Raw genomic sequence first — 57,671 nt, forward strand, 5'->3', positions numbered from 1 at the left:
TTTAATAGATAAATCTTAACCCTTTTTGAAAAAAATCAACACTGTAAATATTAAAGTGAGTAATTTCAATTTAAAATAAAGAGGAAACTAAAGAAAGAAATTCCAAACCACTCCAAAACGAACTGTGAAATCTCTATATGGATAATTTGGTGCAGCAAAATAATTGTATCCTGTAAATGCAGAATTAAAATGCTCTGCTTTTAAATAGATGCGCGTTTGACGAATTTTAGCATTTAAAAAGAAATCTAACCTTGGAAAGCCTCCAAATTCTCTTTCATTTTGCACATAAAATTCTGCTAATAAAGGACTGTAACCATTCATATAGTACTTAGAAAAGTAGTTTAAAGTCACTCCTGTTTGTAAAAACATAGCTTTTTTGAATAAATGACTAGAAAAGTAAAAGGTGTTTCGGGATGTAATTTCTGGAACATTTAAGACATTATCATCATCTTTTACGTTTTGATATAATATGGTGTTGTTTAAAGCAAATTTGCCAAATTTTATTTCATTCTCAAACTTTAGTCTTAAATAAGTAATCGTATTATTATTTTGAAATGGTTTTATTTGCGCTTTAACATTTGTATCTATAGTTGCATCATCTATTTTAAAATAAACATAATCGCTTAGTGTATTTAAATCTACCGAAACATTAGCAAGTTTTTTGTATTTTATTTGAAAAGCAAGTTGTTGTGTTTTGATGTTTGTAAAATTATTTTGCCAGTTATAGCTTAAGTAATCACTTTGATAAAGAAGCATATTATAATTTGGCGCTTGTGAACTGTGATTTAATGAAGCTGTAGCCGCAATATCATCATTTAGCTTAAAAGTTGCTATTGCTTTTACAAAGTTTCCATCAAAATCTCCAGAAATGTTTAATCCAGCTTCTCCATCTAATATAAAGCCTTTATATTGTTTATTATATTTACCTCCTACTGAAAAAATATTCCCTTTTAATCTGTTAACTATAGTGTTTCCGTTTAAAATAACTAATTTATCATAACCATAATTATAGTTATTGCTAGTTACATTGAATTGTAAATTACCGATCAAATTATTACTGTAATTTAATTCAACTTGATTGTAAAAATTCTCTAAAGTTGCTCTGTCTTTTAACCCAGAAGACTTAAAAGCAGCTCCAAAAAAACTTGTATTTACAGAAGTTTGATCAAATTGAAAATATTTATCCTCAAAAGACATAACATGACCAATACTTAGCTTGTTACTTGACAGGGAATCTTTTCCTCTTATAATTTTATAATTATGCTCTAAATGAAACCTTTTACCTCTTAATATACTTTCAGCATTTTCAAAATTAACTTCTAAAATAGAACGATCGATAAACTCTGGATCTCCACTTTCAAAATTTTCTACACTAAAATCTTGGAGACCACCATTTTCTTGATTTAATAAATCTTGTGTAACCACGTGCCCTCTTATATTGTATCGATTGTTTTTTGTTTTATAATTTGTAGTAAATCTAAAATTACCTGTACTTGTTAAAATATGTTGATACTTTCCTAAAGAACGCAGTCCTTTATATGCTATTGAAAAATTGAACTGTGGTGATGTATTTACAGTAAAAAACGAATCGGCCAATTGACCCTGCTCGAAAGCTGATTTATAAAAAAGCTCTGTAAAAGGAGTTGGAACACGATAATAATTAATATCCTCAATCTCCATATAATTGAAATGCCTTGCGATTGCTCCAAAATCTGGCATTAAGTTGGTGTTTTCAAAGTTAAATGTTAAACTATTATATGTTTGACCTATGTTAGAAAATGGTATTAATCCAAAATTATCTTTTCTGAGGTAATTAAACTTATATTCTTTTTGAATAGTTAAAGTTGTATCAACAAAAGTTGTATCATTTTTATGAGAAATAATTAAGTAGTCTTGAATTTTAGCCTTAATAGTTTCGGAATTTGAATCACTTGCAACTTTACTAGTTTTGGTACTTGTTGTATCTTTATTAGCTCTTTGTACAGTAGGTCTATCTATGGTTCGTCTTATCGATTTATCTTGGGCATTTAGGCCAATACAAAGAAAAAGAAAAAGAAAAACAAAGTTTAATTTATTCATAGATGAAAATTTCCGAGGCAAAAGTAATTATTTGAACGTAAAGTGAAGATAAATATTTTAAATAATGAAGGCTCTGTTTACATAAAACAAATTAAATTATATTTCTAACAAAGCAAATTATAAGTTTATCAATATTTTAGCCGTATGCTTTTAAAAAGTTTTTCAAATTTTAATATGGAATGTGGTACTGATGAAGCTGGACGTGGTTGCCTAGCAGGACCCGTTACTGCTGCGGCTGTTATACTTCCTGATTATTTTTCGAATATCATTCTTAACGATTCCAAAAAACTTAATGAAAAGAAACGAGACCTTTTAAAACCTATTATTGAAGCAGAAGCTTTACATTTTGGTGTCGCGCACATTTTTCAAGAAGAGATAGATGCCATTAATATACTCAACGCTTCTATTTTAGCCATGCATAAATCCATTCTTAAATTAAGTATTAAACCTGAGTTTATTATTGTTGACGGGAATAAATTTAAACCTTTTGAAAATATTCCCTTTGAGACAATAATTAAAGGTGATGGAAAATATTTAAGTATTGCTGCAGCTTCCATTTTAGCTAAAACTCACCGAGATGATTTTATGAATAATATTCATGAAGAATACCCAATGTACAACTGGAAACAAAATAAAGGCTACCCAACCAAGGAACATCGTGAGGCTATTAGAAAATATGGTATAACAAAATATCATAGAAAATCCTTTAGATTACTTCCAGAACAATTAAAGTTGACCCTGTAGGTTTCTAATGACTTAAAAATATATTAGGTTTGTAAAAATTAATTCATTTTATGAGATTTTTTTATTTTACCCTCACAACACTTTTCTTTTTTAGTTGTAACACTAATGAAATAAATCGAAAAGAGCTCATTGATTTTGTTCCGGATAACACTATCATTATTATAAAATCTGTAAATATTGAAGGGTTAAAAAACAGTATCAATAACAGTGATTTTCTTCAAGAAATTTCAAAAAGTTATTCCTATAAAAACTTTGAGAATAAATTAAAAAATTTATCATTTATAAATCCTTCAAATGAAATTATCATTTGTATTTCTAAAGATTTAAATGACAGCACCCAATTAGCAATTGCAACTAAATATCATAAAAATTTATTTTCAACGGGTTCTTTTAAGGATTACAGTGAAGAGACATTGAGCCATAAAAATAAAACGATTACAAAACACACAATAAAAAATGATGCTTTTTACAGTACTTTAATAGATAGTATCTTTTTTGCCTCTTCCTCTAAAACAATAATTGAAACTATTTTTGATAAAAAACATAGTGATGTAGAACTTAAGAAGATTTATAAAACACTTAATAATGACAAGACGTGTTCTGTTTTGTTAAAAACAGAACACTCATTTATTAAATCATTTTTTATTGAGGATTCCATTAACGCAAAAACATTTGCAAATTACTTAGCCTTAGATATTGATATCAATCAAAATAACCTATTAATAAATGGTGTTAGTAGAGCTATTGATTCATTAAGTTTAATTAATATTTTCAAAAACACGGTTCCACAAGAAAATCAAATCCAAAACGTAACACCATCAAATAGTGATGGCTTATTGAGTTTTACCTTCAATGATTTTGAAATTTTTAAAAACAATTTAGATATATTCAACAAAAAAAAATCCACACAAAACAGTTCAAATTTATTTAATGAAATTAATGAAATTGGCGTTATTTATGAGGATAAAAACCGTGCAATTGTTTTAAATTCTATTGACATTATAGCTACTAAAGACGCTCTTTTAGGCGAACAAACTATTGTTGAAACTTACAGAGAAGTTGATATTTATAGTTTTAGTAATCCGAATGTTTTTTCAGAAACTTTTTCACCGTTAATAAGAGCAAAACAACAAGAATTATACTGTATTTTAGATCAGTTTTTTGTGTTCAGTAATAACACCGAAATGCTTCAAAATGTTATTGCAAATTATCAAAATAAAACAACTTTAAGTTATAGTGATAACTTTAAAAACATAAAAAAACAACTAAGTGATGCTTCATCTTTAATTCAAATAGTAAACCCTGCTACTTTAAAATCAATTCTGAATAAAAATTTTATTGACGAAAACCATAATTTCAATCTTACTAACTACAACACATCTGCGATTCAGTTTATTTATGATAGCAATTTTGCTCATGTTAATGCTGTTGTAAAAAGAAATCAAACAAAAAAACAGTCAAATTCGGTTTCAGAAATTCTTAATATAAAACTTGACAAATATTTATTAATCGATCCTCAATTTGTAATTAACCATATCACTAAAGAGAAAGAGATTGTTGTTCAAGATGTTAACAATAATTTATATTTAATTTCTAATAAAGGAAAGATACTATGGAAAAAACCTATTAAAGGTGCTATTTTAGGGCGCATTGAACAAATAGACATTTACAAAAACGGAAGGCTACAACTTGCATTTGCAACACCTAATAACGTTTACGTTATTGATAGAAATGGAAATAACGTAGCACCTTTTCCTGGTAAATTTAATGATGAAATCACACAACCTTTATCTGTTTTTGATTACGATAAAAACAAAAACTATCGATTGGTAGTTACCCAAGGAAACAATGTATTAATGTATAATGTTAATGCGAAAACTGTTCAAGGGTTTAATTTTAAATCGACTAATGAAAGCATTATTAACCAACCAAAACATTTTAGAATAGGCAGTAAAGACTACATAACTTTTAAAACTATAAATAATTTTTTTATTTTAGATAGAGTTGGCAAAATACGAGTAAAACCAAAAACTTCTGTTAAGTATTCAAATCAACCCGTTTTTTTGCACAACAATACATTTACAACCACCAATATTGATGGCGATTTAATTTCAATTGATATTAAAGGAAATATTACTACTAAAACAATAAATCTATCTAACAAACATTCTATTGATGCAAGTAGTAAAACTCTTGTAACTTTAAGTGAAAACAAATTATCTATAAAAAATAAAACTACGGAATTAGATTTTGGAGATTACACAATCTGTAAACTATTCTATTTAAAAGATAAAATTTATGTGGCTGTTACAGATTTGCAAACACACAAAATTTACCTTTTTGATAGTCAATCAAATTTAATTTCAAATTTTCCTGTTTATGGTAATTCTTTAATAGATTTAGATAATATAGATTCTGATAATAATCTTGAATTTGTTACAAAAGGAGAGCCTAACTCAATAATTTTATATCAAATTAATTAACCATCTACTTTTCAACATAAATAGTTTAATAAATATGTTTAAGTTCTCTTTTATAAATAGAAAGTAATCTTTATATTTATCCAGCTATTAATCAAATATTTACAAGAACTCCTTAGTATTAATTATAATAATTTTTTCGATTAGTTTATAAATCTAATATGAAGTAAAACTCCTATAAAAATATTACGATAACCAAATCGCAAGTCCTCGAATCTTTCGGAACGTCAAAGTTTATTCTTTGGCGTTCTTTTTTTAATATTAATTAAACTTAATTTAATAGTATTGCAGAGATAAAAAATGTATTCATGATTTCACGTAAAAATGCCTCCATTTCAAAGTTTATTATTCACAAGGTTGGAAACAAATTCAACGACACCAAAAATGTTTTCTCAGAAAAGTTAGTTGATTTTGATGAAGCTAGTTACGATTTAATGTTACCGTTTCTTTTGAAACCTTTTTGTAGCGTGGTACAAAGCTATCGTTTTAATCACCATGCAAATATTTCGTTAAACGAAATTAATAGTTATAGTGCACAAATTTTTAATGATGACGATGCTTTTGTTGAAGTTTCAAAACATATTGTAACACATCTTTATGAGCAATCAAATTCTGCAAATATAAAGACTGGTGATGTTTTAATTGTGATATTTGAAGGTATCGAATTTAGAGACATCACTACCAATGCTATTGGTCTATTTAAAATAGAAAACAAGGTTAATTTCTTCCAAACTTACCTTGAAAATAAAAGCTATGATGTACTAGTCCAAAAAGGAATTAGCTCAAAAAAAGTAGATAAAGGTTGTTTAATTTTAAACCAATCAGATAATGAAGGCCATATTGTTTTAAGTGTAGATAATAACAGTTACGATGCGCAATATTGGATTAATCATTTTTTAAATATTAAATATGCTGATGATGCCAATAATCATACGAAACAATACTTGGAATTATGTAAAGACTTTTCAACAGAGATCATAAAAACTAGTTATGGAGCACAAGAACGTAATACTTTTTTAGCAAAAACGATTGACTTTTTTAAGGAAAATGAAGTGATTAATATCGAACGTTTTAAAGAAGATCTTTTTGAAGACGAAAAACAAATAAAAGCATTTGAAAATTTTAAAAAAGAATATGAATGTGAGCAAAATATTGTAATTAGAAATCAATTTGATGTAGCTGAAGAAGTGGTTAATAAAGAAAAACGAAAAATAAAAACAGAAATAAAACTTGACACTAATATCCAGATAAAATTAGATATAGATGCTCCAGATGCCTCTGCAGAATATTTGGAGCGCGGTTATGACGATGAGAAGAAAATGCATTATTACAAGGTGTTTTTTAATGCAGAGAATTAAAACAATTATTTAAATAAGAGATTTTATATTAGCATAAGAGTTTTCAAGAGCTTCTTGTACTTGATTCGTATTTAGCCATTCTACCTTAGTAATACCCTCTTCTTCTTGGGCATATAAATTGCCTTTAAAACTGGTTTTCATTTCAAACCAATAAGTAACTTTTATTTTGTAGCGTCCATTACGCTTAAAAATATGATAGGTAGTTTCTAGGGGTTTTGTAATTTCTAGACCGTTCACGCCGGTTTCTTCAGAAACTTCTCTTATTGCAGTATTCTGAATAGTTTCTTTACCTTCTATCTTACCTTTGGGTAAATCCCATTTATCGTTTCTATAAATAAATAAAATTTCACCCCTATCATTATAAACTTTACCGCCACCGGCAATTACATTAGGGAGCTTTTTTAAGAATTTTTTTATGAGCTTATCTTTATTTTTATGAATCAATCTAACCTCTTCTAAACTAGAATTATTAAGCTTATTTATAACTTTTTTAATATTTACAGTGTTAAGTAAATAATTTTTAAAATTTGTCTCTTTTTCTACCAACGTAGTTAAAATCATTGGCTTGTCCCCAACAAAAACTTTATACATATCAAACTGTAATTAACAATTTAGTTGTGGTAAAAATATCATTTTTACTCACAATGCACGCATTGTTGAAAAAAATATTTTTATTACCCTTTATGCATTGCTTGTAATATAAATTTATATGTAATTTTGTCTTTATGATTTTTAATAAAGAAACTGCTAAAAAAACCGCCGAAGTTTTACTGCAAATTAATGCCATAAAACTTAGTCCAAAAGAACCATTTACTTGGGCCTCTGGTTGGAAATCACCAATTTATTGTGATAACCGTATTATTTTATCTTTCCCACCTATTCGAAATTACATAAGAGAATCTATGGCTAAACATATTGAAAAACAATATGGCAAACCAGATGTTATTGCAGGTGTAGCAACTGGAGCTATAGGAATTGGATTATTAGTAGCTGAATATTTAGGATTACCTTTTATATATGTTAGACCAGATGCTAAGGGTCACGGACGTAAAAATCAAATTGAAGGATTTGTTGAAAGCGGACAAAACGTTGTAGTAGTTGAAGATTTAATTAGTACAGGAAAAAGTAGTTTAAACGCTGTTATTGCTCTAAAAGAAGCTGGTGTCAATGTAAAAGGCATGATAGCAATTTTCACCTATGGCTTTGATGTAGCAACCGAAAATTTCAAAAAAGAAAACATTCTTCTTCATACATTAAGTAACTACGAAAATTTATTAGAAAAAGCATTAGAGACTAATTACATTTCAGAAAAAGAATCAAAAACATTATTAGAATGGAATTCCAATCCTAGTGAATGGAACGCTTACTAATATAACTATTCAAAATAAATTAAATTATGAATTTAGAATCGCCAAAAGTTGGTGTTAGTAAATCACCCCAGGAAGTTTTTGACTTTTTATCAAATATTAAAAACTTTGAATCCTTAATGCCTGAAAACATCAGTAAATTTGAAGTTTTAGACGAGGATAAATTTTTATTTGCCCTAAAAGGAATGCCAGAGATTATCCTTAAAAAAAAGGAAGTTATAGCTCCAAACAAAATAGTTTTAGGTGCAGCTGGTGGTAAAATAGATTTTATTTTAATTGGAAATATTATACAAATCGATGAAGCTTCAAGTGAAATTCAATTAGAATTTTCTGGAGATTTTAACCCAATGATGGCTATGATGATTAAAGGTCCAATAAATAAATTTATTGAGACTTTGGTAACCAACATTCCAAATGCAATTTAGTATAATAGTGTTATTTCTTTAAGATCGAATTTTTTAACAATTTCGTCCTCCAAAACAATTAATAATTTACCGTATTTGGTAACTCCATTTATAAATCCAGAAAACAAAACACCTTCTGCACTTTTAAATGTTGAAGGCTTATTTTTTCTAAACAAATTAGCTTCATACTCACTTTTCACAGTATCGTACTCCCCTTTTTGAAGAAGCATAGAATACTCTTTAGTATATTTTATGATATGAAGTAAAATTTCATCTAGATCATAACTTACTCCTGTGACGTTTTTTAACGAAGAAGCCATAGGAAGATCTTGAAATTCTGTTTGATTAACATTAATCCCAATACCTATAATTGTAGAGTTTAATTTGTTTTTTATGACATTTTCTATCAAAATACCGCAAATCTTTTTATTTGCTGACAAAATGTCGTTCGGCCATTTAATATGCAAATCAGGAATATTCAAACTTTTCAAAGCCTTCAAAATTGCTAAAGAAATTGCCATACTAATATAGAAGGGAAATTCAACATCATGAACACTCAAGTCCTTAAACAAGCTAAACGTAAGGTTTTTACCCTTTCCAGACAACCATGAGGCACCCATTTGACCACGTCCATTGGTTTGATATTCGGCAACTACAACTGTATAATCTGCAACATCTTGTTTACTCATCATATCTTTTAAAAAAGAATTTGTAGAGTCGATGGCATTAAGTTTGACTATGTGCATATAAAAGTTACAATCTTATGATTATTTTAAACTATAAAGAACTAAAAAAATAATAACTTTGCACAAATTAAAAAAATTTAATGGCGAAAGAAAATAAAAGCGCAGATCAATTAATATCCGTAATCATAAGTGGCATAGAAGATGTTAAAGGTAAAGAAATAAATATTCTAGATTTAAGAGATATTGAAAACACTGTTTGTGACTACTTTATAATTTGCGAAGGGACTTCAAACACACAGGTAAATGCCATAGTTAATTCCATACAAAGAAAAGTAAGCAAAGAACTCAAAGACAATCCTTGGCATACAGAAGGTTTAGATAATGCCGAGTGGGTATTGATTGATTATGTAAATGTTGTTGTTCACGTGTTTCAAAAACAAATTAGAGAATATTACGATATTGAAAGCCTTTGGGGCGATGCAAAAACAACAGTTATACAAACTAGTTACTAAAAAAAGAAAATGGCAAACGATAAAAAAAATTTAAAAGAAAAAAAACCGAAATTTAGTCCTTACTGGATTTATGGTATATTAATAGCGGTTTTCTTAGGTTTTCAATTATTTAGTAGTGGAAGCTATCAAGAAGGCAATTCTACAACACCCTCAGAATTCTTTAAATACTTAGAAGCAGGTGATGTTGAAAAGGTAGATATTATTAAAAACACAAGGGTTGCAAAAGTATACTTAACAAAAGATGCTGAAGCAAAAGAAATTCACAAAAAATCTATCCCTCAAACTTTTATACCATCAGCAACTAAATTACCAAATTATAAATTTGAATTTGGAGATCTTCAAAATTTTGAAAATGAACTGAATGACGCTATAAGTGATTTAAGTTTAAAACCAATTGTTAAATTTGATACTGAAACTAACGATTGGGGGAATTTATTAATGGGAATTCTACCATTTATTCTTCTAATTGGTGTTTGGGTTTTTATTATGAGACGGATGTCTGGCGGAGCTGGTGGCGGTGCTGGTGGTCAAATTTTCAACATAGGAAAATCTAAAGCAAAACTTTTTGATCAAAACACTGAAGTAAAAACAACATTTAAAGATGTTGCAGGTTTAGAGGGTGCTAAAGAAGAAATACAAGAAATAGTAGACTTCCTTAAATATCCTGAGAAATACACAACTCTAGGTGGTAAAATCCCTAAAGGAGCTTTACTTGTTGGACCGCCCGGAACTGGAAAAACATTATTAGCTAAGGCGGTTGCTGGTGAAGCAAAAGTGCCTTTCTTTTCATTATCTGGATCAGATTTTGTAGAAATGTTTGTAGGTGTTGGAGCATCTCGTGTTAGAGATTTATTTAAACAAGCAAAAGAAAAATCACCATCTATTATTTTTATAGATGAAATTGACGCAATTGGTAGAGCTCGAGGTAAAAACGCGATGTCTGGAAGTAACGATGAACGTGAAAATACTTTAAATCAGTTATTAACTGAGATGGATGGTTTTGGAACTAATACAAATGTTATAGTAATTGCAGCAACAAACAGAGCGGATATATTAGATACCGCGCTGATGCGTGCTGGACGTTTTGATAGACAAATTTTTGTTGATTTACCAGATGTTAGAGAACGTAAAGAGATTTTTGAAGTACACTTAAGACCTCTTAAAAAAGCTAAAGATTTAGATTTAGATTTCTTGTCTAAACAAACACCTGGTTTTTCTGGAGCTGATATTGCTAATGTGTGTAATGAAGCTGCATTAATAGCTGCTAGAAACGGAAAAAAAGCTGTAGATAAGCAGGATTTTCTGGATGCAGTTGATAGAATCATTGGTGGTTTAGAAAAGAAAAATAAAATAATAACTCCAAGTGAGAAAAAAGCAGTTGCTTATCACGAAGCTGGACACGCAACAGTAAGTTGGATGCTCGAACACGCTGCACCACTAGTTAAAGTAACAATTGTACCTAGAGGACGCTCATTAGGTGCTGCATGGTATTTACCAGAAGAACGTTTAATTGTTCGACCTGAACAAATGCTTGATGAAATGTGTGCTGCTCTTGGTGGTCGTGCTGCAGAAAAAGTAATTTTCGATAAAATATCAACAGGCGCATTAAGCGACTTAGAAAAAGTAACCAAACAAGCAAGAGCTATGGTTACTATATATGGCCTTAGTGATAAAATTGGAAATTTAACATATTATGACTCTTCAGGACAAAACGAATATGGTTTCACCAAACCATATAGTGAGCAAACTGCAGAATTAATTGATAAAGAAATATCTGATATAATAGAAACCCAATATAAAAGAGCTATAAAATTGCTTAAAGATAACAAGGATAAGTTAACTGAACTAGCAGAGGTTCTTTTAGAAAAAGAAGTTATTTTTAAAGATAATCTTGAAAAAATATTCGGTAAGCGTGCTTTTGAAATAGAAGAACCTGAAAAACCTAGAAAAGAATTAGAAAAAAAAGAAGCTGAAAAATCAGAAGAGTCTTCAGATACTACTGAGTGAAAACTATAAAAGCATTTATTTTGTTAAGCTTTACTAAAAATCTTAAATTAACCGTATGGTTAATTTAAGATTTTTTATATTTGATGAACCTCAAAAGAATTCTGTTAATAGCAAATAATTAAATGAGCCTATTTAGAAAAATTTTTGGTTCAAAATCTGAACGTTCAGGTGATGAATTAAAATCTGATGATAGAGGCAAGTACATGCCAGAAATAAAACTACCGATAGACGAAAGGTTTACCATAAACTTTAAAGCTAACGGAGGTAAATTTTTGTATTGTGAAAATTTAGATGAAATATTTAAAAATTTAGAAAATATCATATCAGAGAATGACTGGGAAGAAAAAAAGGCTTTATTACTTGATGAAAATTTAGAAGAAAAATTTAAAAATTCAAACGTATTAGCTACAAAAAAAATAATAGATTCAACTTATTTCATTACAACTTGTGAAAATCTAATAGCAAATGATGGATCTCTGCTAATTTCATCAAAACAAATTTTCGAAAAAAAACTACCTGAATTACCAATTAACTTTATAGTTTTTTCAACTACAAGTCAAATTGTTGAAAATATTGGGGAAGGTTTAAGAGGTATCAAAAATAAAAACAGACAAAAAATCCCAACAAATATTACTACCATAAAACACTTTAAATCTGGTGATGAGAAAGACTTTTTAAGTTATGGTAGTAGCGCTAAAAATCTATACCTACTACTTCTAGAAGATTTATAGAATGAAAGAAATATTTATTAGGTTACTTTCGGGTTTACTATACGTTTCGCTACTAATTTTATCTTTAAATTTTGAACATTTATTAATAGCACTTTTCTTCATTTTTGGCTTAATCTGCATTGGGGAATTTAAAAAACTTATTCAACTTAAAAGTAATGTTCCTTTCATAATATTTATTATCATTTATATTGTTTTTGGCTTTTGGCAAACAGTTTTCAAGCTGAACGAGGGTTTAAATGAGGCCATTCAAATACTAATGGTAATATCAATATTTGTTGAATTGTTTTTAATCAAAGATTTGTTTTCTGAAAAAACCATTCCACTATTTGCCACTAAACGTTTTATTCTTACTACATTTTATTTATCAAGTTCTTTTGTGTTTTTAATACTAATTACTAATTATTATGAAAACTATAATCCTGATATATTATTAGGATCATTTATTTTAGTTTGGGTTAATGATTCGTTTGCTTATATAGTTGGAAAAAACTTTGGAAGACAAAAACTTTTTGAAAAAATATCACCTAAAAAAACAGTTGAAGGATTTTTGGGTGGCTTGTTTTTTTCATGTATTACCAGCTATTTTATTGCTACCTTTACAAATAGTTTAGATTTTACAAATTGGCTTATTTTAAGCATTATAATAAGTGTTTTTGGGACTTTAGGTGATTTGATCGAATCTAAATTTAAAAGACAGGCAAAGGTAAAAGATAGCGGTATTATAATGCCAGGGCATGGTGGGTTATTGGATAGATTAGATAGCATTGTTTTTGCTGCACCCTTTATTTATTTATTTTTAAGAATTTTACATTATGTTTCATAAAGAAGGCCGTAAAATTATAATTATAACATTTATTATTGTTATATCTGGATTTCTATTAGTAGATAATTTTATTAATATTATTTGGTTGAAAACCATTTTAATGACTCTTTTATTTACTTTTTTAATACTAATTCTTCAGTTTTTTAGAAACCCAAAACGTCACACATTATTTAATGAAACTCAAGTAATTTCACCTGTAGATGGAAAAGTTGTTGTTATTGAAGAAGTTTTTGAAAAAGAATACTTTAAAGAAAAAAGATTACAAGTAAGTGTTTTTATGTCACCCATAAATGTACATGTAACGCGTTACCCAGTTGGAGGGCATGTTATATTTAGCAAATACCACCCGGGTAAATACTTAGTAGCATGGCATCCCAAGGCTAGTGAAGAAAACGAGCGCACAACTGTCGTTGTTGAAAATGAAACTTATGGAAAAGTTTTACATAGACAAATAGCTGGCGCATTAGCAAAACGAATTGTAAATTATGCTAAACTTAACGATAAAGTAATTCAAGGAGGTGAATCTGGTTTCATTAAATTTGGGTCTAGAGTTGATTTATTTTTACCGTTAGAAACAAATATTAAAGTAACGCTTAATCAAAAAGTAAAAGGAGGCGAAACTGTTATTGCTGATCTTAATGAATAATGATATTTTAGACATAGAATTTCAACAAGCAGTTGCTCGCGTTAACGAACATACTGAGCCTTTTCCAGCAGATACTTTGCTAAAATTATACGCGTATTACAAAAAAGCAACTAACGATTATACTCGGCCAAGTAGTAAAAAACCAATAATTAATGCTTTTAAAACAAATGCACTTTTCCAAGCTAAAAATATTAGCGAAGACGAGGCTAAAAGAGCTTATATAGACTTAGTTAATAATTACTTTCTTTACAGAAAATAAAGTTTTATTATTTCTATTTTTAATGAAAAAATTAACTTTCTAATTTAGAATAACTAATTGATCACTATTTTTTTAATTCTAGCTTTTCAGCAAAATAATCACAAAAATCCTTCATTGTAGCTGTCATTCTTTCATCTTGAGTTGCTCTATTAAAAGTATCACTCATAGCTACCAATGTTTGATGAAAAAAAACTTTCATTTCATCAATAGGCATATCCTTAGTCCATAAATCTATCCTAAGTGTTTCTCTAGTTTTAGAATCCCATACTGCAAGCATCATGGCTTTGGCTTCTGCATTAGATATACCACCATCTTTAGCTGTCCAATGTAATGCTTCTGGAACTCGGTTTTCATCTAATTCAACATTTAGTTCTATTTTAGAAGTAATCTTATTTACCATTATTTTCGAGGTTTAAACTTTGAATTATTAAAAATTTCTTCACTACTTTTTATCAACATATCATTTAAAGGAACCTTATGTTCTTTCATGTAAGCACGAACAATTTGCCAACCTATATATTGCCCAACTCTTCCTGGTGAATTTGCATCAATATCTTCTAAAAAGAATTTAGAAAAAGGTGCCGAATTTATAAATCTACTTGGTAATTTAGAGTCTGTACTAAAAAGTAATTCACGCTCAACAAAATACCTCCAAATGTAAGCTTCATTATTTTTCACCCAATCTAATTGAGACTGAGAGTAACCAATACGCTCAGCGTCTGTTTTAAATGGAATTACAGCATCTTTAAAACAAAGTTCTTTACCAAAATAAATCATTTCATCCAATAAAGATTTTCTCTTTGGTTGATAAATGTATTTTTCGGCATAAGCCTGAGCTAAATCTACAACTACCTGTTTTTTGTCAAAGTTAGTTTTTAAATATACTGGAATATTATCATAAAAAGGATGTTCGCTTCCTAAATAAGTATCTAGAGCAATAACATCAATGCTATCAGTAATAATAACTTTACTCCTGTAATCAACATCATTAGTTGTTGTTATAACTCTGGGGACAATAAATTCTGGAAAATAATATTTTATATGATTAAATAAAGATTCTATTTCATTTTCAGTCTCATCAAAATCTTTGAAAACTTTATCTACTTCACTAAAAAGTTGAATTTGAAGGGTGTCTTGACTTTTAGCCAACCAAAATGAATCTTTAAACTTTTGAGAAAACATAAATGGATAAGCCGTTTTTAACTCAGGCAAACTCTCATCTGTCATGTTAGCAAAAAGTTTATCAAAACGTTCAATTTGAATCATAGTATTTATTACTGCTATTTCCTTTTCTAATAAATTTTCATTCTTACAAGAAACCGAGATAATAAGCAGAATCAATAATATTTTTGATTTCATATAAAACTTAAACGACATAAATTTTTATAAATTGAGCTGATAGCTTATTTTTGTTTACAAAGGTACTATTCTTAGATTTAAATTTATTTAAAATGCAGACAGAAAAAGTTGTAGAGTATATAGTTAATTGGTTAAAAGATTATGCAACAAATTCAGGAATGAAAGGTTTTGTTATTGGTATTTCTGGAGGTATTGACTCTGCTGTAACTTCCACACTTTGTGCAAAAACCGGTTTATCCCTTTTATGCTTGGAAATGCCTATCCATCAAGCGCAATCTCAAGTTAGTAGAGCATTAAATCATATCGAATGGTTAAAATCAAATTTTGATGATGTTAGTCTGACTCAAGTAAATTTAACACCCGTATTTGATAGTTTAGTTGATGCTTTACCAGCTGTTGAAGATGAAGCCAATAGATTTATGTCTTTAGCCAATACAAGAGCGCGTTTAAGAATGACCTCTTTATATTACTTTGCTGCTTTAGAAAAATATTTAGTTGCAGGCACAGGGAACAAAGTAGAAGATTTTGGAGTTGGTTTTTACACAAAATATGGTGATGGTGGAGTTGACCTAAGTCCAATAGCAGATTTATTAAAAACTGAAGTTTATACCATTGCAAAATATTTAGGAATAAATGAAGAAATAATTGACGCAGCTCCCACAGATGGCCTTTGGGGTGACGATAGAACAGATGAAGACCAAATAGGAGCTTCTTACCCAGAACTAGAGTGGGCCATGAAAATGGATTCTGACGGGAAGAGCGAAAATGATTTTTATGGAAGAGAAAAAGAGGTCTTTAAAATATATAAGCGTTTCAATAATGCTAATAAACACAAAATGCTCCCAATACCTATTTGCGAAATTCCTAATAACTTAATATAAATATTGTTAGATATTTAAAAAAACACTACTTTTATCTCTTTAGCTTAATCTCTCAAAAAAATTACTCCTAAGTAATTTAACTAAAGGCTTATTATTATGATAAAATTACTGATAGCAGATAATCATCCTATTACAAGAAAAGGTTTAGAAGTACTTTTTTCAGCTGCACCAAATATAAATATTGTTGGAAGTGTTGATGACGGTGATGCCATAATGGAGTTTATAAAAAGAAATCCTGTAGATATTATTTTAACTGAAACTGATTTCCCTAAACTGAATGGATTAACCGTTTTACGTTACTTAAAAAATGATTACCCAGATATTAAAACTATTATTTTTAGTGCACAACCTGAGGAAGTTTATGCTATAAATGCTTTAAAAGCTGGAGCTTCAGGTTATATTCATAAATCTGTGAACATTATTACTATAAACGAAGCTATTTTAAAAGTATATAATGGTGGAACCTATTTAAGTAGTAATTTAACAGATCAACTAGCTTTTGGAGTTAGAACAAACAAAAATGGTAGTTTTTACAAAAAACTGTCTACAAGAGAAGCTGAAGTTTTAAAACTCCTTACCGTTGGCAAAAAGAATAAGGAAATTTCGAAAGAGTTAAATATTAACGAAAAAACAGTTAGCACATACAAAGCACGTTTAATGCGTAAGCTTAAAGTTACTAATTTAGTTGACTTAGTCAATCAAGCGAAGCTTAATCAAGAATCATAGAACCCTATTTAGCTTTCTAGATAATAACATTTTCAAACCTGAATAATCTTTTACTTCTTCAAGTATATTTCTATTCGAGTCTATTTTATTATGTAATGTTTGTTGTTGAAATTCTTTAACTTTTTGATCAATTAAAAAACATCTTAAACTTAAAATGGTTTCACTAACTAATTGAGCAATATTGTTTTCTTTCACTTTAGGAAAAATATTCATCCGATTCCAGTTATCTAGGTTGTAACGCTCATCTTCCATTAGAATGGTAGTAATCTCATTTGCCATTTCTTGGCTTACTAAATTTACAAAATTTTTTAAATCAAAATCCGGATTTTGATTTAAAGTATCGATTATAGTATAATATAAGGTTTTAAAATTAGAGTTTGAAAACTCCATTTCATCATCTTGTAAATCTAAAAATACTTTCTCAAAAACTTTAGTTTGATGAATTACTGGCTCTAAAATCAACTCACCATTTTCATTTTCCTTTAAAACTAAATCCTCAAAATCTTCAGTCTTATTTCCGTAAAGCAATAATACTTCAATAATTTTTCTTTCTAAAACATATTGAACGTCTACTTTTTTTATAGGTTGTTGATTCTTTATAACTTCGAATACTTTTTGCTCGGATTGATATTGTTTATTATCGTCTTTAAACTCTTTTTTATTAATTTGAGCTAAGGTACTAAAAAGCACTTCCTCGCTAATATCCATAATTCGAGAACACTCTTGAATATAGATCTCTTTTTTTATACGGTCTGGTATTTTAGAAATACTATTTACAATATCTCTTACTGTTTCAGCCTTTTTGATTGGGTCATTTTTTGAATCTTCAAACAAAACAGATGCTTTAAATTGGATAAAATCTTTTGCATTATTCTCCAAATACAAAGTCAATTCTTGCAAGGTATTTTGTTTAGCAAAACTATCAGGATCTTCGCCTTCTGGAAACGGACAAACCTTTACATTCATACCTTGTTCTAAAATCAAATCGATACCTCTAAGAGAAGCACGCATACCTGCCGCATCACCATCAAAAAGAACTGTAATATTTTTTGTAAGACGATTAATAAGTCTTATCTGCTCAGAGGTTAACGCGGTTCCTGATGAAGAAACTACATTGGTTATTCCTGTTTGGTGAAATTGAATAACATCTGTATAACCCTCAACCAAATAGCAGTTATCTTCTTTAGCTATACTTTGTTTAGCATGATAAATCCCATAAAGTACTTTGCTTTTATGGTAAATATCACTTTCTGGTGAATTTACATATTTTGCTGCCTTTTTATCGTTTATCAAAATACGTCCACCAAAACCTAGCACACGACCACTCATGCTCTTTATAGGGAACATAACACGCCCTTTAAACCTATCAAAACGTTTATCTTCCCTAACTATAGTAAGTCCTGTTTTTTCTAAATAATCAACATTATAACCTTTTTTTAAAGCTTCATCAGTAAAAGCTTGCCACTCGTTTAAAGAATAACCTAAATCGAAAGATTTAATAGTTTTTTGAGTAAAACCGCGCTCCTTAAAATAGCTTAACCCAATAGACTTACCTTGATCTGTATTGTGCAATATTTTCTGAAAATAGGTGTTAGCAAACTCACTTACTAAATATAAACTTTCTCGCTCATCTGCTTTCTCTTTCTGTTCATTGCTTTGTTCTGTTTCTTCAAGCTCAATATTGTATTTTTTAGCTAAATATCTTATAGCTTCAGGATATGTAAAGTGTTCATGTTCCATTAAAAATGAAACGGCGGTTCCTCCTTTGCCTGTAGAAAAATCTTTCCAAATTTGCTTAACTGGAGATACCATAAAGCTTGGAGAGCGTTCGTCACTAAAAGGGCTTAACCCTTTGAAATTACTACCTGCTTTTTTAAGTTGTACAAAATCACCTATAACCTCTTCTACTCGAGCGGTTTCAAAAACTTGGTCTATGGATGAAGGTGATATCAATGAAGTTATTTTTTAGAATTGTAAATGTAATATAAACTATTGATTTTTTGAAATCAAAGAATTTCTGAATATCTATATAAAAAAAAGCCTGTCAAAAATGACAGGCTTCTTTGTAAGAAAAAATTTGAGTTAGTCTTTTTTCTTCTTTCTATCCTCTAATTTTTGAATGGTATCATACATTAAAGGTGTTGCTATAAATAATGATGAATATGTACCAACTATGATACCAACTATTAATGCAAACATAAAACCTCTAATTGAGTCTCCTCCAAAAATAAAAATTGAAAGCAATACCACTAAAGTAGTTGATGATGTATTTAGAGTACGTCCCAGAGTACTACTTAAAGAAACATCTACAACTTTTTCAAAATTCCAATTTGTATGCTCATTTAAATATTCTCTAATTCTATCAAATACGATTACTGTATCATTTAATGAATACCCAATAACCGTTAATATGGCGGCTATAAATGCTTGATCAATCTCCATACTAAAAGGCATAAACTTATATGTCAATGAAAAGACTCCAAGTACTAGTAAAACATCATGAAAAACTGCTGCAACTGCTCCCAATGAGAATTGCCATCTTTTAAAACGTAATAGAATATAAAGAAATACTACGATTAAAGACCCTAAAATCGCCCAAAATGAAGCCTGTTTAATATCATCAGCAATTGTTGGACTTACTTTATAATACTTCATTAATCCAACAGTTTTAGAATCTGCATCACTAATAAAATCATCATAAGAAACACCATCTAAGTGAGACTGCAATGCAGTATAAAGTTTTTTCCTGATAGCTTCGTCAACCTCAGCACCCGTTTCATTGACTTTGTATTTTGTAGTGATTTTTAATTGATTAGCATCACCAAAGGTCTTAGCATCAGCACTTCCAAACACTTCAGGTTTAGATAATACTCCTGTGATTTCAGATGCACTAATATCTTGAGCAAAGCGTACTTGATATGTTCTACCTCCAACAAAATCTACACCTTGATCTAAACTATTTGTAAATAAAGACCCTAAACTTAATAAAATGAACGTACCAGAAATAACATAAGCTAATTTACGTTTCTTTAAGAATTGAATATTTAAGTTTCTGAAAAGATTTTTTGTAATTGCTGTAGAAAACTGCAGTTTACCACCTCTATTCACATACCAATCTATTAATAATCTTGTAATAAATATAGCTGTAAATAACGATGTACCAATACCTATTAACAATGTTGTAGCAAATCCTTTAATTGGACCTGTACCAAATACGAATAAAATTAAAGCTGTTAAACCAGTAGTAATATTGGCATCTAAAATTGAAGATAATGCATTACTAAAACCATCCTGAATGGCTTCTTTTTGACCTTTACCTTTAGCTATTTCTTCTCGAATACGCTCAAAAATAATCACGTTTGCATCTACAGACATACCTATTGTCAAAACGATACCTGCTATACCCGGTAAAGTTAAAACTGCTCCTAAACCTGATAAAATACCAAAGATTAATAAGATATTTAATAACATAGCGATATCTGCAAAACCACCAGCTTTACCATAATAGAAAATCATCCAGATTAATACTAAAGCTAATGCAATTAAAAACGATTTTGTGCCACTATCAATTGCTTCCTGACCTAATGATGGTCCTACTACTTCACTTTGAATAATATCTGCTGATGCTGGTAATTTACCCGCACGTAATACGTTGGCTAAATCAATGGCTTCATTTAAAGTAAAATCCCCAGATATTGAAGAACTACCACCTGCAATAGGTCCTGTTGTTACACCAGGCGCTGAATATACTACATTATCTAAAACAATCGCGATTTGACTTCCTTGTGTAAAGGCATTACCAGTCATTTCCTCCCAAATCTTAGCACCTTTAGCATTCATTTGCATTGAAACTTCTGATTTTCCAGTTGGACCAAATTGATTACGAGCATCTGTTACCACAGCACCACTCAATTGAGGTGTTTCTTCTCTATTTCCGACTAAAGCATATAAATCAATTAATTCACTATTCTTTTCTGGTTTACCAAAAACAAACTTTACATAACGTTGTTCTGCAGGAAGTAAAGATCTTACTTCTGGCATATTTAAATAATCAAGAACCTTTTGTCTGTCTTTAATTTCAAACTTAGCTATGATTGGTCCACCTTGATAGCCACCACCTCTAATTAAATCAACTAAAGGACTTACAGTTGTAACAGCAGTTGAATCAGTTTCTGCATCACCTAACAAGTCATCAATTTGAGAATCTGTAGCATTTTCTTGATCTTCACTTTCAACTTCTGCAACATTGTTATTTTCAGTATCTACAATATCTTTTAAAATAGCATCTGCTTGATATAAAAAACCTATAAATTGTTCTCCTTTATAAGCATCCCAAAACTCTAATTGAGCGGTACTTTGTAGTAAAGACGTTGCTCTTTCCACATCTTTCACACCTGGTAATTCAACCAAAATGCGTCCAGAAGTTCCTAAACGTTGGATGTTAGGAGATGTTACACCAAACTCATCAATACGCTTACGTAATACTTCAAAAGCTGACACGATAGATTCATCAATTTTTGTGGCTATAATACTTTTTACTTCATCATCAGACATGCTTCCATCAATCTCACCATCTAATTCTTTAGTATAAAAAATATCTGGTGAAGCTAGTTTTGTATCTCCTTTAATAGCATCAAAAGCAATAAAGAAATCTTCTAAATACGTATTCTGGCTATTCTTTTGAAGCTCTGTAGCGTCATCTAAAGCCTTATTGAAAACAGGGTCTTTGGTATTATTAGCTAATCCTTTTAAAATATCTTTTACACTTACTTGTAGAATTACATTGATACCTCCTTTTAAATCTAGACCAAGATTCATAGCTTTAGTTTTCACTTCATTGTAAGTGAATTTTGCTATTCCAATATTAAAAACAGTATCAGTAGCTATTGATTGTAAATAATTAGCTTCTTCTTGACTGCGTTTTGCACGGTAATCGTCTTCATTATCAGCAATTTTACTAATTGCTATTTCTTCAGCATTTTTTTCTATTTGATTTGCTTTGAATGTGAATGACAATTGATAAATACTTACCAAGCCAAACAAAACAGCAAATAACTTTACTAGTCCTTTATTTTGCATTTTTATATTTTTTGAAGTCAAATTTTTAAAACGGGCAAATATATAATTTACCTTAGAATTTGACAATTTTTATGTTTAATTAAATTTTTATGTTTTATGTTGATGAAAATTATAAAAAGTGAAAAGTTATATTTTCACTTTAAATTTTAAGGAAGTTTAATTTGATTAAAAAACCTTTAGAATAGAGGTCCTGCCCTTACTTCTGGTATACTCTTGGAAGTATTATTAATTGTGAAGATAACATGTTGTGAAACTTTCAAAGCTAATTCGCTAACTGAATTAGTTTTAGATACCCAAGGATTGTTTAAAAATAATTTTGAATAAGAACTTAAAAAACGGTCGTTTTTATTTTCAAAATCTGGAACATTAACTCCGTTTAAATTCCAATCACTATCATTACCATTTTGAATTTCATAAACATCAATATTAAAACTGATAGAATCCTCTTGATTAAATGGTAAATCGCTTGAATTTTTATTTTGATTTGTAGTATTGAAATTAACCTCTAAAGTACAATCTTGTAAAAAAGTTTTTTTTATACTAGCAATGTTTATATCACTATAATAAACTATTTTCAGTTTACCATTTGTAGTTTTTTTCACCTTAACATTACTTACACCTAATGCTTGTAATTGTTGTTTTACAATTGTTGTAGTATTTTGAATTTCTTCGCTAGTTACGCCACTTTCTTCAAATTGTAATACAAGTTCTTGATTAGGCAAAACAGTTTGTTTTTGAGAAAAAATCCCAAAAATAGTAAGTATCAATACAAAAGCACTTATGTACCATTTTTTTATCATGTGCCAAATATAAAAAATAAAGACTGTATTTCTACAGTCTTTAGAATATTAATGACGTTATGCCATATTACATGCCCTCTAATTTAGTATAACCTTCAGGTGGTGTTAAATCAAAGATATCATCAGACACATCTTCTTTTTGTAGTTCTGTAACTTCAGTTATTACAGTCATATCCATTCCTTGCTGATTCATAGCCATCTCCATATACATAACAAAACCTTTTAATTTATCTCCTAACATCAAAGTTTCTTTAGTAAATACTGGTGCAATCTTTTCTGTAGTAAACATTTTCATTTTTAATTCAACACCATCTTGATTTATTGTAACTAATTGTTCTAGACAGTGGTAACCTAAAATTGTTTTGACCTCTGTTCCTTGTTCAATTTTAACGCCTTTAAGTATTTCATCATCTATTTTAGTAGTATTTGTCATATACTTTTTACCCATCATGCCATCCATAAGTGTAAGCGTTGTCATAGTTTCTGCATCAGAAATCACAGTAATATCACCTGTCATTGGATTAGACATTTCTGCACGAGATTTATTAGCTTTAAAGTAAGTTGTAGCAACTATATCACCCATCATATCTAATTGTGCTTGAACTTGTGCATTATCACTTTTAATACTTTGTTTGGTTATAATTTTACCTTCCGTAATGTTTTGTTGAGATACAGATACCAAACTTAATACGAATGCTAAACCTAATAATATTATTTTTTTCATTTTATGAATTTAAGATTAAATATTAATAAAAAGCCTTAATAACAAAGATTGATATTAAGGCTTTGAATTTTAAATATAATATAATCATTACAATAAATCGTTTGTTTTCCTAACACCCTCTGCACTTGCTTGCATATGTACTTTTTCAGGATCACTTAAAGGGATGTTAACAATACTTTCTATACCATTTTTACCTAAAATTACTGGCACACCAATACAAATATCATTTAACCCATACTCACCTTCTAACATTGTAGAACAAGGTACCATTTTCTTTTGATCGCAAGCAATGGCTTGAACCAATGCACTTACCGCAGCTCCTGGTGCATACCATGCAGAAGTTCCTAATAATTTTGTTAATGTTGCACCACCTACTTTAGTATCTTCAGATACTTGTTGTAAGCGTTGTTCACTTAAAAATTCAGAAACTTTAATACTATTTCTAGTAGCATGACTAGTTAAAGGAACCATACCAGTATCACTATGACCACCAACTACCATTCCATCAACATCACTAATTGGAGCTCCTAGGGCTTCAGCTAATCTATATTTAAAGCGTGCAGAATCTAATGCACCACCCATACCTATAATTCTGTTTTTAGGCAAGTTAGTTGATTTATGAACTAAATATGTCATGGTATCCATCGGATTACTCACAACTATAATAATTGTATTTGGAGATTGCTCTATTAAACTTGAAGCTACCGTTTTTACAATACTTGCATTAATACCAATTAATTCTTCGCGTGTCATTCCTGGTTTTCTTGGAATTCCTGATGTAATCACGCAAATATCACTATTTGCTGTTTTACTATAATCGTTAGTGATACCTGTAATTTTAGTATCAAAACCATTTAAAGATGCGCATTGCATTAAATCCATTGCTTTTCCTTCAGCATAGCCTTCTTTAATATCTAATAAAACGACTTCTGATGCAAAATTTTTAATAGCAATATACTCCGCACAACTTGCACCTACTGCTCCTGCTCCTACAACTGTTACTTTCATAAGTTAATTTTTATAATTTTAAATATTTAATCATTTTTTAAAATGAGTGTCTTAATTTAGCGCTAGAAATCTCTTGAAAAAAGGCTTCAAGAATATGATTTAAGTCATGCAAAACTACGAATTTATATCCTCTAAATAAAAAAAGTGCAAGATTAAATCTCGCACTTTTAAAACAAAAATTAAATATAAACTAACTAAAACTAAATATTAATTATGAAACAAATTATCTAAAACTAAAAGCAAATCCAGCTGATAATGTATTGTATTCTTGTAATGTATAATCGCCAAATATCTTAAAGAATCCAATATTTAGACGCATCCCTAATGTTGTTCTTAAACCGTTTCCATTAAAATTAAGATTAATGGGGTTGCTAATCGATTCATCAACTGTACCAATTTGGTTTCCATTATTATCTTCTAAGTCATAAGTAAGCGTATAATCTCCTTTCATTTTTATGGATGATTTTCCGTTGTTGTAACCAAGACCAGCGTATAAGGTTATAATCTTAAAATCTAAAGAACCTAAAGCCTGAACTGTCCAAGTATTCATTTTAAATTCAGCAGATCCATTATTTATAAAAATATTATCAGAAGCATTCTCATCCTCAATATTATAACGCACATTCATGTTCGTAAATGCAGCTAAGATAGATACACTCAAAGGCAGTTTTTCTAGTGGACCAAAATATTGCATTAAGTTATGCTGTAGCCCAATACCAATTAAATCAGTCTCAACTCCACCATCATCAAAGCTTAACTTAGGCACATATCTTACTTTCAAATCTGTTTTTGAAGGCAAGCCTAAACCAATCTGTACCATTGGTGTTGGAACAGCATTAATAGGTAAATCCCCTGTAATTCCTCCAGGCATTTCAAAACTTGCTACCTTAAATGAGTTGCCTTGATACGGCACTCTTATATCAACTGAAGTTTCTACATCATTACTACTCATTACAGTAGGCAATGTTGTTTCTCCGTTAGGAAGACTCGTAAATTGGTAGTCACTTGGTATAAATTGGAAGATTTCATCCTTTGTTGGAACAAAAGAAGCATTTAAACTAACTGTAAGGTCAAAACCAAACTTTTTATGGGTTTTTGCTGTGGTATACCAGCCTCCATTCATATTATACATAAGTCCATTCATTACTGGGCGAATATAATTCTCTGTAAGTTTACTTGCGTCATCCGCAGCCAATAATATACTTTCTAATTCTTGTGCTTTCGATACTTGAAAAGTAAGTACCAATATTAAAAATATTATGATTTTTTTCATTTTTTAAGATTTGGTTAAACAAAAATATAAAAAAAATCATACAATACAACTTTTTATCGTTAAAAAATGTATTTTAACGATTTTTTGGCGCTAAAAAACCCTGATATCGATATATCAGGGTTTTATAAAAGTTATTTAATAAACTCCCTTGGGGCAAGCCCACGAGGTATTAAATTCCAAAAAAATTAATAAAACTATTACGCATCAATATTTGCATAAATAGCATTCTTCTCAATAAAATCTCTACGTGGTGGCACTTCATCACCCATTAACATAGAAAATATTCTATCTGCTTCGATACCATTATCTATTTGAACCAAACGCATCGTTCTAAACTCAGGATTCATAGTAGTATCCCAAAGTTGTTCTGCATTCATTTCTCCTAAACCTTTATAGCGTTGTATTTTTGAACCCTCACCATATTCTTCAATAATTCCATCACGTTCTTTATCACTCCAAGCATATTGCTTTTTAGCTCCTTTACGAACAAGATATAAAGGTGGAGTTGCGATATAGATATGCCCAGCTTCAATAAGCTCTTTCATGTATCTAAAAAAGAATGTTAAAATTAAAGTTGCAATATGACTACCATCAATATCAGCATCACACATAATAACCACTTTGTGATATCTTAATTTAGACAAATTTAAAGCCTTACTATCTTCTTCTGTACCAATTGTAACTCCTAAAGCTGTGAAAATATTTTTAATCTCTTCATTCTCAAATACTTTATGAACCATTGCTTTTTCAACATTTAAAATTTTTCCTCTTAATGGAAGAATAGCTTGAAAAGCTCTATCACGACCTTGCTTTGCTGTTCCACCAGCAGAATCTCCCTCTACAAGAAACACTTCACATTTTGCAGGATCTTGCTCTGAGCAATCACTTAATTTCCCGGGCAATCCACCAATACTCATAACCGTTTTACGCTGAACCATTTCACGGGCTTTTTGAGCTGCATGACGTGCTTGTGCGGCTAGTATTACTTTTTGAACAATCGTTTTAGCATCATCTGGATGTTCTTCTAAATAATCGGTTAACATTTCAGAAACAGCTTGACTTACTGATGCAGACACTTCTCTATTTCCTAATTTAGTTTTAGTTTGACCTTCAAACTGAGGCTCTTGTACTTTTACAGAAATAATAGCAGTTAAACCTTCACGGAAATCATCACCAGCAATTTCAAACTTTAAGTTTTTTAAAAGACCGGATTCATCAGCATATTTTTTTAGAGTCATAGTCAATCCACGACGGAAACCTGATAAGTGTGTACCACCTTCATGAGTGTTAATATTATTTACGTATGAATGTAAATTTTCAGCATATGATGTATTGTAAACCATCGCAACTTCAACTGGAACTCCATTTTTCTCACCTTCAAAAGCGATAACATCCTTCATTAATGGCTCTCTGTTTCCATCTAAAAACTTAATAAATTCTTTTAAACCTTCTTCTGAATGAAATGTTTCACCTTCAAATGAGCCATCTTCTTTTTTTGAACGTTTATCAATTAAATGAATAGTAATGCCTTTATTTAAAAAAGACAACTCACGCAATCTACTTGCTAACGTATCATAACTATACTCAACTGTTTGAGTAAAAATGGTTGCATCTGGCTTAAAAGTTACTGTAGTACCTCTTTTATCGGTTTCACCAATTTGTTTTACTGGATACAATGCTTTACCACGCTCGTATTCTTGCTCGTAAACTTTACCATCTCTGTAAACAGTAGCACGTAAATGTTCTGATAAGGCATTTACACAACTTACACCAACTCCGTGCAAACCACCAGATACTTTATAAGAATCTTTATCAAACTTACCCCCTGCTCCAATTTTGGTCATTACAACTTCAAGTGCAGAAACGCCTTCTTTTTTGTGTAAATCTACAGGAATACCGCGTCCATCATCTTCAGTAGTTATAGAATTATCTTCATTTATTATTACTGTAATATTATTACAATGACCAGCTAATGCTTCATCAATAGAGTTATCTACGACCTCATAAACTAAATGGTGTAAACCTCTTGTTCCCACATCACCAATATACATGGATGGACGCATGCGCACATGCTCCATACCTTCTAATGCCTGGATACTATCTGCCGAGTAATTATGCTTGTTAAATTCTTCTTTAGGTTCGCTCATATTATTATTTATTTTAAATTTAGTTTGATTGAAAATCACAAAAAAAGATGCTTAAAAGCATCCTTCTGAATACAAACAAATATAGGAAATTATCATGCCTTTAAAAAGCTTTTCACCGACTCGTTAATAAAATTATCAACATTTGTTAATTACTAAAAAGTGTCTTAAATCAACTAAAAAGCGTCTTAAAATAGATTTTAGTTTTTTTTAATAAGTTTTAAAATGAATAAATTTTGAAAATTGCTTAAAACTCATTTATTCCATTTTCAAATTCTAATTTCCTTATCCAAAAACAACATTTTTTTACTTTTTTAAATTGGTATTTAAAAAAATAAAATGCGCATAAAAGGAAAATCTACACACAAAAGCTAAAAACCAACAAATTAACTTTAAGTTTTTTAATAATTTGATAATTGTAAGCCACGATATTATAAAAATAGTGTTTGGTAGATTTTTTCTGCTTATATTTGAGCAGAATCAAAATGAAATGAATAATAACAACAACAATAATTTCAATAATCCTAATTATTAGGACAGGAAGGTTATTGTTTTAAAATATATAAAGCCTTCCAAATTGGAAGGCTTTTTTTTGTAAATAAAAATTTGAGACATGAGTAAAATGATGACAGTAGATGTATTGTCTAGTATTAAAGGCGCACAACCAAGTGAGGCAGTAAATAAATTATTTGATGTAATTAAAAATGCACAAACATCAAATAACAAAGCTTTTAATAATATCCAACAAAATTATATGTCTATAAATGATTTAAGAGATGATATTGTTTATGAAAGTTCTGAAATGGAAAAACAAATCATAATTGAAAATTTCCCAAAAGAAAAGAAAGGTTATTTAGTAGTTTCTAAAGTTATAGAAGAATAATTATGAACTCACAAATACAAAAAATTCATCAACAACTGGTGAACAAAGAAATTTCTTGTAAAAATTTAATTCAAGAGAAGCTAGAATTCCTCAAAGCAAATACTTACAATACAGTAAATTCTTTATTAGAAACATTAGCTCTGGATTTAGCAGCTAAAGTAGATGTTAAAATAGCAAACGGAGAAACTATTGGGTTATTGGAAGGTATTCCTTTTGGAATTAAAGATGTGTATATGGTTCAAGGAACCTACACAACGGCGAGTTCAGAACTACTTAAAAATTACAAAGCAGCTTACACAGCAACGGCCATTCAAAAATTATTGGATGCTGGAGCCATCCCAATAGTAAAAGAAAATTGCGATAGTTTTGGACATGGATCATCTAGTGAAAACACCATTTTTGGAGCAGTTAAAAATGCCATAAATCCTGATTTAGTTGGTGGTGGTTCAAGTGGTGGCTCTGCTGTTAATGTTGCTAAAGATTATACAGTATTTTCTATTGGTGGAGATACAGGTGGCTCTGTGAGACAACCCGCAGGTTATAACCATGTGTATGGATTAAAACCAACATATGGACGTATTTCACGTTTTGGTTTGATAGCATACACATCTTCTACAGATTGCGTTGGCCCAATTGCAAAATCAGTTGAAGACATTCGTATTGTTTTGAATGCGATAAGTGGTAAAGATGTTAAAGATCAAACTACTTTCGCTTCCGCAGAAATTAATGAAGTTTCAATTTTAAATTCTAACGAAATCAAAACTATTGGATTCTTTAAAAACTTTATTGAAAGCGAGGCTATTGAATCTAAAATTAAAGCTGATTTTTTAACTTCCATTGAGAAAATAAAATCAAAAGGCATTAAAGTAAAAGAGCTCGATTTCTTTAAATCTGATATTCTAGTTTCAACATATTATACATTAGCTATGGCAGAAACCGCCTCTAACCTTTCACGATTAGATGGTTCTAACTATGGCAATCGTATTGAAGATAAAAACCTAAAAGAATCCTACGCTATAACACGCTCTGAAAATTTTTCTGAAGAAACCAAACGACGTATTGTTGGTGGCAACCAAGTTTTATCTCAAGGGTTTTCAGATGAAATTTACTTAAAAGGTTTAGCGCTTCGTGACGCAATTTCCGAGAATTTTGAAAAAGATTTTAAAGAGGTTGATATCATTCTTTCACCAGTTACACCAGGTAGACCACCAAAAATTGGCGACAGTTTAAAAGACCCCCACGCTATGTATTTAAGTGATGTTTATACAGTGGGGTTTAGCTTGGGCCAATTACCAACATTAACAATCCCGCAAGGAACTGAAACTGGCATACAAATTACAGCTGCTAAAAATAACGATGAACTTGTTTTGAAGTTTGCTAACTTCTTAAAAGATACGATATAATGGAATTGGAACAATTAGATGCGGCATTAAAAGCCAACGATTTAGAGTTAGTAATAGGACTAGAAACTCATGTTAGATTGAATACAAAAACCAAGTTATTTTGCTCTTGCCCAAATCAAGAAATAGATTTACCAAATCACAATATTTGTTCGGTATGTACAGGACAAATGGGTGTATTGCCAGCTATAAATAAAGAAGCTATTAATAAAGCAATTTATTTTGGGAAAGCGGTGAAATCTTCGTTTAGTAACGAAGTGATTTCATGGGACAGAAAACATTATGAATACCCTGATAACCCAAAAAACATTCAGATAACACAGTTTCAAAATCCAATTATTCCAGACGGTCAAGTATCGTGTTTCCGCAATGATGGTTCTCAATTTACAGTTAATCTAACTCAAGTTCACATTGAAGAAGATGCCGCAAAATTAATACACGAGAAAACAATATCCTTAGTAGATTTTAATAAAGCAGGTGTTCCTTTAATTGAAATTGTTACAGAACCTTGTATTCGGCATATTGAGGATGCATCAACGTATGCGCAATATATTCAGCGTATTGTTCAAAATTTAAAAATATCTGAAGCTAACCTCGAAAAAGGCGAATTTAAATCAGATGTTTCCGTATCACTTCGTAAAAAGCATAGTTATTCCTTAAATCCTCGAACTGAGATTAAAAATTTGAACTCGTTTAAGTTTATAGTAGATGCTCTAAAAGAAGAAGTTGAAAAACAACTAAATTATTACATAGATCATAAAGAATTTAGACCAGATCAAACTACGGTTTTATGGGATGCTGATTTAAAGCAAACCAAAACCATGCGCAAAAAAGAATTTGAAGCTGATTATCGTTTTATTTCTGAGCCTGATTTACCTTTTATAAACATTAGAACTGCTATTGAAGCTATACAAATTGATAGTAAAACACTTCCTTTTGCTGTGGAGTCTATTTTGATAAATGGTGGTGTATTACCACAAGACGCCAAGTTTTTTACTGCAGATTCTTTACGCTCTAGCACTTTTGTTGCTATAAATAATGTAATAAAAGACCCATCATTTGTAGCTAAAACATTAGTAAATAATATTGGAGCAGATGAGTATGGAGAAATTCATAGAATTGAACATCTTATTGAAATATTCCAATTATTCAAAGAAGAAAAAATAACATCTGTATTAGTTCAAAATGCGATTACTTCCTACTTAAAAGATAGATCGTTCGATTATAACGCCTATTTTGAGGAGAACACCATTTCTGAAGAAAAAATTTACGAAGCTATAGCAAAAGTAATTTTAGAAAATGAAGTAATTGCAAATGAAATTAAAGAAGGAAACCAAGGAAAAGCTGGTATTTTAGTTGGAAAAGTCATTGCTGTTATTGGCAAGGGTGCTTCCGGAAAAGTAATTCGTGAAGGTGTTTTAAGTCAGTTAGCCGCAAACTCTACAGAAAAATATATTGTTGAAAATGTAAAAACGAAATCAGAAAGCTTAACCACTACTAAAAAAGAACAAGAAGAAGTTTTACCTCAAATCCCTATCATTGTTAAAGAGGAGTATAGAACCCATTTAATCAATACAATTTCAGAAGCAAACATTTCTGAAAAGGTAACTTTTGCAGGTTGGGTTTCAAGTGTTCGAGATCATGGTGAACTCATTTTTATTGACTTACGCGATTCTAGTACAGAGGTTTTTCAAGTACGATTAAGCAGAGAATCATTCCCGAATTTAAATGACCTTGTAAAACTAAAACCAGAATCGGTAATTACCGTAACTGGAACAATTGTTCAGCGAAAAGAAGACGATTATAATGCTGCCTTACGAACTGGAACTATCGAATTGGAGGCTAATAGTTTAGATATCCTAAACCTATCCAAAACACTTCCTTTTGAGATTAAAAGAGCTACCAAAACTAACGAAAATACACGTTTTCAATACAAGTTCTTAGATCATAGAAATGATGATGTTAGAAGAGTTATTGTAAACCGCCATAAAGTTATTAAGTTACTTCGTGATATATTAGATGAAGAAAATTTCTTAGAAATTGAAACCCCAATTTTAAGTGCCGGAACTGATGAAGGAGCAAGGGAATTTATTGTACCGTCAAGAAAACAAGCTGGTGCATTTTACACTTTACCACAAGCACCTCAACAATTTAAACAAATGTTGATGGTAAGTGGCTATGAAAAATATTTTCAGATTGCACGTTGCTTTAGAGACGAAGATTCTCGTGGCGATAGACAACCTGAATTTACACAATTAGACATTGAAGTTGCTTATGCGAGCATGCAACAAATCATCGATTTAAACACTAAAATGTTTAACGAAGTGGTTAAAAAAGTATACGGCAACAAATGGATATTACATCCTTTTGAAGTAATTACCTATCAAGATGCTATGGATTTTTACGGCTGTGACCGACCAGATTTACGTTTTGGTTTAAAACTTCAAAATATCACCAATATTGTAAAAGAAACAAGTTTCCAAGTATTTAGCAAACCCATTGAAGAAGGTGGTGTTGTAAAATGTATTAAAGCCTCAGCCAAAGAGCAAGGAAAAAAACGATTATCCAAAGGGCAAATTGAAAAACTTACAGCTATTGCTCAGCAACACGGGTTGGGTGGTTTAGCTTATATCATTGTAAATGAAAACGATTTACAATCACCTATTATAAAATTTTTAGGGGAAGATATAGCTGCAGGAATTATTGAAGCTACAAACGCTAAAGTTGGTGATATTGTATTTTTCTCTGCTTCTGATTATGCAACTGCCAACAAAGCCTTGGATGCTGTTAGGCAAGAGCTTGGTAAAATGTTACATTTAATAAATGCTAAAGAATTACGCCCCGCTTGGATAGTTGATTTCCCAATGTTTGAAAAAACAGATACTGGCAAATGGACATTTACCCACAATCCATTCTCAATGCCTGCAGTTTACGATATAGATAAACACATGCATGGTAAAGAAGAAGAAATTGGAAGCATTATAGCACAACAATACGATTTAATCCTTAATGGTTACGAAATTGGTGGTGGCTCAGTTCGTGCTCACAAACCTGAAATTCTAGAAGCCACTTATAAAAATATGGGCTACACCAAAGAGGAAATGCTTAAAAGTGTAGGCACCATGTATAAAGCATTCCATTATGGAGCACCACCACATGGTGGTATTGCTTGGGGGGTGGATAGATTGATGATGATTTTAGAGAAAAAAGTATCAATTAGAGAAGTCATGGCATTCCCTAAAACAGGCACCAGTGACGATTTATTATTTGGTGCACCAACGCTTCTTTCTGATAAAAAAGTTGAAGAAATGAACGTTAAAATAATAAAAAAATAAAATTTAAAATTGAAATATTTAAAAAGCTTTAGGATTATCTAAAGCTTTTTTTTACAAATTAAAGATTAGTAAATTACAGAATTAAAAAATCTTAAATTAAATTAGCATTCTAAATCTTTTTTTAAAGTTTTAAATCAAAATTTAATGCAAAATCTTAAATACATTTTCTTATTAATTGTTTTTAATTCTTTTTCTCAGCCTAATTGGCAGGTACTAACTAATGTTTCATCAAACATAAACAATCAAAGATTTGATGATATTTTCTTTCTTGATGAAAATATTGGTTGGGCTGCAAATGGATTTTATGCTGCAGTCTACAAAACGCTTGATGGCGGAGAAACTTGGACACAACAATTAAATGAAAGTATGTTAGGAGGTAATTATTATTTCAGAAATATTGAATTCCTTGATGAAAATATTGGTTTTTTAGGCACGTTAAATGGGGAATTTTTCAAAACTACTGATGGCGGTGATAATTGGACGGAAGTAACTAACATAAACCCAAATCCTTCAGCTATTTGTGGTTTAGATGCAGTAGGAACATCAACCATTTATGGATGTGGTGCTTATTTTACACCTGCGCACATTATAAAATCCTTAGATAGTGGAGCAACTTGGCAATACATTGATATGTCTGCGTATGCCAATGCTCTAGTAGAAATTTATTTTTTAACAGAAAATATAGGTTTTGCTAGTGGCAGAAACTCTAATGGCGCTACAATACTCAAAACAACTGATGGTGGAACTAATTGGAATGAAATTTATAACTCGAATATTGTTGGAGAATATGTTTGGAAACTTCAAATTTTAGATAACAATACCGATGTTATCTTTGGATCGATAACTGCGGTAACTCCCAATCCTGGGAAACTAATTTCTACTTCGGATGGTGGTATAAATTGGAATAGTTACAATGCACCAGAAACTGATATTCAAGCTGTTGGTTTCATTTCTGAAACTCATGGGTGGATGGGTGGTCACACCACAGGTGTTTATGAAACATTAGATGGTGGTATTAGTTGGACGAATTTAAACGTTGGCAATAATTTGAATAAAATTTTTATTGTAAATTCAACATTAGCTTATGCAACTGGCACATCACTTTATAAGTTTTCAAATACTACTTTAAGTACTGATTTTACTGTTGAAGCTAACCGAACAGCGTTACAGGTCACTTTAAAAAACAATCCAATATCAACAACTTTAGAGTTTAGTATAGATTTTGATTCTAGCGACAATATCATGATTGAATTATACGATTATAATGGAAAATATATCAGGCAACTAGCACTCGAAGAAATTCAAACAAAAATAAATAAAACATATCGTTTTAATGTTGAAGAATTATCTGCTGGCATTTTTTTTATCAATTTTCATAATAACACCGGAAGACAATCTTTAAAATTTATTAAAAAATAAATTTTAACATAACACAAAAATTTTTTATGAGAACTTTAAGATTAATTAAACTTAACTTTATAAATTCTAAACACAAAAATAAACACATGAAAAAATCAACACTTTTAACAAGCATTGCTTTTACATTTATAATGCTTTTAACTATGAATGTAAACGCACAAAAATTTGCAGACCTGGATAAAAGTCCCATGGATGCCGCATCATTTCCATCTAGTTATAAGGAATCAAATAAACTTATAAAAATAGTTTATGGAAGACCTCTACTAAAAGGTAGAAACTTAAGTGATTTAGCACCAAACGGTAAAGTTTGGAGAACAGGGGCCAATGAAGCTGCAGAATTAACACTTTATACAGACATGAAATTAGGTGAAACTACTGTTAAAGCAGGAACTTATACTTTTTATTTAATTCCTGGTGAAGCTGAATGGACTGCTATTATTAATACAGATTTAAACGTTTGGGGTTCTTATTTTTACAAAGAAGCTAATGATGTTGCTAGATTATCTGTTCCGGTAACTTCTGGAGAATCGTTAGATGCCTTTTCTATAGTTTTTGAAGAAGCTGATGGAGGTGTACACATGCATTTAGGTTGGGGTACTGCAAGAGTAGCTGTGCCTTTTACAAAATAAATTACATCCTTTTACTAGAAAAAAACGCCTTAAAATATTAAGGCGTTTTTTTTATGGAATATTTAAATACTTGTGTGTTTGTAATGATACTTTCCACTTTGGGTTTTTCATCACATAATCTACAATTTCTGGTACAACTTTGTCACGTTTACTCCACTCGGGTTGTAAATATAAAATACACTTTTCATTAACTTTAGCGGCTTGTTCTTCTGCAAAACGAAAATCATCTTTATTGTAAATAATCACCTTAAGTTCATGGGCTTTATCATAAACTTCTTTTATGGGAAGTTTCATTTTTTTGGGCGATAAACATATCCAATCCCAAGTTCCTGTTAGCTTATATGCCCCAGAAGTTTCAATGTGTACTTGTAGATTTTGCACCTTCAATTGATTAGTTAAAGCTGTCATATCCCACATTAAAGGCTCTCCACCAGTCACAACGATGGTATCACTGTACTTTTTAGCATTATCTACTATTTTATATATGTCTGTTGGTGGATGCAAATTAGCATTCCAACTTTCTTTAACATCGCACCAATGACAACCAACATCGCAACCACCAATGCGAATAAAATAGGCAGCTGTTCCTTTATGAAATCCTTCACCCTGTATGGTATAAAATTCTTCCATCAATGGCAACATTTCTCCCTTATCAACTAATAATTGTAGCTCTTTATTCATAGTCTACAAAGATACATTTTCCTTGATTGTTTCATACCATTTTGATTTACAATTTGATTTTGTTAAATTTGCATCAAATTAATAAATAGCTAAAAACTCTCAAGTCTCTCACAAATGAAAAAAATAGCCTATTTAATAATGCTCTTTTTTGCATCGCATTATTATGTTTCAGCGCAAGTAGGTGTTGGAACCACAAACCCAGACGCATCATCAATTTTACATGTTGAATCTACAGACAAAGGAATTCTAGTACCTAGACTTACTGATGCACAAGAAATGGCACTTGTAAATCCAGCCACCGGTCTATTGATTTATAATACGGATTGTAAAGAATTTAGATTTAACAGAGGAACTCCTGGCTCTCCAAATTGGTTAAAAACATCTAGAAAAATATCAGTAAAATGTAGTAACAACGCTGCTGACACTTCAGTAAATGTGAATTCTAACTCTGTAATAAATGCACCAATAATAAGCACTATTAATTGGAATGATGATACATCTGTTTTTACAGTAAATACTGCAACAAACACGATTACTATAACAGAGGAAGGAAGGTACAGAATTAGTATTAATGCTTCTTTATCAACTAATTCAGCAACGGACAGACTAACACCTGAGATGTGGATTCGTATTAATGGCACACAACGTGGTTCGTATTCATCAACAGGTTATATTAGAACAAATAATGGGCATAATGAAAGTTCGCTTCATTTAACTGAAGTTTTTGAGTTAAATGCCAACGATGTTATTTCAGTAGCTATTGTAAGAACAGCTAGTAACGGCACTGTTAACTTAAGATCCGATGGTTCATCAAACATATACATAGAGAAAATATAATTAAACTTTTTAATAGGTAAACCATATTTTTTTCTTCTTTATTTTTCCTGTATTTTTATGCAAAATTAATCTGTATGGACAGGAAAGAAACCTTTTTAAATTATATAGTTCAAGGTAATACAACCAAAGGAGATTTCATCCCCGTAGGTGCAGCCATGTTAGACGGAGAAACTGTTACTGGAGCACACATAAAAATTCCCTTAAAAACATTAAATAGACATGGTTTAATTGCTGGTGCTACGGGTACTGGAAAAACTAAATCATTACAAGTTTTAGCTGAAAACCTAAGCGACAAAGGCATACCGGTTTTGCTTATGGACATTAAAGGTGATTTAAGTGGATTGGCACAACCAAGCCTGGGACACCCTAAAATTGACGAACGTCATGAAAAAATAGGCATTCCATTTGAAGGCAAATCTTTTCCTGTTGAAATTTTAACACTTTCAGAACAAGGTGGTGTAAGATTAAGAGCAACTGTTAGTGAATTTGGGCCAGTTTTATTATCTAGAATTTTAGATTTATCTGAAACACAATCAGGAGTTGTTGCTGTTATTTTTCAATACTGTGATGATAACAAATTACCTCTATTAGATTTAAAAGACTTTAAAAAGATTTTACAATATGCTACCCAAGAGGGAAAAGAAGAGTTTGATGATGCTTATGGAAGAATTTCAACTGCTTCTACTGGTGCAATTTTACGTAAAGTTGTAGAATTAGAGCAGCAAGGTGCAGATTTATTTTTTGGTGAGACATCTTTTGAAGTTCAGGATTTACTTAGAATAGATGAAAATGGTCGTGGATATATCAACATACTTAGATTAACAGACATACAAGATAGACCGAAATTATTTTCAACATTCATGCTTAGTTTACTGGCAGAAATCTATTCTACATTACCTGAACAAGGTGATAGTGACAGACCTGAGCTTATTTTATTTATTGATGAAGCACATTTGATATTTAATGAAGCCTCAAAAGCTCTTTTAAATCAAATTGAAAGTATTGTAAAACTAATTAGAAGTAAGGGTGTAGGTTTATATTTTGTGACTCAAAATCCTACCGATGTTCCTGAGGCTGTTTTAGGTCAGTTAGGTTTAAAAATTCAGCATGCCTTGAGGGCATTTACTGCAAATGACAGGAAAGCAATAAAACTTACTGCACAAAACTATCCAGACTCTGAATATTATGATACTACTGAAGTTTTAACATCTTTAGGTATTGGGGAAGCCCTTGTTTCTGCATTAGATGAAAAAGGAAGACCAACGCCATTAGCAGCTACCATGATGCGTGCGCCGATGAGTAGAATGGATATTCTAACTGACACAGAATTAAACGCATTACTATCAAAATCTAAAATGGTAAAAAAATACAACGAAACCATAGATAGAGAAAGTGCTTATGAATTACTTAATGAAAAAATTGAAAAAGCCGAGGCTGAAGAAGCTAAAGAAAAAGCAAGGCTTGAAAAAGAAGCTCTAAAAAAAGTAGCATCTAAACAAAGAACTACCACTTCTAGAAGACGAAGTACCGCTATGAATCCTGTTGTTAAAGTACTTACAAGTGCTACTTTTATAAGAAGTGTATTTGGTATTTTAACCAAAGTGATGAAAAAATAATTTCAAATAAAAAAGTAACAACTAATTTATTAATACCTTTCTATTTAATGAGAAACTCATTTTTAGGCTTCATGGCCTTAGCCCTTATTTTCACTAGTTGCAACAACAACCAAAACCCTTTTGAGATTGGTAAGCAAAACATAGGTTTATTAACAGATTCAACACAAGTTAAAGACCTTAAAACAATTTTTGGAACAGACTCTATAGCACAATTTATTAGTGGTGATGAGTTTGCAGGCAGTAAAAACAGCATCGAAATATTTGAAAAAGGTGGTAAAAAACTACTCATTTTAACACCAAAACAAGCTTTAGACTCCACATCTATAATTGAAAGTATTCAAATTATAGACCCTCGTTATAAAACTGCAAAAAACATCTCAACATCAAGTACTTTTAAACAAATTAATAATTCTTACAAAATTTCAAAAATCAATAATTTGATTAGTTCTGTTTTAATTCGTGTTAACGAATTAAATGCGAGTTTTGCAATAGACAAAAAAGAATTACCTGCAAACCTGCGATTTGATATGGGATTAAAAATTGAAGAAACACACATACCAGACGATGCCAAAATAAAATACTTTTTTATTAATTGGAATAATTAAAAGATGGCTAAACACACAATTCAAAATAATCCATTTGTTGTTCCAACTACTGATGGTAAAATAATAAAAGAACATTTTGGTTTAGCAACAGATGGAAATTCTAAAATAAGCATTGCTCACATGAGAGCACCTGCTGGTTGGAGCGAACCTTTTCAAACACCTGAATTTGATGAATTTACTTTTATAATTAAAGGTAAAAAACAATTTATAATAGAAGGCGAAACTGTTGTTTTAGAAGCTGGACAATCTATTAAAATCGAAAAAAATACACGAGTACAATACTCTAACCCATTTACAGAAGTATGTGAATACATTGCAATTTGTACACCTGCTTTCTCAATGGATTTGGTAAACAGAGAAAAATAACATGAAATTAAACACCTTAAAGAGTATTGGATTTTTATTAAACCTCTCAAGTTATATTTCTCCTCAATTAGCCGCTAAAATGGCTATTAAATTGTTTTCATCACCACAAAAAGGCAAACTGAAAGATATTGATGGTCCGTTTTTAAAATCGGCAACCCATGAAAAGTTATTTTACAAGAATTCATCTATAATGACTTACCATTGGGAAGGTAACAAAGAAACCGTATTACTTGTTCATGGCTGGGAAAGTAACGCAGCTAGATGGGAAAAATTAATATATCTATTAAAATCTTTAGATTATAATATCATTGCCTTGGATGCTCCAGCTCATGGGAAGTCTGGAAGCAAGGTATTTAATGCTATTTTGTATTCAGAATTTATTAATGTAGTAGCAAAGAAGTTTCATGCTGATATTGTTATTGGACATTCAGTTGGTGGTATGGCTTCTATATTTTTTCAGCATAAATACCAATTACCCTCATTAAAAAAAATAGTTTTACTAGGTGCGCCATCAAACTTTGTTGGTGTTTTTGATAGGTATTCTAAAATGATGGGGTATAATAAAAGAATTATTGAAGCGATGAATCAAGAAGTTTTGAAAAAATTCAAATATTTACCTGAATATTTCTCAACTGCAAAATTTTCAAAAGAAATAAAATCCAAAGGTCTTGTTATTCATGATAAAAAAGATCGTATTATTCCTTTTAGTGATGCGCTTGATTATGCAAAATATTATTCAAATGCCATTCTAGTTAAGACTAAAGGCTATGGCCACAGGCTTAAATCTGATGAAGTACACAATCATATTATAGAATTTTTAAACAGTTAAGTTTATCGTACTTTTGAATTATGACAGAAGAGTTAAAACGGATTAATAAGTTTTTGAGTGAAGTTGGTTATTGCTCTAGGAGAGAAGCTGACAAACTCATAGAAGCAGGACGCGTAACGATAAACGGGATAGTGCCCGAGATGGGTACAAAAATTTCTACTAATGATGTTGTTTCAGTTGATGGAAAAAACATAAACAACACAAAAGAAGCCTTTGTTTATATTGCTTTTAACAAGCCAGTTGGCATTGTTTGCACTACAGATACAAGTGTGGAAAAAGACAATATTATTGATTTTATAAAGTACCCAAAACGCATATTCCCAATTGGAAGATTAGATAAACCCAGTGAAGGTTTAATCCTTTTAACTGATGATGGAGATATTGTAAATAAAATCCTTAGAGCAAGCAATAATCATGAGAAAGAATATATTGTAACGGTTGATAAACCTATTTCTCAAACTTTTGTAGAGCGTATGAGTGGTGGTATTCTGCTTGCCGATTTAAACAAAATCACAAAAAAGTGTCACGTTGAAAAATTAAGCACTTATAAATTCAAAATTATACTAACCCAGGGTTTAAATAGGCAAATTAGACGTATGTGCGAATACCTAAATTACGAAGTACAAACTTTAAAACGGGTAAGAATAATGAATGTGAAAATGGATATGCCTGTTGGTGAATATCGTGAACTAACCAAAGAGGAATTCACAGAATTAAATAATTTAATAAGCAATTCAACCAAAGATTACAACCCAATCAATAACCGCAAAAAATAATATTATGAGTAGTAACGTATCCCCTTTTCATTTAGCAATTCCTGTTTATAATTTACAAACTTGTAGAACTTTTTATAGAGACACTTTAGGCTGTGAAGAAGGAAGAAGCAGCGACCATTGGGTCGATTTTAATTTCTTCGGGCATCAGTTGGTTATTCATTACAAACCTAAAGAAGAATCATCAAAATCACACACCAATTCAGTAGATGGAAAAGATGTTCCTGTGCCGCATTTTGGTGTGGTTTTAGATTGGGATGTGTTTCAAAACTTTGCTGAAAATTTAAAATCTAGAAACATACAATTTGTAATTGAACCTTATATCCGTTTTGAAGGCTTAGTTGGTGAGCAAGCCACTATGTTTTTTTACGATCCTTCAGGAAATGCCTTAGAATTTAAAGCTTTTAAAGATATTGGGCAATTGTTTGCTAAATAAAACTTACTGTTTAATAAATGTATAAATACCTTCAGGTACTTTTAAGCCCCTTGGGCCTGTATATTCTGCGGTTAAGTCTGCTATACCGATGTTAAAAATTCTAGCACGTATTTTTTCAATACCATTTTCGATAAAATGTGTCATATAAATCTTACCTAGTAATTGTGGGTTTTGTGGTTCTTTAAATGATAATTGTACAACACGAATATCTTGATTGCACTCCACACATGGTATGATTCCTTTCTCATTGTTTGTTATGATATATCCAGCAATACTAAAATCATAAATATATTCATTGTTATAAATTATTGGTAATAAATTTATTTGTTCTATCCCATTTTCTATATATTGGTATTCTCCTACTAAAGCATCATAATATCTACTTATGGTGCCGGTATTAGAATAATTTGGGTATTCGCGATGATACATCTCAACCTTAACAAATTGTATGGTTAATGAACTTGAACCTATCACCCATTTCCATTCGCCCACAAAAGGATCCAAATTGTTATCTATATCTTTAAGATAATGGCCATTTGGAGGGTATCCTGTAGAGTTATCATTATATAATGGTAATATTGGGCTTTGGGCTTTACAAGCTAATGAGGTTACTCAAATTAATAAAATTATTAGGTTTCTCATATCATAATGTTTTATTCACAGGGTACTGTTGTGGAGGTATTAGAGTTGGGTTTTAAACTTAACTCTTCAAATTGTGTGCCATCAAAGTTTAATTGATAAAGCTTAATAGCGGGTATTGGTGTAATACTATTAAAAAATTTCAAAAGATCTGCTTCTGGCGAACCATTACTATCATTATCATATAAATATTGTAAAATATCATCTAAATCAGATCCTCTAATATTATTATCTGTAATATTGGCTATATAAGATAACATATTATAGGCACTAATGGTAATGGCATATGTACCTTCATTTGTAACTACAACAGAAAATACATCTGTATGTTTTAAACTACTATTAGTGTTAAGCCCATTTAGGTAATAGGCTCTTAGCGTAACAATATCAAATCCCGAAAACATAGGATATCCAGATGAAGTATGTGTATGCATACCTCCTATGATATCGCCACCGCTATCTAGTCCTACTCCCCCAAATCCTCCAACTTTAGGATTGGTATTTATAACACCATCACTGTTTTTAGATATTTCATAACCTCTTTCGAAAGTTTCATTATTTTGAACAGAAGTTTTTAAATGTGAAATTGCATTTTTAAACTCTACATTTGTTAATAAATTATTCAATTTTATACATCCTTCTTGGTTTTCTTGGTTGGGTGGTAAAAGGGCTGTAAGATCAATAATTTCATCTTCGCAAGAATTTTGGCAATCATCTGGGTAATTCTTAAGGTAGAGTATAACATCTGGATCATCAATTCCACAGTGTCTCACTTACATGGTATTTGTATAATCTTTTGGACCACAAGCACTTGATAAATGCCAAAAATCCCCATTACTACCACTACAACCCATAACATAACGAACTAAACCACAATCTCCATCACTTGGTGGGGGATTATCAGTGGATGAATTTGGAACTGAACCTCCTCCATTATTAGTATTATCATTAGGTTCAATTGTATCTTCATCACATGGACAATCATCGGGATTTGGTTGTTTCGCATTACTAAATTTACTTGATTTACTAATACTAGTATTAAAGTCTTCTAAACTATAACGTTTAATAGTTCCTGCAAATTTACCGAAATCCTGAAAAAAAATAAATTCATCTAAAATATCATCATTAATTACAAATTCCAAAACATACACATTAGGTGAACTACTTCCAACTTTCTTATAAACTATTAGATTATGAAACGTATTTAAATCATCATCATCTAAATTTAATCTAAAACTGTAATTACTGTTACCAATAGAGTCTATAACTTCATAAATTTCATCTAAATCAATGGACATATTGTTTTTACTAGAAAGAGAACGACTTAATAGTTTTGGGTTGTTAATAGACTTACTGAAAGAAGTATTATTTTCTATAAAAGATAAAATTTATGGTATCTCATTTTAAGAAACTGAATTAATTTTTGTTTTAATTGGTGGTTCAATGTTATTTGTAATAACAGTATTATCTTTCTCACATTGATAAAAAGACATGAAAAATAATATTAAAAGTATATTCTTGAATTTGACAAAATTATTTGATAAAATTTTCATGCCTTTTTTGATATTAATTGCGTATAACTTACTCACAAATCAAATATAAATTATACATATAAACATTACTATAAGAAGAACTACGTATTTTTTTTCAATTTTTTAGTAAATATTTTTAATTGTTACTCCATATAATTGAGTTAAAAATTAATTATGAATTTCTAAACACTATTTATATCTCCAACTCGTTAAATCTGCATCTTTTGGTGCAGATTCTAAAATTCGTTTCATTATTTTTGGCACATACATACTGTTATATCGTAGCCTTGAAATATAGTTAGGGTTTTCTTGATCGCCATTCCAACAGTGTTCTGCACGATCTCCGTAATCTACTTCTCCATCGTAGTAAGGGTCTGTAGTGCTTTCTAAGAAATCTTCCATCAGGTAAACCGCATTATTTAAGTAGTAGTTATCCATATCGCCACAATAGATATGAATTTTACCTTTTAGCCTATCACCAAGTTTATCCCAATCGCGCTCCATAATATATCTTAAATCGTAATTTTCTTTCCAAAATTCAGCGACTTCATGATTAATATCTCCAGTTCGTTTATCCCATAGTCTTTTGGGGTAACCATCTTCGCCCTGAGGTGAATAGGTCGCTTCCCAAATATCAAACTGCCCACCAGACCTTGATTTATCACCTAAAACTAACTCTAAATGATTACTCTCTTTAACTGTAGAACTTACATGACCTAAATAATCTCTATGTCCCGGAACTTCAATTATTTTATGACTACTTTTAGAATAATAGGCATTTTCATCCTCATAAATATTAGTTAAACAATACGCACTGAAATCTATAGGATCTGGGCATGCTGCAAAACATCCGTTATATTCGTCAGGGTATTTAACTTGAACCGCCAAAGCTTCCCAACCGCCTGTTGAACCTCCGTATAAAAATCGAGACCAACCTTCACCTTGACCTCTAAACATCTTCTCAATATATGGAACCAACTCGTATGTTAAAGCATCACCATAAGGACCTTGACTTTCAGAGTTTACAGCATAAGAATCATCATAATAAGGCGTTGGATGTTGAATTTCAATAATTAAAAACCTAGGGAAATCTGGCTCGTTCCAACGCTTGTAAAAATCAAAAGCTTCTTGTTGTTGGATAATATTATAACCTTCTACACCAAATCTGGCAGAGTATTCTGGTTTCATGTTTTCATCAGGCGGCGTTGTTCTAAACCCTCCAAAATCTGAGGGAAAATGTCCTTGAAAAACCATTAAAGGATACTTAGCTTCTAGATGTTCATTAAAACCTTTTGGAAGAAGCACATGAGCTCCTAAATACATATCTCTGCCCCAAAATTTCGAAAGTAATTCTGATTTCATTGTTATATGTCTTATCCATTCAGTATCTTTTGGTTTTTCAATTTCAGGAATCACTTTATCTAAGGTTATATTTAAATCTTTAATTCCTCCTTCTGGAACAGTTATTTTAAAAGGCGTACTATACAGATTTCCTGGAGATGTTTTCCATTGTTGTCCTTCGCCATTATCCATTGGTAATTTTACTTGCTTACCATTAGATAGATTAAATGTTTCATAAACATGCAATAACACTTGTACATAATAATCACCTGGCTTTAAATCTTGTAAAGTTTCGTAAGGAAACCCGAAAGCTTTCTGGTCAAAATAAATGGTTTCAGCGGGTTTAACACCTTCTACATTCATACCAAAAATTGGTTGTGCATTTAATCCTTCACTAACTTGAAAACGCGGTTCAGTTTTATCATTATCAGCAAAAATTAACAACAATCTGCCATCTAATTTTTCAATATTTAAAACATCCGAAATTTTAATTTTAATAGCAGTTTCATTATTTGATTTTTGATCACAATTCAATAAAATTATTAAAAACAAAAAACAGATATACTTTATAGATTTCATGATTTATATTTTTCAAAAAAGATAGTTATAATTTTTTAAAAAATATTAATCCAATTGTCTAAACTTGATAAAACAAAAAAGTATCACAAATTATAGATTATGATGCTTTTTTTTAAAATATATAAAATTTTTACGCGTGTCTTTCTCGTGCTAATAATGTATTTTTAAGCAACATAGCAATCGTCATTGGGCCTACACCTCCGGGAACTGGAGTTATATAACTTGCTTTTTGGCTTACACTCTCAAAGTGAACATCGCCTGCTAGTCTATAACCATTCTTTTTTGTAGCATCTGGAACTCGAGTAATACCAACATCAATAATTACAACATCATCTTTAACCATATCACCTGTTAAAAATTCAGAAATCCCTATAGCGGCAACTATAATATCTGCACTTTTAGTAATCTCAATTAAATTTTTAGAACGACTATGTACTACGGTAACAGTGGCATCTCCTGCTTTTCTTTTTTGACTCATCAAGATACTCATAGGACGACCAACAATATGACTTCTTCCCATAACAACAACATTTTTACCAGAAGTCTCAATTTGATATCTTTCTAATAACTCTATAATTCCATAAGGAGTAGCTGGCAAAAAAGTAGGTAAATCTAAAGCCATTTTTCCAACGTTTGTAGGATGAAATCCGTCTACGTCCTTTTTAGGATCAACAGCCATTAAAACCTTTTGCTCATCAATTTGTTTTGGTAAAGGTAATTGCACAATAAAACCATCTATATCACTATTTGAGTTTAATTCATGAATTTTTTTAAGTAATTCATCCTCTGTAGTATATTCTGGTAATTCAATAAGTGTTGATTTAAATCCTATTAGCTCACAAGCTTTCACCTTAGCATTAACATAGGTCATACTTGCACCATCAGAACCTACTAAAATAGCAGCTAAATGGGGTACTTTTTCTCCTTTAGAAACAATTGCTTTGACATGTTCTGAAATTTCTACTTTTATATCATTACTTACTTTTTTACCGTCTAAAATGATCATATTATTGATTGTTGGTTATTGGTAAATTCTTTTTTTATTTTAAATTTTTTAACAAACTAGCGCATGCCTTTCATCATCTGCATCATCTTTTTACCGCCACCACCTTGCATCATTTTCATCATTTTGCTCATTTGATCAAACTGTTTTAAAAGCTGATTTACTTGTTGAGCTGAAGTACCAGAACCTTTCCCTATTCTTATTTTTCTACTTGAATTTATAATAGAAGGGTTGGTTCTTTCTTTTGGCGTCATGGAATGAATAATAGCTTCAATACCTTTAAAAGCATCATCATCAATATCAACATCTTTCATCATTTTTCCAGCACCTGGAATCATTCCAACAAGGTCTTTCATATTACCCATTTTTTTTATTTGCTGAATTTGTTTTAAGAAATCATCAAATCCAAATTGGTTTTTTGCAATTTTCTTTTGAAGTTTTCTGGCTTCTTCTTCATCAAATTGTTCTTGTGCTCTTTCAACTAAAGACACCACATCACCCATACCTAAAATACGGTCTGCCATACGTGATGGATAAAACATATCTATAGCTTCCATTTTTTCACCAGTACCAATAAACTTTATTGGTTTGTTTACAACGGATTTGATAGAAATTGCAGCACCACCTCGCGTATCACCATCTAACTTTGTTAGAATAACCCCATCAAAATTTAAAACATCATTAAATGCCTTAGCTGTGTTAACAGCATCTTGCCCTGTCATAGAATCCACTACGAAAAGGGTTTCTTGTGGTTTTATGGCTTTGTGAATGTTAGAGATTTCATTCATCATTGCTTCATCAACAGCTAAACGACCAGCAGTATCTATGATAACTACATTAAAACCGTTTGCTTTGGCATGTGTAATAGCTGCTTGAGAAATAGCTACCGGATCGTTATTTCCTTTATCGCTAAAAACCTCAACACCAATTTGACCTCCAACTACATGTAATTGATCAATTGCGGCAGGACGATACACATCACAAGCCACTAATAAAGGTTTCTTATTTTTTTTAGTTTTAAGGTAATTAGCAAGCTTACCAGAAAATGTAGTTTTACCAGAACCTTGTAAACCAGACATCAAAATAATACTTGGTGTACCAGATAGATTAATACCTTCGGCATCGCCACCCATAAGATCAGTTAACTCATCTTTTACTATTTTAACCATTAACTGCCCGGGTTGCAAGGTAGTTAATACATTTTGACCAAGAGCTTTTTCTTTTACTCTGGTTGTAAAATCTTTAGCTATTTTAAAGTTAACATCGGCATCTAGTAAAGCGCGTCTAACCTCTTTTAAAGTTTCTGCAACATTTACCTCAGTTATACTTCCGTGCCCTTTTAATACGTGTAAGGCTTTATCTAGTTTATCACTTAAATTATTGAACATATATTTCAGTCTTCAGTAGGCAGTCTCGAATTAGTAGCCTGCTCATAAATTTAAAGTGCAAAGTTAATGATTTAAGGTGTATTTATGAAGTTGGTTTTTTAATTTATTTAGTTGTTTTTGCGTTAAGGATTGTAAAGGAAATCCTTTTAAAAATTAGATATAACTCAAATTAGGTTGTACTAACAATTAACAGCTTGCCACTTAGTTTACTTTTGATCATGACGTTTTTAAAAGATTGTATTGAAAAGCCCGACCCTTGGGTAACGCCCTTATAAAAAAAGGCTGCTAGAATAAATTTAGCAGCCTTTATAAAGGAAATTTGAATCAATAATTAACCTAACCAATCGAAATAAGGGGATTTCCTTTTAACCAAAACATAATAATTTTTTCGAAATTGATTATTTAGATTACTGCTTTCGCTGGAATAACAAACTCAATGGAAACCCCAAGGATTTCCCTTGGGGAATTCTTTTTAATTAACTTTTCTTTTCAAGAACTAATATTCTTTCTATGGCTCCAGTTGAACTAAAATCTTTTAATTGAATTCTACTTGGATTTACTTCTACAATTTTCCATCTATAATTTAGTACCTCAAATGGTTGGTTTGTTCCGTAATACATACCTAAAAATAACCCTTGATTTTCATAAGCTAACCAGGAGCCATTGAAAACACCATTATTAGGATCTGTAACTTTTACTCTACCTGTTATTTGAAAATCTACAGTATACATCAAATAATTTTCTGTTTTATCTACATCTCTGTCTAGATATGATACTACTTCCCACTCTCCCGTAATTAAAACACCATCTACATAAGTTAAATTATCATTTTCATCAAAACAGTGTCTTTGTAAAAACATTTTATTATCTCTGTTACCTAAACTTTCAAGTTTAATTAAAGTTGGTTGTAAATATGTAACAAACCATTCTAACTGTAAATTAGGCCTGTCTTCTAATTGAATTTGCAAGACAAATCCTTCTGTGTTAAGAGGCACAACATTATATGTTCCCTCAATTAACTCTCCATTTACTCTAATTTTAACAACGTTATCTGAAAAGAATTTTAAAGGTGTCCCTATGTAATCTTTTTCATTATCTATTCCGTCTATAGTTAAACGTTCTACTCTCCAGAAACATTCTTGTAAATAATCTTCAATCCTATCTTTAGTGATTACATAATTGATATCACAATTCTTCTTTAAGATGATTTTGTTACCACCGGTTTGGAATAACTTTATTTTTCCTGGTTCAAGATCATAAACAAACCATTCTAATGTAAAGTCTACTAAAGAATCAAATTCTAATTTTATTAGTGCGCCATTATCAGTAACGCGTGTTGTCCAAGTTCCAGTTAAAACATCGCCTCCTCTTGAATAAACTTTAACGACATTATCTTCATTAAATACCATAACATATTCGCGATACACCTCGATTAAGCTATCCTGATTTCTTTCAATTTCATATACAACCCAAGGGCACGTTTTTAAAAGTTCGTCTAAACGCTCTTTGGTAAAATCATCATCACCATAATCGTTATCATCATCTTCATCACAAGCATCCTTTGCTTCATTAATAGTTCTAGCTAATTCTATATTATTATTTACTTGAATTTCAGAACCATCAGCTAATACCATTGTTAGTGGGAAGTTTAAGCTAGCTAAAAGACCTGTTTCTTCTTTAACTCTTTCAATAAATTCATATAACTGACGGTCGTTTTCGATGTTTATAAAATCGGTAACTTGAAAATTTGTATTGTAAACTGAAAAAGATATTGGGTATTTAAAATCAATACATTCAATGTCATCATCGTCTTCATTTTCTCCACTACATTCTTCAATTAAATCTTCTAATTGATCTTCATTCTCTATTACAATTTCCTCATAATTTGCATTAATAATAGTTATTGGAAAAACAATATCTAAAATATCATCATCATCATCAAACTCTTTAAAAATAGCTTCAATAAGTTGTAAATCTTCTTCTGTATCAATAGTGATTTCTAAACCATTTACGAAAACAGTTATTGGTAACTCTACAGATAAACAACTAGCCTTATCAATAATATTATCTTTAGAACCATCCATTTTAGCAGTGGCACTAATTAAAGTAGTTAACTCAGAAGTTGGAGCTAACGCTTCGGCTTCTTGAGGTTGAGTAATATCAATTACTTCATCTTGACAAGAAGTAACGAATAAAAGGGCAAAAAAAGGCAACAGTAATAATAATCTCATTTTTGTTATCATGATATTTGATTTTGGGTTGAACATAGCGTTTTGATTATAAAACAGGATAACTTTAAAAATTCCTACCCTATGTTTGGTTTTTTTTTAATTTAGTGACTCCAACTACCATCAACTATGAGTAAACAGCTACATGATAATATTTGCGAAGAACATCTTTTTTCTTCTATTTTTAATAAACACTCTAAAAATTTACACGATTTCTTATACTATAAGTTTGGGGAATTACTTAACCCAAAAGACAAGGTACAAGAAGCATTTATAAAATTATGGGAAAACTGCGCGAAAGTTTCGCCAGAAAAAGCTAAGAGTTTTGTTTTTACAACCGCTAATAATTTAATGCTTAATGAAACTGCACACCAAAAGGTAGTTTTAAAACACCAACAGACCAAACAAAAAATATATACCAATGAAAGTCCTGAATTTTTAATGCAGGAAAAGGAGTATAACGATAAATTGCAAAAGGCATTAAATAATTTAACTGAAGCCCAAAGAGAAGCTTTTATGATGAACCGTGTTGAAGGCAAACGTTTTAAAGAAATAGCAGAAATATTAGATATTTCGACTAAAGCCGTTGAAAAACGTATTTATGGTGCTTTGGAAAAATTGAGAAAGGATATTAAGGAGTTTAAATAAATACAGAAGATTAAAGACTGAAATTTTAGTTATAAAAAAATTGAAATACGGGTAGGAAAAAACAAAAGACAACTGTTATATAATTGAATAAGCAAATAATGAAAAGAGAAGAACTCATATCTAAATGGTTAGATAACAACTTAAATCCCCAAGAACTACAAGCATTTAAAAACCTTGAAGATTATAAAGATTTAGTAAAGTTAAATTCCAATTTACAAGCTTTTAAAGTAGACATTTATAACACAACTAAAGAATTAGAGATTATTTTATCTAAAATTAAAAGTAAAAAAACACAGCCTAAAACGCATTGGGGAAAACCTTTTATGAGAATTGCCGCTATTCTTGCGATATGTTTTAGCTTATACTATTATACTACTAGCTTAGATTCTACAATTAGAACAAAAATAGCTCAAAAAACAACTATTGATCTACCTGACGCATCAAACGTTTCCCTCAACGCAAAATCGGTGCTGACATATAATAAAAACGATTGGAAAAAAGATCGTCATGTAGAACTTGATGGTGAAGCTTTTTTTAAAGTTGCCAAGGGTTCTACATTCAATGTTATTACAAAATCAGGAATCATAACGGTTTATGGTACTCAATTTAATGTAAAACAACGCGATAATTATTTTGAGGTTATTTGTTACGAAGGATTAGTTGGGGTTACTTACAATTCTCAAGAAACAAAATTAAAACCTGGAGACAGTTTTTTAATTATTGATGGGAAAACAATTGCAAAAGAAAAAGAAAGCCGCTCTACACCTTCGTGGATAAATAACGAAAGCACATTTAAAAGTACGCCATATAAAGCAGTGATTTCTGAGTTTGAAAGACAATACAATGTTGAAATAACATTACTTGGAATTGATTCTATTCAGTTATTCTCGGGTAGTTTTACTCACGATAATTTAGACGTGGCATTAAAATCAATTACACTACCTTTACATGTAACCTATAGTAAAACTAACAATACTATAATACTAAGAGGTGAGTAAAAATATACTTTCTATCTTTTTTTTAATTGTTTTTTTGAATGTTGCAAGCACAAAAGCTCAAACAATTCAAAAAGAAAAGCATCCTCTTATTACAGTTTTAAGACAAATTGAAAAAAAATTTAATATTAGTTTTTCTTACGTTGATGAAACCATAAAAAATAAACAAGCCAAACCTTTAAAAGATGGCTTAACGCTTCAGGAAGCTTTAGAGTTTTTAAAACTAGAGACCAATCTAGACTACGAATTATTAGACAACCGATTTGTAGTAGTAAAAATACCTAAAAAAGAGAGTAGTTTATCTAACACTCAAAGACTTCAAGAAGTTATAATAAATAATTATTTAACCTCTGGTATTACTAAACTTAATGATGGTTCAATTAATATAAAACCTGAAACCTTTGGTATTTTACCTGGACTAATTGAACCAGATGTTTTACAAACTATTCAAGCGTTACCGGGTGTTTTGAGTACTGACGAAACAGTTTCAAATATTAACGTTCGAGGTGGCACACACGACCAAAATTTGATACTTTGGGATGGTATAAAAATGTATCAATCTGGCCACTTTTTTGGTTTAATTTCTGCCTTTAACCCTTATACTACAAAACGTATAAATCTTTATAAAAATGGTACCCGTGCAAAGTATGGCGATGGCATTTCTAGCATTATAGATATGCAGTTACCTGATGATATTGATAACGAATTTAAAGCTGGTGGTGGTTTTAATTTAATTAATGCTGATGGGTTTGCAAAAATACCAATTTCTAAGAAAACAGAATTACAAATTTCTACACGGCGGTCACTGACTGATTTGATAAACACCTCAACTTACAACCAATATTTTAAGCGCATTTTTCAAGATTCTGATTTTACCAAATCAAAAGGTAGTGATAACGCTATTTCTCAAAATGAATCTTTCTATTTTTATGATGTTACTGCGAAGTTTTTATATGATGTTACCGCAAAAGATAAAGTTAGATTACATTTTTACAATGTGAGTAATGAATTAAATTACGACGAACAATCCATTATTAATGATAGAAATGAAGCTTTAAACAGTAAACTAACACAACGAAATTCTGCTATTGGATTAACTTACATTCGAGATTGGACAAACAAGTTTTCAACAACCTCTCAAATTTATGTTTCAAACTATGATTTAGATGCTATCAATTTTGATGTTTTGAATAATCAGCGTTTAATTCAAGAGAATGAAGTATATGATGGCTCAGCTAAAATAGATGCTAATTACAAACTCAATCGTCAATTTACAATTAATGGTGGTTATCAATTTACTGAGGTTGGCATTAGTAATTTAGAAGATGTTAATAATCCAGATTTTAGAAGTTATATAAAAGAAGTTATTAGAAGTCATGCTGTTTACGGCGAAATAAATTTTCTATCCAACAATGCCAAAACCAGAATAAATTTAGGTGGCAGATTAAACTACATAAAAAAGTTTGATATGCTTTTTGCTGAACCAAGATTAAATTTTAGTCATCGATTTTTAAATCATTTTAGATTTGAAATTCTAGGGGAATTTAAAAGTCAAACTACGTCACAAATTATTGATTTACAAAATGATTTTTTAGGTATAGAAAACAGAAGATGGGTACTATCAAACAATAATACCATACCCGTTATAAAAAGCAAACAACTATCTGGAGGTGTACATTTTAATAAAAATAAATTTTTAATAAGTGCAGAAGCTTATATAAAAAATGCTGACGGTATTACAACTAGGAGTCAAGGTTTTCAAAACCAATATCAGTTTGTAAATGCTATTGGAAGTTATAAAATTAAAGGTATAGATTTTTTATTAAATAAACAGTTTAATAACATCATTAGCACCTGGGTTTCTTATTCATATAGCACAAATAACTACACTTTTAATGAACTAAATAATGGCGAGTCGTTCCCTAACAATGCCGATATACAACACGCAATAACCTTAGCTTGTACTTACACAAAAAATAAAATAAAATTGGCTATCGGATTGAATTGGCATTCTGGTATTCCTAACACAGAACCAAGTATAAACGATATTTCTGATGATGAAGTGATAACTTATGCTAGCCCAAACAGTAGCAACTTAAATGACTATTTACGCTTGGATTTTTCTACTAATTATGACTTTAATATGTTTGATAATGTAAAAGCTACTATTGGCACTTCGGTTTGGAATATTTTAAATAAAAAAAACATTATCAACGCTTACTATACATTGGATAATGACAATTTGGTTAATAAAATTGAAAATGAATCTTTGGGAATCACTCCAAATGTAAGTTTTAGATTACGATTTTAGATGAATTACCATTAAACTTCACAACTAATTGATTTTCAACGAAAAATATCAATTTTTTAAATATTAAATCAATCTTTTCTCTATTTTTAAAAAAAAATAAATATATGGCATCACTTAATCCACTAGGTTCAAATTTAGACTTGCGAAAAGCTAAACACCTGCTAAGACGTGCTACTTTTAATTTTACCAAAGAGCAACTTAATTTATTCATCGGGATTTCTGCAATAGAAGCTGTTAATGGCTTAACTGATAACTTAGATAATAATTTGGATCAACCTTTCGATCCGCTTCCTATAGCCAATCCTGATGGCTTTTGGACCTCATCAAATGATCTCCCAAACTCCTTTAGTGGTCAAGGAAGAAAAAGAGGGATCGTTTCAGGTTGGTGGTTATATAATGCTATGCAACAAGTTAGTTTAAAACATAAACTCTCTTTCTTTTTACATACAAGTTTTACAGTAGGCAAAGATTCTGGTGTTGGAGCTGCCACCTATTTTTTTGACCATTTAAATTTACTAGATTTTTACGCATTAGGAAACATTAAAACATTAGCTAAAAAAATCACACTAGATAATGGAATGTTAGATTATTTAGATAACACCCAGAATAATAAAAATAATCCAAACGAAAATTATGCAAGAGAATATTTAGAGTTGTTTACAATTCTGAAAGGCAAACAAATTGGAGATGGAAACTATACCAATTACACTGAAATAGACATACAACAGGCTGCAAAAGTGTTTTCTGGGTTTAAGAAAAGAAATGATAGAAGTGATATTGACCCTGATACGAGTATCCCAATGGGATATATTAATATTAGCCAACACGATACCAACGATAAAGTATTCAGTGATTCTTTTGGAAACCAAGTGATTACAGGTAAAAATAATGAAACAGAAATATTTGAAGAGTTAGACAATTTTGTAGAAATGGTTTTTTCACAACCTGAAACTGCTAAAGCATTTTGCAGAAAATTATATCGTTATTTTGTAAAAAGCGAATGGACAGAAGAAATTGAAACAGATATCATTACACCACTTGCACTAATACTCATAGATAATAATTATGAAATATTACCAGTTATCACAACTTTACTATCAAGCGAACATTTCTATGATGCAGATGATAGTGATGCGACTGATAATATTATTGGTAGTATTATAAAAAGTCCGTTACAATTATATTCAGAAATATGTTCGGTTTTCAATGTAACATATCCAGACCCAAATACAGATCCATTAAGATACTACAGTAATTTCTTCCTCAATTTTATTCATAACACATATTTTAAAGCAGCTGGGATGGAATTGCATAACCCTGATTCGGTAGCAGGTTATCCAGCCTATTATCAAGAACCAGGGTTTGATAGAAACTGGTTTTCATCAAATACACTAATTGGAAGATATAAACTAATAGAAAGTTTAATTGAAGGTAAAAACACTATAACTAACGGTAATATTTATGCACAATTAGACACAGTTACTTTTGTGAAAAATAAAATTGATAATGCTTCAGATCCCAATTTATTGGTTAATGAAATTGCAGATTTATTATATCCAGAAAGTATTGATACTGATCGAGTAAATTATTTTAAAAGTTTTTTAGTTGACGATGGATTCCCAGATTATTATTGGTCTGGAACCTGGTCTCAATATTTAAATGATGGTGATGACACCACGGTAAGAACGCGATTGGATGCATTAATAATAGCTATGGTTAATGCTGCAGAATTTCAACTAATGTAAATAACTTAATTTATGAAAAGAAGACAATTTATAAAATTATCATCTGCTGCTTCAGCAATTGCATTAACTCCTTTTGAATTACAGGCAGCATTAAAATCATTTTTACCATTTGCAAACTGTCCAGATATTTCTAATAGAAAATTAATACTTATAAATTTAGCTGGTGCCAATGATGGATTAAATACTATAATTCCATTAAATCAATATGACACTTATAGTAATTTAAGACCTACAATAAAAGTTCCAGAAACAGGAGTAAATAAATATATTACACTTGATGATAATTTGCCTAACAATCAACAATTAGGTTTAAACCCCGCGCTAATAGGCTTTAAATCTTTATATGATGAAGGTGTTTTTAGAATCATACAATCCGTTGGTTATCCATCACAAAATAAAAGCCACTTTAAATCCACAGATCTTTATCTAACAGGTAATGATGGCAACAGCTTATTAAATGGTGAAGATACAGGATGGATTGGACGGTTTATGGAATTATATTACGCTGATTTATTATTAGAAACTTTTCCTTTAGCTGTAGAAATAGGTTCTAATAAAACTTCACTAGGTTTTCATGCCGAAGAAGCTCACGGTTTATCATTAAATATAACTGGACAAGACCCTGCTGGTTTTTATTCTGTTTTAAATGGTTTAGGAGGTGTACCACCAATAAATATTCCTAATTCTGATTATGGTAAACAATTAGAATTTATAAATAATACTGACGCTTTATCAAATACATACGCTAACTCAATTTCTTCAGCCTTTAATGGTGGAAAAAACGACGTAAGTTATCCAGACTCTGATTTATCAAACCAATTAAAAACAGTTGCAAGATTAATAAGTGGTAATTTAAAATCCAAAGTCTTTATGGTTCGTATTTCTGGTTTTGATACACATAATGCACAAGTACAAGGTATTGGAGATGTAACTGGAAGACATCATGAATTATTAACAGAACTATCTGAAGCCATAAAAGCTTTTATGGATGATTTAAAAAGTCAGAATTTAGATGAAGATGTAGTTGGATTAACTTTTTCTGAATTTGGAAGAAAAGCTAAAGAAAACGGTAGTTTTGGAACAGATCATGGAGAAATTGCTCCTATGTTTGTTTTTGGCAAACCTGTTGCTGGTGGCGTTTCTGGTACTAATCCAATTTTAACAGAAGCTACAGATTTAAACAATTATCAAATCCAAACAGTTCAGTATGATTACAGACAAACTTTTGCCACTCTATTACAAGACTTTTTAGGAGCAGACAATACCATTATTGATGCTACATTTTTTAACCATACAGTAAACGATAGTTTTAATAATTTAAAACTTGGTGAAATTTTGAAAGATGAGTATTCAATAGCAACAA

Annotated in this window: 49 protein-coding genes and 1 pseudogene (1 of these 50 running past the window's edge); 30 read left to right on the plus strand and 20 right to left on the minus strand. The window is 30.5% G+C overall.

Annotated features, from left to right (window positions below):
• Positions 1–87: 87 nt before the first annotated feature.
• Positions 88–2,079 (minus strand): putative porin, encoded by a 1,992-nt coding sequence (locus tag AC1XJX_RS07175; protein WP_482003292.1) that lies wholly within the window; start codon positions 2,077–2,079, stop codon positions 88–90.
• A gap of 144 nt (positions 2,080–2,223) precedes the next feature.
• Between AC1XJX_RS07175 and AC1XJX_RS07180 the strand changes: the two genes are divergently transcribed.
• The 3 genes from AC1XJX_RS07180 to AC1XJX_RS07190 all read left to right on the plus strand — a co-directional run bounded on the left by AC1XJX_RS07180 (position 2,224) and on the right by AC1XJX_RS07190 (position 6,661).
• Positions 2,224–2,823 carry a ribonuclease HII gene (locus AC1XJX_RS07180; protein ID WP_482003293.1) on the plus strand — a complete coding sequence of 200 codons (600 nt, stop codon included), beginning with the start codon at positions 2,224–2,226 and terminating at the stop codon, positions 2,821–2,823.
• Positions 2,824–2,873: 50 nt separating this feature from the next.
• Positions 2,874–5,306, plus strand: coding sequence for a DUF3352 domain-containing protein (locus AC1XJX_RS07185; RefSeq protein ID WP_482003294.1), 2,433 nt, complete (start codon positions 2,874–2,876; stop codon positions 5,304–5,306).
• Between the two features lie 305 nt (positions 5,307–5,611).
• A complete protein-coding gene (locus AC1XJX_RS07190; RefSeq protein WP_482003295.1) occupies positions 5,612–6,661 on the plus strand; it encodes a nucleoid-associated protein in 1,050 nt (349 codons plus the stop codon).
• 9 nt (positions 6,662–6,670) lie between these two features.
• Here AC1XJX_RS07190 and AC1XJX_RS07195 read toward each other — a convergent pair whose 3' ends face one another.
• Positions 6,671–7,252: an NUDIX hydrolase gene (locus tag AC1XJX_RS07195; RefSeq protein WP_482003296.1), complete on the minus strand. Its 582-nt coding sequence runs from the start codon at positions 7,250–7,252 to the stop codon at positions 6,671–6,673.
• Between the two features lie 134 nt (positions 7,253–7,386).
• Between AC1XJX_RS07195 and pyrE the strand changes: the two genes are divergently transcribed.
• Positions 7,387–8,031: an orotate phosphoribosyltransferase gene (pyrE, locus tag AC1XJX_RS07200; RefSeq protein WP_482003297.1), complete on the plus strand. Its 645-nt coding sequence runs from the start codon at positions 7,387–7,389 to the stop codon at positions 8,029–8,031.
• 26 nt (positions 8,032–8,057) lie between these two features.
• Positions 8,058–8,453, plus strand: a complete 396-nt coding sequence (locus AC1XJX_RS07205) for an SRPBCC family protein (RefSeq protein WP_482003298.1) — start codon at positions 8,058–8,060, stop codon at positions 8,451–8,453.
• Here the strand turns inward: AC1XJX_RS07205 and AC1XJX_RS07210 are convergent.
• Entirely contained in the window at positions 8,450–9,178 is a 729-nt protein-coding gene (locus tag AC1XJX_RS07210) for a biotin--[acetyl-CoA-carboxylase] ligase (protein ID WP_482003299.1), read from the minus strand. The two genes, AC1XJX_RS07205 and AC1XJX_RS07210, sit on opposite strands and share 4 nt — an antisense overlap.
• Positions 9,179–9,258: 80 nt before the next feature.
• Here AC1XJX_RS07210 and rsfS point away from each other — a divergent pair, with 80 nt between their 5' ends.
• The 6 genes from rsfS (at position 9,259) to AC1XJX_RS07240 (ending at position 14,096) form a co-directional block, all read left to right on the plus strand.
• Positions 9,259–9,630, plus strand: a complete 372-nt coding sequence (gene rsfS / locus AC1XJX_RS07215) for a ribosome silencing factor (protein WP_482003300.1) — start codon at positions 9,259–9,261, stop codon at positions 9,628–9,630.
• A 9-nt stretch (positions 9,631–9,639) separates the two neighbouring features.
• Positions 9,640–11,637, plus strand: a complete 1,998-nt coding sequence (ftsH, locus tag AC1XJX_RS07220; protein WP_482003301.1) for an ATP-dependent zinc metalloprotease FtsH — start codon at positions 9,640–9,642, stop codon at positions 11,635–11,637.
• 122 nt (positions 11,638–11,759) lie between these two features.
• Positions 11,760–12,368, plus strand: coding sequence for an LUD domain-containing protein (locus AC1XJX_RS07225; RefSeq protein ID WP_482003302.1), 609 nt, complete (start codon positions 11,760–11,762; stop codon positions 12,366–12,368).
• Between the two features lies 1 nt (position 12,369).
• A complete protein-coding gene (locus AC1XJX_RS07230; protein ID WP_482003303.1) occupies positions 12,370–13,191 on the plus strand; it encodes a phosphatidate cytidylyltransferase in 822 nt (273 codons plus the stop codon).
• Positions 13,181–13,837: a phosphatidylserine decarboxylase family protein gene (locus tag AC1XJX_RS07235; RefSeq protein WP_482003304.1), complete on the plus strand. Its 657-nt coding sequence runs from the start codon at positions 13,181–13,183 to the stop codon at positions 13,835–13,837. Before AC1XJX_RS07230 ends, AC1XJX_RS07235 begins: the two co-directional genes overlap by 11 nt.
• Positions 13,830–14,096 carry an acyl-CoA-binding protein gene (locus AC1XJX_RS07240; protein WP_482003305.1) on the plus strand — a complete coding sequence of 89 codons (267 nt, stop codon included), beginning with the start codon at positions 13,830–13,832 and terminating at the stop codon, positions 14,094–14,096. Before AC1XJX_RS07235 ends, AC1XJX_RS07240 begins: the two co-directional genes overlap by 8 nt.
• A gap of 64 nt (positions 14,097–14,160) precedes the next feature.
• Here the strand turns inward: AC1XJX_RS07240 and gldC are convergent, their stop codons facing one another.
• Together gldC and gldB are read right to left on the minus strand one after the other, a co-directional pair.
• Positions 14,161–14,496, minus strand: coding sequence for a gliding motility protein GldC (gldC, locus tag AC1XJX_RS07245; protein ID WP_482003306.1), 336 nt, complete (start codon positions 14,494–14,496; stop codon positions 14,161–14,163).
• Positions 14,496–15,455, minus strand: a complete 960-nt coding sequence (gldB, locus tag AC1XJX_RS07250; RefSeq protein WP_482003307.1) for a gliding motility lipoprotein GldB — start codon at positions 15,453–15,455, stop codon at positions 14,496–14,498. The genes gldC and gldB overlap by 1 nt, the downstream gene beginning before the upstream one ends.
• A 92-nt stretch (positions 15,456–15,547) precedes the next feature.
• On the opposite strand from gldB, the gene nadE reads away from it, so the two are divergent.
• Together nadE and AC1XJX_RS07260 are read left to right on the plus strand one after the other, a co-directional pair.
• A complete protein-coding gene (gene nadE / locus AC1XJX_RS07255) occupies positions 15,548–16,336 on the plus strand; it encodes an NAD(+) synthase (protein WP_482003308.1) in 789 nt (262 codons plus the stop codon).
• Between the two features lie 96 nt (positions 16,337–16,432).
• Positions 16,433–17,062 carry a response regulator gene (locus AC1XJX_RS07260; protein WP_482003309.1) on the plus strand — a complete coding sequence of 210 codons (630 nt, stop codon included), beginning with the start codon at positions 16,433–16,435 and terminating at the stop codon, positions 17,060–17,062.
• On the opposite strand, the gene dnaG is transcribed toward AC1XJX_RS07260, so the two are convergent.
• From dnaG to gyrB, 7 genes are all read right to left on the minus strand, one after another.
• The gene (gene dnaG, locus AC1XJX_RS07265) at positions 17,057–19,015 is read right to left on the minus strand and encodes a DNA primase (RefSeq protein ID WP_482003310.1); all 1,959 of its coding nucleotides are present in this window, start codon (positions 19,013–19,015) and stop codon (positions 17,057–17,059) included. The two genes, AC1XJX_RS07260 and dnaG, sit on opposite strands and share 6 nt — an antisense overlap.
• Positions 19,016–19,144: 129 nt before the next feature.
• Positions 19,145–22,141 (minus strand): protein translocase subunit SecDF, encoded by a 2,997-nt coding sequence (secDF, locus tag AC1XJX_RS07270; RefSeq protein WP_482003311.1) that lies wholly within the window; start codon positions 22,139–22,141, stop codon positions 19,145–19,147.
• A 176-nt stretch (positions 22,142–22,317) separates the two neighbouring features.
• The gene (locus AC1XJX_RS07275) at positions 22,318–22,941 is read right to left on the minus strand and encodes a hypothetical protein (protein ID WP_482003312.1); all 624 of its coding nucleotides are present in this window, start codon (positions 22,939–22,941) and stop codon (positions 22,318–22,320) included.
• 67 nt (positions 22,942–23,008) lie between these two features.
• Positions 23,009–23,665: a hypothetical protein gene (locus AC1XJX_RS07280; protein WP_482003313.1), complete on the minus strand. Its 657-nt coding sequence runs from the start codon at positions 23,663–23,665 to the stop codon at positions 23,009–23,011.
• 87 nt (positions 23,666–23,752) lie between these two features.
• On the minus strand, positions 23,753–24,673 hold the full coding sequence (mdh, locus tag AC1XJX_RS07285) for a malate dehydrogenase (protein WP_482003314.1): 921 nt from the start codon (positions 24,671–24,673) through the stop codon (positions 23,753–23,755).
• Positions 24,674–24,896: 223 nt separating this feature from the next.
• A complete protein-coding gene (locus AC1XJX_RS07290; protein WP_482003315.1) occupies positions 24,897–25,946 on the minus strand; it encodes a DUF6588 family protein in 1,050 nt (349 codons plus the stop codon).
• A 197-nt stretch (positions 25,947–26,143) separates the two neighbouring features.
• Positions 26,144–28,093 carry a DNA topoisomerase (ATP-hydrolyzing) subunit B gene (gyrB, locus tag AC1XJX_RS07295; protein ID WP_482003316.1) on the minus strand — a complete coding sequence of 650 codons (1,950 nt, stop codon included), beginning with the start codon at positions 28,091–28,093 and terminating at the stop codon, positions 26,144–26,146.
• A 610-nt stretch (positions 28,094–28,703) separates the two neighbouring features.
• Between gyrB and AC1XJX_RS07300 the strand changes: the two genes are divergently transcribed.
• From AC1XJX_RS07300 to AC1XJX_RS07320, 5 genes are all read left to right on the plus strand, one after another.
• A complete protein-coding gene (locus tag AC1XJX_RS07300; RefSeq protein ID WP_482003317.1) occupies positions 28,704–28,973 on the plus strand; it encodes an Asp-tRNA(Asn)/Glu-tRNA(Gln) amidotransferase subunit GatC in 270 nt (89 codons plus the stop codon).
• 2 nt (positions 28,974–28,975) lie between these two features.
• Entirely contained in the window at positions 28,976–30,376 is a 1,401-nt protein-coding gene (locus AC1XJX_RS07305; protein WP_482003318.1) for an amidase family protein, read from the plus strand.
• Complete coding sequence (gene gatB/aspS / locus AC1XJX_RS07310) at positions 30,376–33,708, plus strand: bifunctional amidotransferase subunit GatB/aspartate--tRNA ligase AspS (RefSeq protein ID WP_482003319.1); 3,333 nt, start codon at positions 30,376–30,378, stop codon at positions 33,706–33,708. Before AC1XJX_RS07305 ends, gatB/aspS begins: the two co-directional genes overlap by 1 nt.
• A gap of 144 nt (positions 33,709–33,852) precedes the next feature.
• Positions 33,853–35,127, plus strand: a complete 1,275-nt coding sequence (locus AC1XJX_RS07315) for a YCF48-related protein (RefSeq protein WP_482003320.1) — start codon at positions 33,853–33,855, stop codon at positions 35,125–35,127.
• Positions 35,128–35,213: 86 nt separating this feature from the next.
• Positions 35,214–35,756: a DUF2911 domain-containing protein gene (locus tag AC1XJX_RS07320; RefSeq protein ID WP_482003321.1), complete on the plus strand. Its 543-nt coding sequence runs from the start codon at positions 35,214–35,216 to the stop codon at positions 35,754–35,756.
• A 51-nt stretch (positions 35,757–35,807) separates the two neighbouring features.
• Here the strand turns inward: AC1XJX_RS07320 and AC1XJX_RS07325 are convergent, their stop codons facing one another.
• Positions 35,808–36,437: a 7-carboxy-7-deazaguanine synthase QueE gene (locus AC1XJX_RS07325; protein ID WP_482003322.1), complete on the minus strand. Its 630-nt coding sequence runs from the start codon at positions 36,435–36,437 to the stop codon at positions 35,808–35,810.
• Between the two features lie 114 nt (positions 36,438–36,551).
• Here AC1XJX_RS07325 and AC1XJX_RS07330 point away from each other — a divergent pair, with 114 nt between their 5' ends.
• The 7 genes from AC1XJX_RS07330 (at position 36,552) to AC1XJX_RS07360 (ending at position 41,899) form a co-directional block, all read left to right on the plus strand.
• Positions 36,552–37,274, plus strand: coding sequence for a hypothetical protein (locus AC1XJX_RS07330; RefSeq protein ID WP_482003323.1), 723 nt, complete (start codon positions 36,552–36,554; stop codon positions 37,272–37,274).
• A gap of 74 nt (positions 37,275–37,348) precedes the next feature.
• Entirely contained in the window at positions 37,349–38,890 is a 1,542-nt protein-coding gene (locus AC1XJX_RS07335; RefSeq protein WP_482003324.1) for a helicase HerA-like domain-containing protein, read from the plus strand.
• A 47-nt stretch (positions 38,891–38,937) separates the two neighbouring features.
• A complete protein-coding gene (locus AC1XJX_RS07340) occupies positions 38,938–39,495 on the plus strand; it encodes a hypothetical protein (protein WP_482003325.1) in 558 nt (185 codons plus the stop codon).
• A gap of 3 nt (positions 39,496–39,498) precedes the next feature.
• Positions 39,499–39,861, plus strand: coding sequence for a cupin domain-containing protein (locus AC1XJX_RS07345; protein WP_482003326.1), 363 nt, complete (start codon positions 39,499–39,501; stop codon positions 39,859–39,861).
• A gap of 1 nt (position 39,862) precedes the next feature.
• Positions 39,863–40,690, plus strand: coding sequence for an alpha/beta fold hydrolase (locus tag AC1XJX_RS07350; RefSeq protein ID WP_482003327.1), 828 nt, complete (start codon positions 39,863–39,865; stop codon positions 40,688–40,690).
• A gap of 20 nt (positions 40,691–40,710) precedes the next feature.
• Positions 40,711–41,466 (plus strand): 23S rRNA pseudouridine(2604) synthase RluF, encoded by a 756-nt coding sequence (rluF, locus tag AC1XJX_RS07355; RefSeq protein ID WP_482003328.1) that lies wholly within the window; start codon positions 40,711–40,713, stop codon positions 41,464–41,466.
• A gap of 4 nt (positions 41,467–41,470) precedes the next feature.
• Positions 41,471–41,899, plus strand: coding sequence for a VOC family protein (locus tag AC1XJX_RS07360; protein WP_482003329.1), 429 nt, complete (start codon positions 41,471–41,473; stop codon positions 41,897–41,899).
• A gap of 3 nt (positions 41,900–41,902) precedes the next feature.
• Here the strand turns inward: AC1XJX_RS07360 and AC1XJX_RS07365 are convergent.
• The 7 genes and pseudogenes from AC1XJX_RS07365 to AC1XJX_RS07395 all read right to left on the minus strand — a co-directional run.
• Positions 41,903–42,496 (minus strand): annotated as a pseudogene (locus AC1XJX_RS07365) (DUF6705 family protein); the annotation flags it as partial.
• Between the two features lie 56 nt (positions 42,497–42,552).
• Positions 42,553–43,311 carry a hypothetical protein gene (locus AC1XJX_RS07370; RefSeq protein WP_482003330.1) on the minus strand — a complete coding sequence of 253 codons (759 nt, stop codon included), beginning with the start codon at positions 43,309–43,311 and terminating at the stop codon, positions 42,553–42,555.
• Positions 43,312–43,836 (minus strand): hypothetical protein, encoded by a 525-nt coding sequence (locus tag AC1XJX_RS07375; protein ID WP_482003331.1) that lies wholly within the window; start codon positions 43,834–43,836, stop codon positions 43,312–43,314.
• Positions 43,837–44,259: 423 nt separating this feature from the next.
• Entirely contained in the window at positions 44,260–45,990 is a 1,731-nt protein-coding gene (locus AC1XJX_RS07380) for an alpha/beta hydrolase-fold protein (RefSeq protein ID WP_482003332.1), read from the minus strand.
• 130 nt (positions 45,991–46,120) lie between these two features.
• On the minus strand, positions 46,121–46,996 hold the full coding sequence (locus AC1XJX_RS07385; RefSeq protein WP_482003333.1) for a bifunctional 5,10-methylenetetrahydrofolate dehydrogenase/5,10-methenyltetrahydrofolate cyclohydrolase: 876 nt from the start codon (positions 46,994–46,996) through the stop codon (positions 46,121–46,123).
• Between the two features lie 56 nt (positions 46,997–47,052).
• Positions 47,053–48,381 (minus strand): signal recognition particle protein, encoded by a 1,329-nt coding sequence (gene ffh / locus AC1XJX_RS07390; protein WP_482003334.1) that lies wholly within the window; start codon positions 48,379–48,381, stop codon positions 47,053–47,055.
• A 476-nt stretch (positions 48,382–48,857) separates the two neighbouring features.
• Positions 48,858–50,624 (minus strand): hypothetical protein, encoded by a 1,767-nt coding sequence (locus tag AC1XJX_RS07395; protein ID WP_482003335.1) that lies wholly within the window; start codon positions 50,622–50,624, stop codon positions 48,858–48,860.
• 114 nt (positions 50,625–50,738) lie between these two features.
• On the opposite strand from AC1XJX_RS07395, the gene AC1XJX_RS07400 reads away from it, so the two are divergent.
• The 5 genes from AC1XJX_RS07400 to AC1XJX_RS07420 form a co-directional block, all read left to right on the plus strand.
• A complete protein-coding gene (locus AC1XJX_RS07400; RefSeq protein WP_482003336.1) occupies positions 50,739–51,257 on the plus strand; it encodes an RNA polymerase sigma factor in 519 nt (172 codons plus the stop codon).
• Between the two features lie 98 nt (positions 51,258–51,355).
• Positions 51,356–52,255: a FecR family protein gene (locus AC1XJX_RS07405; RefSeq protein ID WP_482003337.1), complete on the plus strand. Its 900-nt coding sequence runs from the start codon at positions 51,356–51,358 to the stop codon at positions 52,253–52,255.
• A gap of 34 nt (positions 52,256–52,289) precedes the next feature.
• The gene (locus AC1XJX_RS07410) at positions 52,290–54,563 is read left to right on the plus strand and encodes a TonB-dependent receptor plug domain-containing protein (RefSeq protein ID WP_482003338.1); all 2,274 of its coding nucleotides are present in this window, start codon (positions 52,290–52,292) and stop codon (positions 54,561–54,563) included.
• 104 nt (positions 54,564–54,667) lie between these two features.
• Positions 54,668–56,308 carry a DUF1800 family protein gene (locus tag AC1XJX_RS07415; RefSeq protein WP_482003339.1) on the plus strand — a complete coding sequence of 547 codons (1,641 nt, stop codon included), beginning with the start codon at positions 54,668–54,670 and terminating at the stop codon, positions 56,306–56,308.
• Positions 56,309–56,320: 12 nt separating this feature from the next.
• A protein-coding gene (locus AC1XJX_RS07420; protein WP_482003340.1) for a DUF1501 domain-containing protein crosses the window boundary here: on the plus strand, positions 56,321–57,671 show its 5' portion. It continues 284 nt past the right edge of the window; the window shows 1,351 of its 1,635 coding nt (coding positions 1–1,351); the start codon lies at positions 56,321–56,323; its stop codon lies beyond the right edge, outside the window.

This window comes from Flaviramulus sp., from assembly GCF_982512915.1.

What these genes read in the sequence shown, in the direction of transcription:
- secDF (WP_482003311.1), bottom strand. Translation starts at nt 22,141, where the DNA reads ATGCAAAATAAAGGACTAGTAAAGTTATTTGCTGTTTTGTTTGGCTTG.
- rluF (WP_482003328.1), top strand. Translation starts at nt 40,711, where the DNA reads ATGACAGAAGAGTTAAAACGGATTAATAAGTTTTTGAGTGAAGTTGGT.
- AC1XJX_RS07235 (WP_482003304.1), top strand. Translation starts at nt 13,181, where the DNA reads ATGTTTCATAAAGAAGGCCGTAAAATTATAATTATAACATTTATTATT.
- ftsH (WP_482003301.1), top strand. Translation starts at nt 9,640, where the DNA reads ATGGCAAACGATAAAAAAAATTTAAAAGAAAAAAAACCGAAATTTAGT.
- gldB (WP_482003307.1), bottom strand. Translation starts at nt 15,455, where the DNA reads ATGAAATCAAAAATATTATTGATTCTGCTTATTATCTCGGTTTCTTGT.
- AC1XJX_RS07350 (WP_482003327.1), top strand. Translation starts at nt 39,863, where the DNA reads ATGAAATTAAACACCTTAAAGAGTATTGGATTTTTATTAAACCTCTCA.
- pyrE (WP_482003297.1), top strand. Translation starts at nt 7,387, where the DNA reads ATGATTTTTAATAAAGAAACTGCTAAAAAAACCGCCGAAGTTTTACTG.
- gatB/aspS (WP_482003319.1), top strand. Translation starts at nt 30,376, where the DNA reads ATGGAATTGGAACAATTAGATGCGGCATTAAAAGCCAACGATTTAGAG.
- AC1XJX_RS07400 (WP_482003336.1), top strand. Translation starts at nt 50,739, where the DNA reads ATGAGTAAACAGCTACATGATAATATTTGCGAAGAACATCTTTTTTCT.
- AC1XJX_RS07360 (WP_482003329.1), top strand. Translation starts at nt 41,471, where the DNA reads ATGAGTAGTAACGTATCCCCTTTTCATTTAGCAATTCCTGTTTATAAT.
- AC1XJX_RS07395 (WP_482003335.1), bottom strand. Translation starts at nt 50,624, where the DNA reads ATGATAACAAAAATGAGATTATTATTACTGTTGCCTTTTTTTGCCCTT.
- mdh (WP_482003314.1), bottom strand. Translation starts at nt 24,673, where the DNA reads ATGAAAGTAACAGTTGTAGGAGCAGGAGCAGTAGGTGCAAGTTGTGCG.
- AC1XJX_RS07195 (WP_482003296.1), bottom strand. Translation starts at nt 7,252, where the DNA reads ATGTATAAAGTTTTTGTTGGGGACAAGCCAATGATTTTAACTACGTTG.
- gyrB (WP_482003316.1), bottom strand. Translation starts at nt 28,093, where the DNA reads ATGAGCGAACCTAAAGAAGAATTTAACAAGCATAATTACTCGGCAGAT.
- rsfS (WP_482003300.1), top strand. Translation starts at nt 9,259, where the DNA reads ATGGCGAAAGAAAATAAAAGCGCAGATCAATTAATATCCGTAATCATA.
- AC1XJX_RS07335 (WP_482003324.1), top strand. Translation starts at nt 37,349, where the DNA reads ATGGACAGGAAAGAAACCTTTTTAAATTATATAGTTCAAGGTAATACA.
- AC1XJX_RS07325 (WP_482003322.1), bottom strand. Translation starts at nt 36,437, where the DNA reads ATGAATAAAGAGCTACAATTATTAGTTGATAAGGGAGAAATGTTGCCA.
- gldC (WP_482003306.1), bottom strand. Translation starts at nt 14,496, where the DNA reads ATGGTAAATAAGATTACTTCTAAAATAGAACTAAATGTTGAATTAGAT.
- AC1XJX_RS07280 (WP_482003313.1), bottom strand. Translation starts at nt 23,665, where the DNA reads ATGAAAAAAATAATATTATTAGGTTTAGCATTCGTATTAAGTTTGGTA.
- AC1XJX_RS07380 (WP_482003332.1), bottom strand. Translation starts at nt 45,990, where the DNA reads ATGAAATCTATAAAGTATATCTGTTTTTTGTTTTTAATAATTTTATTG.
- AC1XJX_RS07230 (WP_482003303.1), top strand. Translation starts at nt 12,370, where the DNA reads ATGAAAGAAATATTTATTAGGTTACTTTCGGGTTTACTATACGTTTCG.
- AC1XJX_RS07405 (WP_482003337.1), top strand. Translation starts at nt 51,356, where the DNA reads ATGAAAAGAGAAGAACTCATATCTAAATGGTTAGATAACAACTTAAAT.
- AC1XJX_RS07185 (WP_482003294.1), top strand. Translation starts at nt 2,874, where the DNA reads ATGAGATTTTTTTATTTTACCCTCACAACACTTTTCTTTTTTAGTTGT.
- AC1XJX_RS07175 (WP_482003292.1), bottom strand. Translation starts at nt 2,079, where the DNA reads ATGAATAAATTAAACTTTGTTTTTCTTTTTCTTTTTCTTTGTATTGGC.
- AC1XJX_RS07240 (WP_482003305.1), top strand. Translation starts at nt 13,830, where the DNA reads ATGAATAATGATATTTTAGACATAGAATTTCAACAAGCAGTTGCTCGC.
- AC1XJX_RS07205 (WP_482003298.1), top strand. Translation starts at nt 8,058, where the DNA reads ATGAATTTAGAATCGCCAAAAGTTGGTGTTAGTAAATCACCCCAGGAA.
- AC1XJX_RS07300 (WP_482003317.1), top strand. Translation starts at nt 28,704, where the DNA reads ATGAGTAAAATGATGACAGTAGATGTATTGTCTAGTATTAAAGGCGCA.
- nadE (WP_482003308.1), top strand. Translation starts at nt 15,548, where the DNA reads ATGCAGACAGAAAAAGTTGTAGAGTATATAGTTAATTGGTTAAAAGAT.
- ffh (WP_482003334.1), bottom strand. Translation starts at nt 48,381, where the DNA reads ATGTTCAATAATTTAAGTGATAAACTAGATAAAGCCTTACACGTATTA.
- AC1XJX_RS07180 (WP_482003293.1), top strand. Translation starts at nt 2,224, where the DNA reads ATGCTTTTAAAAAGTTTTTCAAATTTTAATATGGAATGTGGTACTGAT.
- AC1XJX_RS07340 (WP_482003325.1), top strand. Translation starts at nt 38,938, where the DNA reads ATGAGAAACTCATTTTTAGGCTTCATGGCCTTAGCCCTTATTTTCACT.
- AC1XJX_RS07305 (WP_482003318.1), top strand. Translation starts at nt 28,976, where the DNA reads ATGAACTCACAAATACAAAAAATTCATCAACAACTGGTGAACAAAGAA.
- AC1XJX_RS07260 (WP_482003309.1), top strand. Translation starts at nt 16,433, where the DNA reads ATGATAAAATTACTGATAGCAGATAATCATCCTATTACAAGAAAAGGT.
- AC1XJX_RS07315 (WP_482003320.1), top strand. Translation starts at nt 33,853, where the DNA reads ATGCAAAATCTTAAATACATTTTCTTATTAATTGTTTTTAATTCTTTT.
- AC1XJX_RS07210 (WP_482003299.1), bottom strand. Translation starts at nt 9,178, where the DNA reads ATGCACATAGTCAAACTTAATGCCATCGACTCTACAAATTCTTTTTTA.
- AC1XJX_RS07345 (WP_482003326.1), top strand. Translation starts at nt 39,499, where the DNA reads ATGGCTAAACACACAATTCAAAATAATCCATTTGTTGTTCCAACTACT.
- AC1XJX_RS07375 (WP_482003331.1), bottom strand. Translation starts at nt 43,836, where the DNA reads ATGTCCATTGATTTAGATGAAATTTATGAAGTTATAGACTCTATTGGT.
- AC1XJX_RS07385 (WP_482003333.1), bottom strand. Translation starts at nt 46,996, where the DNA reads ATGATCATTTTAGACGGTAAAAAAGTAAGTAATGATATAAAAGTAGAA.
- AC1XJX_RS07330 (WP_482003323.1), top strand. Translation starts at nt 36,552, where the DNA reads ATGAAAAAAATAGCCTATTTAATAATGCTCTTTTTTGCATCGCATTAT.
- AC1XJX_RS07275 (WP_482003312.1), bottom strand. Translation starts at nt 22,941, where the DNA reads ATGATAAAAAAATGGTACATAAGTGCTTTTGTATTGATACTTACTATT.
- AC1XJX_RS07320 (WP_482003321.1), top strand. Translation starts at nt 35,214, where the DNA reads ATGAAAAAATCAACACTTTTAACAAGCATTGCTTTTACATTTATAATG.
- AC1XJX_RS07190 (WP_482003295.1), top strand. Translation starts at nt 5,612, where the DNA reads ATGATTTCACGTAAAAATGCCTCCATTTCAAAGTTTATTATTCACAAG.
- AC1XJX_RS07225 (WP_482003302.1), top strand. Translation starts at nt 11,760, where the DNA reads ATGAGCCTATTTAGAAAAATTTTTGGTTCAAAATCTGAACGTTCAGGT.
- AC1XJX_RS07415 (WP_482003339.1), top strand. Translation starts at nt 54,668, where the DNA reads ATGGCATCACTTAATCCACTAGGTTCAAATTTAGACTTGCGAAAAGCT.
- AC1XJX_RS07290 (WP_482003315.1), bottom strand. Translation starts at nt 25,946, where the DNA reads ATGAAAAAAATCATAATATTTTTAATATTGGTACTTACTTTTCAAGTA.